At 60.8% G+C, this 57,057-nt stretch carries 52 protein-coding genes (1 of these 52 only partly in view); 19 read left to right on the top strand and 33 right to left on the bottom strand.

Going from position 1 to position 57,057, the window contains the following annotated elements; all coding sequences use genetic code 11:
- On the bottom strand, window positions 1-753 hold the 5' portion of the coding sequence (locus K9857_RS08445; protein ID WP_224534788.1) for a glutamine synthetase family protein. It extends 621 nt beyond the left edge of the window; only the first 753 of its 1,374 coding nucleotides appear in the window; the start codon lies at window positions 751-753; its stop codon lies beyond the left edge, outside the window.
- Between the two features lie 548 nt (window positions 754-1,301).
- Here K9857_RS08445 and K9857_RS08440 point away from each other — a divergent pair.
- On the top strand, window positions 1,302-1,631 hold the full coding sequence (locus tag K9857_RS08440) for a carboxymuconolactone decarboxylase family protein (RefSeq protein WP_224534786.1): 330 nt from the start codon (window positions 1,302-1,304) through the stop codon (window positions 1,629-1,631).
- Between the two features lie 160 nt (window positions 1,632-1,791).
- Here K9857_RS08440 and K9857_RS08435 read toward each other — a convergent pair whose 3' ends face one another.
- From K9857_RS08435 to K9857_RS08425, 3 genes are all read right to left on the bottom strand, one after another.
- A complete protein-coding gene (locus K9857_RS08435) occupies window positions 1,792-4,197 on the bottom strand; it encodes a TonB-dependent siderophore receptor (RefSeq protein WP_224534784.1) in 2,406 nt (801 codons plus the stop codon).
- Between the two features lie 203 nt (window positions 4,198-4,400).
- Window positions 4,401-5,369: a FecR domain-containing protein gene (locus K9857_RS08430; RefSeq protein WP_224534782.1), complete on the bottom strand. Its 969-nt coding sequence runs from the start codon at window positions 5,367-5,369 to the stop codon at window positions 4,401-4,403.
- The gene (locus K9857_RS08425; protein ID WP_224534780.1) at window positions 5,366-5,887 is read right to left on the bottom strand and encodes a sigma-70 family RNA polymerase sigma factor; all 522 of its coding nucleotides are present in this window, start codon (window positions 5,885-5,887) and stop codon (window positions 5,366-5,368) included. Before K9857_RS08425 ends, K9857_RS08430 begins: the two co-directional genes overlap by 4 nt.
- 135 nt (window positions 5,888-6,022) lie before the next feature.
- Between K9857_RS08425 and K9857_RS08420 the strand changes: the two genes are divergently transcribed.
- Window positions 6,023-6,829, top strand: a complete 807-nt coding sequence (locus tag K9857_RS08420) for an alpha/beta fold hydrolase (protein ID WP_224534778.1) — start codon at window positions 6,023-6,025, stop codon at window positions 6,827-6,829.
- Here the strand turns inward: K9857_RS08420 and K9857_RS08415 are convergent.
- Window positions 6,798-7,346 (bottom strand): HIT family protein, encoded by a 549-nt coding sequence (locus K9857_RS08415; protein WP_224534776.1) that lies wholly within the window; start codon window positions 7,344-7,346, stop codon window positions 6,798-6,800. The genes K9857_RS08420 and K9857_RS08415 overlap by 32 nt on opposite strands.
- Before the next feature lie 174 nt (window positions 7,347-7,520).
- Window positions 7,521-8,504, bottom strand: coding sequence for an alpha/beta fold hydrolase (locus tag K9857_RS08410; RefSeq protein WP_224534774.1), 984 nt, complete (start codon window positions 8,502-8,504; stop codon window positions 7,521-7,523).
- 342 nt (window positions 8,505-8,846) lie between these two features.
- On the opposite strand from K9857_RS08410, the gene K9857_RS08405 reads away from it, so the two are divergent.
- On the top strand, window positions 8,847-9,692 hold the full coding sequence (locus K9857_RS08405; protein ID WP_224534772.1) for a hypothetical protein: 846 nt from the start codon (window positions 8,847-8,849) through the stop codon (window positions 9,690-9,692).
- Window positions 9,693-9,898: 206 nt separating this feature from the next.
- Here K9857_RS08405 and K9857_RS08400 read toward each other — a convergent pair whose 3' ends face one another.
- The gene (locus tag K9857_RS08400) at window positions 9,899-10,774 is read right to left on the bottom strand and encodes a helix-turn-helix domain-containing protein (RefSeq protein ID WP_224534770.1); all 876 of its coding nucleotides are present in this window, start codon (window positions 10,772-10,774) and stop codon (window positions 9,899-9,901) included.
- Between the two features lie 447 nt (window positions 10,775-11,221).
- On the opposite strand from K9857_RS08400, the gene K9857_RS08395 reads away from it, so the two are divergent.
- From K9857_RS08395 to K9857_RS08365, 7 genes are all read left to right on the top strand, one after another.
- On the top strand, window positions 11,222-12,094 hold the full coding sequence (locus K9857_RS08395; RefSeq protein WP_224534769.1) for a hypothetical protein: 873 nt from the start codon (window positions 11,222-11,224) through the stop codon (window positions 12,092-12,094).
- 187 nt (window positions 12,095-12,281) lie between these two features.
- Window positions 12,282-13,544 carry an MFS transporter gene (locus tag K9857_RS08390; protein WP_224534767.1) on the top strand — a complete coding sequence of 421 codons (1,263 nt, stop codon included), beginning with the start codon at window positions 12,282-12,284 and terminating at the stop codon, window positions 13,542-13,544.
- 211 nt (window positions 13,545-13,755) lie between these two features.
- On the top strand, window positions 13,756-14,589 hold the full coding sequence (locus K9857_RS08385) for a dihydroorotate dehydrogenase electron transfer subunit (RefSeq protein WP_224534765.1): 834 nt from the start codon (window positions 13,756-13,758) through the stop codon (window positions 14,587-14,589).
- A complete protein-coding gene (locus K9857_RS08380; protein ID WP_224534763.1) occupies window positions 14,586-15,521 on the top strand; it encodes a dihydroorotate dehydrogenase in 936 nt (311 codons plus the stop codon). The genes K9857_RS08385 and K9857_RS08380 overlap by 4 nt, the downstream gene beginning before the upstream one ends.
- On the top strand, window positions 15,518-16,774 hold the full coding sequence (locus K9857_RS08375; RefSeq protein ID WP_224534761.1) for a Zn-dependent hydrolase: 1,257 nt from the start codon (window positions 15,518-15,520) through the stop codon (window positions 16,772-16,774). The genes K9857_RS08380 and K9857_RS08375 overlap by 4 nt, the downstream gene beginning before the upstream one ends.
- Window positions 16,771-18,117: a dihydroorotase gene (locus K9857_RS08370; protein WP_224534759.1), complete on the top strand. Its 1,347-nt coding sequence runs from the start codon at window positions 16,771-16,773 to the stop codon at window positions 18,115-18,117. The genes K9857_RS08375 and K9857_RS08370 overlap by 4 nt, the downstream gene beginning before the upstream one ends.
- Before the next feature lie 20 nt (window positions 18,118-18,137).
- Window positions 18,138-18,467: a hypothetical protein gene (locus K9857_RS08365; RefSeq protein WP_224534757.1), complete on the top strand. Its 330-nt coding sequence runs from the start codon at window positions 18,138-18,140 to the stop codon at window positions 18,465-18,467.
- A gap of 133 nt (window positions 18,468-18,600) precedes the next feature.
- Here K9857_RS08365 and K9857_RS08360 read toward each other — a convergent pair whose 3' ends face one another.
- The 7 genes from K9857_RS08360 to K9857_RS08330 form a co-directional block, all read right to left on the bottom strand.
- A complete protein-coding gene (locus tag K9857_RS08360) occupies window positions 18,601-20,007 on the bottom strand; it encodes an aldehyde dehydrogenase family protein (protein WP_224534755.1) in 1,407 nt (468 codons plus the stop codon).
- 236 nt (window positions 20,008-20,243) lie between these two features.
- Window positions 20,244-21,302 (bottom strand): alpha/beta fold hydrolase, encoded by a 1,059-nt coding sequence (locus K9857_RS08355; protein WP_224534753.1) that lies wholly within the window; start codon window positions 21,300-21,302, stop codon window positions 20,244-20,246.
- 275 nt (window positions 21,303-21,577) lie between these two features.
- A complete protein-coding gene (locus K9857_RS08350) occupies window positions 21,578-22,939 on the bottom strand; it encodes a purine-cytosine permease family protein (RefSeq protein WP_224534751.1) in 1,362 nt (453 codons plus the stop codon).
- A gap of 5 nt (window positions 22,940-22,944) precedes the next feature.
- Window positions 22,945-23,622: a cysteine hydrolase family protein gene (locus tag K9857_RS08345; protein ID WP_224534749.1), complete on the bottom strand. Its 678-nt coding sequence runs from the start codon at window positions 23,620-23,622 to the stop codon at window positions 22,945-22,947.
- 132 nt (window positions 23,623-23,754) lie between these two features.
- Window positions 23,755-23,907: a hypothetical protein gene (locus K9857_RS08340; protein WP_224534747.1), complete on the bottom strand. Its 153-nt coding sequence runs from the start codon at window positions 23,905-23,907 to the stop codon at window positions 23,755-23,757.
- A gap of 76 nt (window positions 23,908-23,983) precedes the next feature.
- Window positions 23,984-25,027, bottom strand: a complete 1,044-nt coding sequence (locus K9857_RS08335; protein WP_224534745.1) for an LLM class flavin-dependent oxidoreductase — start codon at window positions 25,025-25,027, stop codon at window positions 23,984-23,986.
- A gap of 109 nt (window positions 25,028-25,136) precedes the next feature.
- A complete protein-coding gene (locus tag K9857_RS08330; RefSeq protein WP_224534743.1) occupies window positions 25,137-25,622 on the bottom strand; it encodes a flavin reductase family protein in 486 nt (161 codons plus the stop codon).
- 323 nt (window positions 25,623-25,945) lie between these two features.
- Here K9857_RS08330 and K9857_RS08325 point away from each other — a divergent pair, with 323 nt between their 5' ends.
- From K9857_RS08325 to K9857_RS08310, 4 genes are all read left to right on the top strand, one after another.
- On the top strand, window positions 25,946-27,343 hold the full coding sequence (locus K9857_RS08325) for a purine-cytosine permease family protein (protein ID WP_224534742.1): 1,398 nt from the start codon (window positions 25,946-25,948) through the stop codon (window positions 27,341-27,343).
- A gap of 471 nt (window positions 27,344-27,814) precedes the next feature.
- Complete coding sequence (locus K9857_RS08320) at window positions 27,815-28,099, top strand: hypothetical protein (RefSeq protein ID WP_224534740.1); 285 nt, start codon at window positions 27,815-27,817, stop codon at window positions 28,097-28,099.
- Between the two features lie 77 nt (window positions 28,100-28,176).
- On the top strand, window positions 28,177-28,836 hold the full coding sequence (locus K9857_RS08315; protein ID WP_224534738.1) for a zeta toxin family protein: 660 nt from the start codon (window positions 28,177-28,179) through the stop codon (window positions 28,834-28,836).
- 93 nt (window positions 28,837-28,929) lie between these two features.
- Complete coding sequence (locus tag K9857_RS08310) at window positions 28,930-29,490, top strand: nucleotidyltransferase family protein (protein ID WP_224534736.1); 561 nt, start codon at window positions 28,930-28,932, stop codon at window positions 29,488-29,490.
- A gap of 167 nt (window positions 29,491-29,657) precedes the next feature.
- Here K9857_RS08310 and K9857_RS08305 read toward each other — a convergent pair whose 3' ends face one another.
- On the bottom strand, window positions 29,658-29,948 hold the full coding sequence (locus tag K9857_RS08305; protein WP_224534734.1) for a fructose-bisphosphate aldolase: 291 nt from the start codon (window positions 29,946-29,948) through the stop codon (window positions 29,658-29,660).
- A gap of 1,009 nt (window positions 29,949-30,957) precedes the next feature.
- Here K9857_RS08305 and K9857_RS08300 point away from each other — a divergent pair.
- Window positions 30,958-31,761, top strand: coding sequence for a hypothetical protein (locus K9857_RS08300; protein ID WP_224534732.1), 804 nt, complete (start codon window positions 30,958-30,960; stop codon window positions 31,759-31,761).
- A 35-nt stretch (window positions 31,762-31,796) separates the two neighbouring features.
- Here K9857_RS08300 and K9857_RS08295 read toward each other — a convergent pair whose 3' ends face one another.
- Together K9857_RS08295 and K9857_RS08290 are read right to left on the bottom strand one after the other, a co-directional pair.
- Complete coding sequence (locus K9857_RS08295; RefSeq protein ID WP_224534731.1) at window positions 31,797-32,534, bottom strand: hypothetical protein; 738 nt, start codon at window positions 32,532-32,534, stop codon at window positions 31,797-31,799.
- Window positions 32,535-32,734: 200 nt separating this feature from the next.
- Window positions 32,735-32,971, bottom strand: coding sequence for a hypothetical protein (locus tag K9857_RS08290; protein ID WP_224534729.1), 237 nt, complete (start codon window positions 32,969-32,971; stop codon window positions 32,735-32,737).
- A gap of 185 nt (window positions 32,972-33,156) precedes the next feature.
- On the opposite strand from K9857_RS08290, the gene K9857_RS08285 reads away from it, so the two are divergent.
- Together K9857_RS08285 and K9857_RS08280 are read left to right on the top strand one after the other, a co-directional pair.
- A complete protein-coding gene (locus tag K9857_RS08285; RefSeq protein WP_224534727.1) occupies window positions 33,157-33,576 on the top strand; it encodes an HD domain-containing protein in 420 nt (139 codons plus the stop codon).
- 111 nt (window positions 33,577-33,687) lie between these two features.
- On the top strand, window positions 33,688-34,356 hold the full coding sequence (locus tag K9857_RS08280; protein WP_224534725.1) for an ATPase: 669 nt from the start codon (window positions 33,688-33,690) through the stop codon (window positions 34,354-34,356).
- Window positions 34,357-34,461: 105 nt separating this feature from the next.
- Here the strand turns inward: K9857_RS08280 and K9857_RS08275 are convergent, their stop codons facing one another.
- Complete coding sequence (locus K9857_RS08275; protein WP_224534723.1) at window positions 34,462-35,349, bottom strand: serine hydrolase domain-containing protein; 888 nt, start codon at window positions 35,347-35,349, stop codon at window positions 34,462-34,464.
- Window positions 35,350-35,398: 49 nt separating this feature from the next.
- Window positions 35,399-35,575, bottom strand: a complete 177-nt coding sequence (locus K9857_RS08270; RefSeq protein ID WP_175380105.1) for a hypothetical protein — start codon at window positions 35,573-35,575, stop codon at window positions 35,399-35,401.
- Window positions 35,576-35,663: 88 nt separating this feature from the next.
- Between K9857_RS08270 and K9857_RS08265 the strand changes: the two genes are divergently transcribed.
- The gene (locus tag K9857_RS08265) at window positions 35,664-36,452 is read left to right on the top strand and encodes a DeoR/GlpR family DNA-binding transcription regulator (RefSeq protein ID WP_224534721.1); all 789 of its coding nucleotides are present in this window, start codon (window positions 35,664-35,666) and stop codon (window positions 36,450-36,452) included.
- 389 nt (window positions 36,453-36,841) lie between these two features.
- Here K9857_RS08265 and K9857_RS08260 read toward each other — a convergent pair whose 3' ends face one another.
- The 13 genes from K9857_RS08260 to rfaH form a co-directional block, all read right to left on the bottom strand.
- The gene (locus tag K9857_RS08260; protein WP_224534719.1) at window positions 36,842-38,317 is read right to left on the bottom strand and encodes a family 16 glycosylhydrolase; all 1,476 of its coding nucleotides are present in this window, start codon (window positions 38,315-38,317) and stop codon (window positions 36,842-36,844) included.
- Between the two features lie 13 nt (window positions 38,318-38,330).
- On the bottom strand, window positions 38,331-39,386 hold the full coding sequence (gene galE / locus K9857_RS08255) for a UDP-glucose 4-epimerase GalE (protein WP_224534718.1): 1,056 nt from the start codon (window positions 39,384-39,386) through the stop codon (window positions 38,331-38,333).
- A gap of 40 nt (window positions 39,387-39,426) precedes the next feature.
- Window positions 39,427-40,845, bottom strand: a complete 1,419-nt coding sequence (locus K9857_RS08250; RefSeq protein WP_224534716.1) for an oligosaccharide flippase family protein — start codon at window positions 40,843-40,845, stop codon at window positions 39,427-39,429.
- A gap of 51 nt (window positions 40,846-40,896) precedes the next feature.
- The gene (locus K9857_RS08245; RefSeq protein WP_224534714.1) at window positions 40,897-41,832 is read right to left on the bottom strand and encodes a glycosyltransferase family 2 protein; all 936 of its coding nucleotides are present in this window, start codon (window positions 41,830-41,832) and stop codon (window positions 40,897-40,899) included.
- Window positions 41,826-43,163: an O-antigen ligase family protein gene (locus K9857_RS08240; RefSeq protein ID WP_224534712.1), complete on the bottom strand. Its 1,338-nt coding sequence runs from the start codon at window positions 43,161-43,163 to the stop codon at window positions 41,826-41,828. Before K9857_RS08240 ends, K9857_RS08245 begins: the two co-directional genes overlap by 7 nt.
- A complete protein-coding gene (locus K9857_RS08235; protein WP_224534710.1) occupies window positions 43,160-44,272 on the bottom strand; it encodes a glycosyltransferase in 1,113 nt (370 codons plus the stop codon). The genes K9857_RS08240 and K9857_RS08235 overlap by 4 nt, the downstream gene beginning before the upstream one ends.
- On the bottom strand, window positions 44,269-46,077 hold the full coding sequence (locus tag K9857_RS08230) for a WecB/TagA/CpsF family glycosyltransferase (protein ID WP_224534708.1): 1,809 nt from the start codon (window positions 46,075-46,077) through the stop codon (window positions 44,269-44,271). The genes K9857_RS08235 and K9857_RS08230 overlap by 4 nt, the downstream gene beginning before the upstream one ends.
- 15 nt (window positions 46,078-46,092) lie before the next feature.
- Window positions 46,093-47,424 (bottom strand): UDP-glucose dehydrogenase family protein, encoded by a 1,332-nt coding sequence (locus tag K9857_RS08225; RefSeq protein ID WP_224534705.1) that lies wholly within the window; start codon window positions 47,422-47,424, stop codon window positions 46,093-46,095.
- A 35-nt stretch (window positions 47,425-47,459) separates the two neighbouring features.
- Window positions 47,460-48,851 carry an undecaprenyl-phosphate glucose phosphotransferase gene (locus K9857_RS08220; RefSeq protein WP_224534704.1) on the bottom strand — a complete coding sequence of 464 codons (1,392 nt, stop codon included), beginning with the start codon at window positions 48,849-48,851 and terminating at the stop codon, window positions 47,460-47,462.
- 270 nt (window positions 48,852-49,121) lie between these two features.
- Window positions 49,122-51,434, bottom strand: a complete 2,313-nt coding sequence (locus K9857_RS08215; protein WP_224534702.1) for a GumC family protein — start codon at window positions 51,432-51,434, stop codon at window positions 49,122-49,124.
- A 2-nt stretch (window positions 51,435-51,436) separates the two neighbouring features.
- Window positions 51,437-51,970: a polysaccharide biosynthesis/export family protein gene (locus K9857_RS08210; RefSeq protein ID WP_224534701.1), complete on the bottom strand. Its 534-nt coding sequence runs from the start codon at window positions 51,968-51,970 to the stop codon at window positions 51,437-51,439.
- 14 nt (window positions 51,971-51,984) lie between these two features.
- Window positions 51,985-53,109: an outer membrane beta-barrel protein gene (locus K9857_RS08205; protein ID WP_224534699.1), complete on the bottom strand. Its 1,125-nt coding sequence runs from the start codon at window positions 53,107-53,109 to the stop codon at window positions 51,985-51,987.
- Window positions 53,110-53,245: 136 nt separating this feature from the next.
- Window positions 53,246-53,809: a transcription/translation regulatory transformer protein RfaH gene (rfaH, locus tag K9857_RS08200; protein ID WP_224534696.1), complete on the bottom strand. Its 564-nt coding sequence runs from the start codon at window positions 53,807-53,809 to the stop codon at window positions 53,246-53,248.
- Window positions 53,810-54,608: 799 nt separating this feature from the next.
- On the opposite strand from rfaH, the gene K9857_RS08195 reads away from it, so the two are divergent.
- A complete protein-coding gene (locus tag K9857_RS08195; RefSeq protein ID WP_224534694.1) occupies window positions 54,609-55,571 on the top strand; it encodes an NAD-dependent epimerase in 963 nt (320 codons plus the stop codon).
- A gap of 118 nt (window positions 55,572-55,689) precedes the next feature.
- Here the strand turns inward: K9857_RS08195 and K9857_RS08190 are convergent, their stop codons facing one another.
- Window positions 55,690-56,973, bottom strand: a complete 1,284-nt coding sequence (locus tag K9857_RS08190) for an NAD(P)/FAD-dependent oxidoreductase (RefSeq protein WP_224534691.1) — start codon at window positions 56,971-56,973, stop codon at window positions 55,690-55,692.
- Between the last annotated feature and the right edge of the window lie 84 nt (window positions 56,974-57,057).

Raw genomic sequence — 57,057 nt, 5'->3', positions numbered from 1 at the left:
GGCCATGAAGGTGATCGACTTGCCTTGCAGCTGCGCGATCTCCTTGCAGGCGTGCTTGATGAGTACGTGATGGTCGGCCATGGTCATGGCGTCGGCGTAGCGGATGTTGATCTCTTCCTGGCCCGGGCCCCATTCGCCCTTGGAGTTTTCCACGGGAATCCCGCAGGCCTGCAGGTGCTTGCGAATCGCCCGCATCACCGGTTCCTCGCGGGTGGTCTGCAGGATGTTGTAGTCCTCGATGTAGTGGCCGGCGGTTTTCGGCTTGTAGTAGTTGCGCTTGTGGATGGCTTCGTAGCTTTCGTCGAACAGGTAGAACTCCAGTTCCGAGGCGAACATGCCCTTGTAGCCGCGTTCGCGCAGGCGTTCCACCTGTCTTTTGAGGATCGCTCGCGGGCTGTGGGGCAGGTCCTGGCGATGGTGGTGATCGAGCACGTCGCACAGCACCAGGGCCGTGCATTCCAGCCAGGGCACCTTGCGCAGGGTGCTCATGTCGGGTTTGAGGACGAAGTCGCCGTAGCCTTTGCTCCAGCTCGCGGCGGCGTAGCCGGGCACCGGTTCCATGTCGATGTCGTCGGCCAGCAGGTAGTTGCAGCAGTGGGTTTCTTCGTAGCCTGAGTCGATGAAGAATTCGACCTGGAATCGCTTGCCGACCAGCCGGCCCTGCATGTCGACCATGCACACCAGAACGGTGTCGATTTCGCCGGAGACGGCGGCACGCTTGAGTTCGTCGAAACTGAGAAGAGGCTCGGTCATCGAGGCAAGTCCTGCGCAATGGGTTGGGGGCCTGTCTGAAATAGCCGTTGCAGACGCTCTCCAGAAACAACCCAAACCTGCAGATGCGAGCATCGTGAGCAATTGGCTGAACATAGCTTAGCCTACTGTCAATTATTGCAAGTTTTTGCTGATTCTGTGGGAGTGAACCTGCTTGCGATGAGAGCCTAGGCACCGCGGGCATTCAGACCGCCAGCGTCATCGTTGCCCACCATCGCGAGCATGCTCGCTCCTACAGTGATTCGGGATCGCCCATGGATTTTGTGTCAACCACAATACCTGTGGGAGCGGGCTTGCCCGCGAAGGCGGCCTGGTAGCCGACCTGATCTTTCGGGCATACCCAAACCCATTGTGGGAGCGAGCCTGCTCGCGATGAACGCCCAGACACCGAGGGCATTCAGAGAGCCAGCGTCATCGTTGACCACCATCGCGAGCATGCTCGCTCCTACAGTGGTTCGGGGGCGTCCACGGATTTTGTGTCCACCAACTCCTACAATGAAATGCGTTTACATGCTCGCGGAGTAGTTCACATGGCGAAGAAGAGAGATCACACCACGTACGAAAACCTGAAACGGACTTACCCGGATTTTCTGGATGCTGTCGAGGCGTTGGGGGCGAATGTTCGGCATGCGGGGCCACTGGATGAGTTGTCGGTGCAGTTGATTCAGCTGGGTGCCGCGGCGGCGGTTCGCTCGGAGGGGGCGGTGCATAGTCATGCGCGGCGGGCGCTGGAGGCGGGGGGGACGCCGGAGCAGGTTCGGCATGCGTTGATTGCGCTTACCAGCACCATCGGGTTCCCGACGGTCGTGGCGGCGGTCAGTTGGGCGGATGATGTGATTGGGGAGGGGAAGGCGACTTGAGTGTAGGTCGCCGGATCTGTAGCAGTCTGCGTTCGGCTGCGTAGCCGTCGTAAATTTGGGCACCCTGGTCTGTCAGGCAGATCCGGTACACAGGTTTTACGACCGCTTCGCAGCCGGACGCAGCCTCGCAAGCTCGACAGCTGCTACAGGTTCCGTGGGCTCAGTACTGCGCCCGCACCGCCAGCGTCACGGTGCGCGGATCGCCGTAGAAGTTGGTGCCCCACGATGCATCCACCCGGTCGTAGTACTTGCGGTCGAACAGGTTGTTGGCGGTCAGGGTGGTCGAGAGGTTTTCGTTGATCTTGTAGCCCACCTGCGCGGTGGCGATGGCATAGCCGCCTTGCTGGAATTTCACTTCACGCTGGTAGTAGGTGTCACTGACCGCGCGAACACCGCCGGCGACGCTGAAGTCCTTGAGCGGGCCGTCGCTGAATTCGTACTTGGTCCACAGGTTGAAGTTGTGCTTGGGCGTGATGGTGCTGAAGGTCTTGCCTTCGGAGCCGTCCTCGGCGTTCAGGTACTTGGTGGACGTGAAGGCGTAACCGGTGATGATGCTCCAGTTGTCGGTCAGGTTGCCGCTCAGCTCGGTTTCCCAGCCCTGGCTGCGCGCCTTGCCCTCGGACATGTAGGCGGCAATGCTGTTGTTGTATTCGGCGCGGTTTTCGTCGTAGATGCGGAACACCGCGATGCTGGCGTTCAGGCGTCCGTCGAAGAATTCGCGCTTGAGGCCGATCTCGTATTGCTCACCCTCACGCGGACCGATCGGCGTGTTGTCGGCGCCCAGTTCGCTCTGCGGCTTGAACACGCCGGTGTAGCTGGCGTAGGCCGACAGCTCGGGCGTGAGCTTGCCGATGATCGCGCCGTAGGGCACGACCTTGCGGTTGATGCTGGTGCTGGCGCTGCCGAAGTTGTTGAAGAAGGCGTTGGCGTTTTTCGCCTCGCTTTCGTACCAGGTCACGCGGCTGCCGCCGATCACGTCGAGCCAGTCGGTGACGTTGAGCTTGGCGCGGGTGTAGAGGCCGTACTGGTCGGATTTGGACCAGTTGCCGTTGTCCTTCACGTAGTCCTGTTTCGGGATGTCGATACTGCCCGGATCAAAGACATTGATCGGGAAGTAGTCGCCGCCACCGTAGGTGAAGTCCTTGTCCAGGTGCTGATATTCGGCGCCCACGGTGAATTCGTGGGTGCGGCCCAGGGCTTCGAAGGGGGTGGTGACGAAGCTGTCGGCGCCGATGGTCTTGATGTGGGTGTAGTAGTTGTAGGCCACGGCCCAGCTGTCGCCGGTGTCCGGATCGACCGCGCCGTCGGCCCAGGTGAAATTGCGCTTGGGGGTTTCGGCGTCGCGGTAGGTCAGGGTGGTCTTGAACTGGCCGCCGTTGTCCAGAGCGTGGTCGACTTCGGCGAAGGTTTCCCAGACTTTTTCGTTCAGTTCGTTCCACTTCGCATCGACGAAGGTCGAGCGCGGCACGTCCAGCAGCTTGCCGTTGGCATAGGCGGGCAAGCCGAAGGCCGGGGTGGAATGGTTCTGCTGATAGGCGCCGCCGACCGACAGGGTGGTGGCCGGATCCAGGTCGAATTCCAGGCGACCGTAAACCATCGGGCGTTCGTTCTGCGCGTAGTCGACAAAGGATTTGTTGTTCTCGTAGGCGGTGATGAAACGTCCGCGCACGTTGCCCTGTTCATTCAACGGACCGGTGACGTCCACCGAGGAACGGTAATGATCGTACGAGCCGGCCGCCAGTTCGCCGCCGATGGCGAATTGGCCAAGGGCGCGCTTGCGCACCACGTTGATCGTGCCGCCGGGTTCGCCCGCACCTTGGTACAGGCCGGACGGGCCGCGCAGCACTTCGATGCGGTCGTACATCGCCAGGTCGAATGAGGTGGCCATGTCGCCCTGGCCGGTGGGTTGCGAGACGCCGTCGACCTGCACCTGATCGACCAGGAAGCCGCGCATGTACACGTCGTTGAGGCTGGAACCGGAGTTGTAGGTCTTGATCGTCACCCCGGTCACCTGGCGCATGGCGTCCTGCAGGCTGTTCATGTTCTGGTCGTCCATGCGCTGGCGGGTGACCACCGACACCGATTGCGGGATGTCCTTGAGCTTGATGTTGCCCTTGCCGATGCTCACTTCGTTGGTGGTGTAGGAATGCGTGCCTTCGGTGGTCACGCCGAGCAGTTGGGCGTTGATCGCTGTCGCGCCCAGTTGCAACGCGCCGCTGTTGGCCGAGCGCACCAGGGTGTAGCTGGCATCGCTGCGCTGGACCATGTCCAGGCCGGTGCCGTTCAGCAGGCGGCTCAGCGCCTCGAGTGGCGAATAGGTGCCGGACAGGCCGGGGCTTTGCTGGCCGTCGGTAAGGGCCGGGTCGAAGGACAGGGCGATGCGACTGTCGGCGGCGAAGCGCGACAGGGTCTGCCCCAGCGGGCCGGCCGGGATCTGATAGCTGCGCACATCGCTGATGGCAGCCGGTTGCGCCGCCCACGCAGAGGCGCAGGTGCCGCCGATCAGCAGGCCGAAAAGGGTGTGGCGCAGGGGAGGAGCGAAGCGTGGGGCGCGTAAAACGGGCATTTGAGTCGTGATCCTGTCGGCAAGGGAAAGGGGTGTTTCTTCCCTTGCCAGCCGAGTGCGGAAAAAGTATCAGCCCCCGGCAAAAATATTTTTACCTGTAGGAGCGAGCACGCTCGCGATGGAGGACGGGACACCGCGGGGCGTCAGGTTTCCAGCGTCATCGTTGACCACCATCGCGAGCGTGCTCGCTCCTACAGAGGTGTTCAGGCGGGGGAAATGGTGAGCAAATAACCGCCCAGATGCGTGCTCACTTTGACCGGATAGGTCTGCACCAGCATGTTCAGCGCCTGGCGGTTGTCGTCCAGCGGAAACGCCCCGGAAACCCGCACTTTGGCCACCGCCGGATCGCAGCGCACCAGGCCATGGCGGTAACGCGCCAGTTCTTTCGCAAACTCTCCCAGCGGCATGCCGTCGGCCACCAGCATGCCTTCGCTCCAGGCGATCAGGGCGCTGTCGGCGGACTTTATCGGGCCGATGACAGAGGCAGAAAATGAAGTTTGCTGACCTGCACTCAAGATCATCGGCGTCGCCTGCGGGCGTTTGTACAGTTCGATCTGCACCCGACCCTCCAGCACCGCCAATCGGGTGACACCGTCGCCTTCGCGAACACTGAAACGGGTGCCCAGCGCCTGCATCAGGCCCTGTTCGGTGGAGACCCGGAACGGCCGGCCCGGCACCTGAATATCCGCCGCCGTCTGCACCAGGATTTCACCGCGACGCACGCGAATCAGGCGCTGTTGCGCATCGAAGTTCACGTCGACCGAGGTATCGGTATTGAGGGTCAGTTGACTGCCATCGGCGAGGGTCAACTCGCGACGCTCGCCAATCCCGGCGTGATAGTCGGCGGTCCAGCCCAGGCGCTCGTTCAACTGCCAGCCGATCCAGCCCGCCGGGGCCAGGGCCAGCAACGCGGCCAGGCGCCCGAGCATCGCCCGGCGTTGCGGGTTGTCGGGCCGGTCGAGTGCCGGCATCGCCAGTTCCGGCGGCAATCCGCCCAGCTTGCCCATCAGGGTCTCCGCACGCTGCCAGGCGAATTCGCATTCGCTGTTGCTGGCTCGCCACTGTTGCCATTGCAGCAGTTCACGCTCGCTCAGCGAGCCCTCGCTCAAGCGCATCAGCCACTCGGCAGCTTCTTCCAGGGCGACGGGGTTGATCTTCGAAGGGGCGTTCATGCTGGCGTCAACGTCAGGCACTGGACGAAGGCCTGCTTCATACAGCGTTTGACGGTTATCAGCGATACATCCAGCTTCGTCGCGATGTCGTGGTATTTCATCCCGCCGATCTGCGACAGCAGGAATGCGCGCTTGACCAGCACCGGCAGCGAATCGAGCATCGCATCGACTTCATGCAGGGTTTCCAGAATCAGGAAGCGTTGTTCGGGGGAGGGGGCCAGCGATTCGGGCATTTGCTCCAGCGCCGACAGATAGGCACGTTCCAGCGCCTGACGCTGATACCAATTGACGAGAATGCCCTTGGCCACGCAGGTCAGATAAGCCCGCGGCTCTGCAAGATCAGGCAGGGACTTGCCGGCGAGGATGCGCGTGAAGGTATCGTGCATCAGGTCTGCGGCATCCACGCGATTCCCCAGTTTTCGCTGAAGCCAGCCGTACAGCCAGCCTTGATGGTCGACGTACAGGGCTTCGACACAGCGAACGTGGTGCTGATAAACCGCAGACTGAAGGTCACTCATCGCGTCAATGCTTTTTCTAAGTGAGAATTATTAGCAATTGTAATGAGCGCTTTGCCTAACGGCAAGAGCCTCGCAGGGCGCCGGTTGTACAACAAGCTGTTACAGTCCGGTGATCACTGCTCCACGAGGCCCCGAATGCATTTGTCCGTCAGTAATGAAACGCTCTGGATCGATACGCCCCACGGTCGGCTGTTTGTCAGTCGCTGGTTCCCGCAAGAGGGTGTGGGCACTGCGGCGAAACCGCCCATCGTGCTTTTCCATGACTCGCTGGGATGCGTGGCCCTGTGGCGCGACTTCCCCGAGCAACTGTGCCGCGCGACCGGGCACGAAGTGATTGCCTATGACCGCCTCGGTTTCGGCCAATCCGATGCGTATCCCGGCACGCTGCCTCTGCACTTCATCCGCGATGAGGCCGCAGGGTTTTTCGGGCATTTGAAGGCGGCGTTGGGGATCGAAAATTTCATTGCCTTCGGGCACAGCGTTGGCGGGGCTATGGCGGCGGTGTGCGCGTCCCGGTACGGGCAGCAATGCACGGCCCTGATCACGGTGTCGGCGCAGGCGTTCGTCGAGGATCGCACCCTGGAAGGCATTCGAGTCGCCAAGGAGCAATTCGCACAGCCGGGACAGATGGGCAGGCTGGAGAAGTATCACGGCGCGAAAGCGCCCTGGGTGTTGGCCGCCTGGACAGAGACCTGGCTATCCCCGGCGTTCAGCGACTGGACGATCGAAAACACGGTCGACGCCATCAACTGCCCGTCGCTGGCCATTCATGGTCAGTACGATGAATACGGTTCGGACCTGCATCCCAAGCGCATCGCCCGGCTATCGACTGGCACGGGCGAGTATCTGATCGTGGACGATTGTCATCATGTGCCGCACCGCGAGGCCCCGGACAGGGTGCTCCCGGCGGTCAGTGAGTTCCTTGGCGCAGCGGCTCGATAACAGCCTGTCTTTCCGCCGCATGAAATGGCAGGGGACCCCCAAACGCCAACCGCAGGCGCTCGATGGTCTGCTCGATCGAAGGCCCCTGAATGCTCGGGGGCTCAAGGCTCTCGCCGAATTCACGCCAGACGTAAAGGGTCATTTCTGCGCCATCGGTCGATGTATGCGCATCGGCCCCCACGCCGAAACTCTTCAGCACGCGATAGCGATCGTCCTTGCAGAACAAGTCTTCGACCCAGCTGTAGACCGGGATGTAGTGAAAATGGATGGGGAAGCGCGGGTCATGGCCGAAGCGGCTGATGTAGAGCCATTTGGGTTGCAGTTCCGCTTGCAGAATTTTCTGCACGCGGGCCAGCAGCGGGCCCATTTCGATCAGCGCTTCTTCCGGCAAGTCGGACAACGAGCGGACAGGGTAACGAGTCCCCAGCACCAGATAGCCGGGAAGCTTTGACGACATGTGATGGTTGAGTATCCAGTGCTCGGTTTCATGGATGATGAATCGTGGCGCTATGTCCATGGGGTGTGTCCGTTGGTGGCTGGTGCAGATCTTCGGGGATTCGGATTGGTCTGTCGATCAGTCTGCGTGTATCGATTCTAGATCCAGATCTGCGTCATGCGAATAGCTTTTATTCAAGCAGCTCAGGAGACGCTCTGGCCTAAGGTTTATAGCCAAGGCTCAGAGCGCCGCACATCAGCCCTTGATGAACGCCAGCAGGTCCTGGTTGATCACCTCGGTGTGGGTGGTGCACATGCCGTGGGGCAGGCCCGGGTAGGTTTTCAGGGTGCCGCGCTTGAGCAGTTTGATGGTCAGTTGCGCGGAATCGGCGATCGGCACGATCTGGTCGTCTTCACCGTGAAGGACCAGGGTCGGCACTTCGATGGTTTTCAGGTCATCGGTGAAGTCGGTTTCCGAGAAGGCTTTGATGCAATCGTATTGCGCCTTGATCCCGCCGTTCATGCCCTGGCGCCACCAGTTGTCGATCACAGGCTGCGAGACCTTCGCGCCCGGGCGGTTGAAACCGTAGAACGGACCGGTGGGGAAGTCGCGATAGAACTGCGCGCGGTTGTCGGCCACGGCTTTGCGCAAGCCGTCGAAAACGTCCATGGGCAGGCCGCCGGGGTTTTTCGCGGTGCGCAGCATGATCGGTGGCACGGCGCCGATCAGCACCGCCTTGGCCACGCGGCCACGGCCGTGACGGGCGACGTAACGCGCCACTTCACCGCCACCGGTGGAGTGACCGATATGGATGGCGTTGGTGATGTTCAGGTGCGCCATCAGCTCAGCGACGTCGGCGGCGTAGGTGTCCATTTCGTTGCCGGTATCGGTCTGGGTCGAGCGGCCATGACCACGGCGATCGTGGGCGATGACACGGAAGCCCTTGCCGAGGAAGAACAGCATCTGCGCATCCCAGTCGTCGCTGGAAAGCGGCCAGCCGTGGTGGAACACGATTGGCTGTCCGCTGCCCCAGTCCTTGTAGAAAATCTGCGTGCCGTCCTTGACTGTGAAGGTGCCCGAGCCCTTGGTGTTGCCTTTGCCACCGGTGTTGCCGGTTGTGCTGGCGGCGGACGGGGCCTGATGCGCAGCAAGCGCCGGCACCGCCACGGCCAGGGCGGCAGCCATGGCACCGGTTGTAATCAGGCCACGACGGGAGGTTCCGCTGGTCTCATCAGTCATTTTTCAATACCCATTCGGTTCTGGAGGGAGCGCTCGCAAGGCTGGTGGCCTTGCATTCGGCGGCTGGGGAAAATTTATGGGTAAAGGAGGGGGCTGAATATCAGACATGGGTGTCTGGGGTTAACGCTTTGGTATAGACGCCTTGGGACGGGTTTTGCGGGATGATGCTCGCCGCTGGCAATTTGATTTATGCAAATGTAGCGTGCGGCCGATAACCTGTGGGAGCGGGCTTGCTCGCGAATGCGGTGATTCAGTCGACAGAGATGTTGCCTGGCACACCGCATTCGCAAGCAAGCCCGCTCCCACAGGTTTTGTGTTGCCCATCAACCACAAGGAAGAATCATGTACGTCAACTCATCGTCATCCTCATCCAGCGCCTTGATCGCCGCCTATTCCGCCGCCAGCAGCAAGACCTCCAATGCCCAGGGCAACGGTGCCAGCCAGGCGGCAGACGCGACGCAGAATGACGATTCGGTGAGTTTCTCCGGCACCGCCACCGATTACAGCGCGGCCATCGCCAGCAATGCGCCGTATTTTCCGGTGCGCGAGGGGATGAACGCCGATGCGCTGATCCTCGGCGCCGCCAAGCCCGGGGCAACCTCCAGCTCCAAGGACAAGACCTTCGCCGACGTCGCCCTTGATGCCCGCAAGCGCATGGACGAGAAGTACGCGCTGATGAAGGACAGCGGCAAGCCCTACGACAACAGCATGACCGATCGCAATTCGCTGATGGGCGATCTGGATCGGCGCTCGCTGTACGCCGTGGCCAGCAACGAAGGCGGTCAGTTCACCAAGGAAGAAATTGCTTCTGCGCAGGAGCTGATGCGCCAGCAGGCACAACTTGCCACCGGCTATTACGTGGGCCCCGAAGATCAGAAGAAGAACTGGCGCGACCCATTCGCCAACGACCCGGTCGGCCGAGCCAAGGCGGCGCTGAACTTCCTCGACAACATGAGCCCGGAAGAGAAATCCACCCCGCAGTGGCTGACCCAGCGCGCGACCATCCAAAATGCTCTCGACCAGGCCACCGCCGCCGATCCGGTTGAACTGGCGAAGAAGAAACAGCTGTATTTCCCGATCCTCGCCGAGATCCTGGAGAAGGGCACCAGTTGGTTCGACAAGAAAGAGTCGGATGATGAAGACAAATCCGCCGAATTGCTCAACCAGCTGAAAGCGGCCATCAAGTAACTCATGTACCGGCGTTCGTACGGCTCTGTAGGAGCGAAGCTTGCTCGCGAAGGCGGTGTATCAGTCAAAGCAAATGTTGACTGACCTGACGCCTCCGCGGGCAAGCCCTCTCCCACAGGGATTTGTGTCGGTCACAGATTTTTGAGTCGACAGAGGAATCTGTGGGAGCCGGGCCCGCGAAGGGGCCGGTACATTCAACAGCGTACTTAAAGCTTGGCCAGCAGCTTGCTCAACTCCCGTTTCGCCGCCTCGCCCGAATGCGCGCGTTCGAGCAATCCACGGGTCATGGATTTGTACATCTCCACCGCCTCGGGCGATGAGGTCACGCTGGCGATCCCGGTATGAATGTTGGGCAATTCGCCCAGGCGGTAGGGGCTGACCGCCACATAGCTGGTGTGGGGTTGTTCGAAGATCTGGAAGGTGGCGCTGGGCAGGGTTTCGTCGATCAGGTAGATGTTGAACCGCGAACCTTCGCTGCCGATCTGCTCGATCAAGTTTTCGACTTCGCGCCGGGCCAGCAACGCGCGCTCCATCCTGACGCTCGGCGGCAGATCAAGGCGACCCACCAGGCCGATGTGCAGATAGCGCTCGATCTGGCGCAGGCTGATGATCGATTGCACCTCGAACTTCTGCTTGGAGAAGGTCGCCTTACGCTCATTCAGAATCTCGAGGATCTGCGCCTGCATGGCTTCCTGGCTGGCGTCGAAATCCTTCGGCCGCGCCTCGTCGAGCATGGTCTTGAACAGATCGGTGTAGGCGGGGGAGGTCAGCAGGTAGGAGAACGGATCGAAGTACGACTGGATGCTCACCGAGCGCGCTTCGAGTTGGCGCATGCGCTCGAAATAGCCCAGGGCGTTGTCGAAGTATTCGGTATCGGAACCCAGCAGGCTGGTCAGGGACACCTTGAGCAACTGTGCCAGGCGATCCAGGGTTTCGAGTTTGACGATCTTGCCCAGCTCCAGGCGATATACCGCCGCACGGGAAATATCGAGTTTCTCCGCCACCTGGTCGGCGTTCAACTGGCGTCCGATGCGGTAGGCCCGAAGGCGTTCGCCGATGGCCTGGTAGTCGATTTGGCTCACTGCAACTCCGAAAGGCTGATGTCCATGGGGCGAAAGGGTAGCCCCGAAAGTATCCGGGCACCGTTTATGCGACTCAACCGAAGAATCTGTTGACCGCGAAACAACTTCGTTGTATCAATATTTAGACGAAATTATTCGTTCGTCTAAAAAATACAAAAACGGTGCGGCCATGTCCATGAGTATCCCACCCCAAATCCCCATACCGAGCCTGGCTCCGGGCTGACGCTTGCACGTCTGTCTGTTCTGCACTGACTGAAATAACCCGAATCCGGTCGCGCTCGTTGCAGCGCGACGGGGTTTTTTACGCCTGAAAACCTGCCCTGGAGCACATCGCCGACCCGAAACCCCGACCTTGTCAAAGCTGAAAAAAACCAGAGGCCGTGAACAGCCAACGCTGATTACGCGACCTGCTACGCCCCTAAATCAATAAGAATACGGAGCACACCCATGAATCATTCCACCGCCAGGCCCTCGTTGCCGGCGCTGTCACTGGCACTTTCCCTGTCGGTTCTGGCGCCCTGTGCCCTGGCCGCACCGGGCTTTAGCGACACCCTGATCGGTTACCGCTACAGCGACCACTACACCGACCCCGGCAAAACCAAAGACGTGGCCAAGAACATCCTGCAAATCACCCACGTCAGCAGTTACAAATTGGGGCAGAACTTCATCAATCTCGATGTGTTCAAGTCCGACAGGACCGACCCGGCCAAGGGCGGCGGCACGGGCGCTACGGAGATTTACCTGACGTACCGCAACCAGCTGCAATACGGCAAGGTGTTCGACAAACCGCTGGCGTTCGGCCCGGTCAAGGACGTGGCTCTGACCGCCGGTTTCGACCTCAATACCAAGAACAACGAGTTTGCGTCCGAGAAGCGCCTGCTGGTTGTAGGCCCGACGCTGAAGTTTGCCTTGCCCACGGGCTTTCTCGACGCCAGCCTGCTGTACGCCCGTGAGTGGAACCACTGCGGTCTGGATGTGTGCGGCAAGCCGGGCAATCACAACGATCTGCTGTTCGATCGGTTCTATCAGTTCAACCTGACTTGGGGTGTGCCGTTCACCGCGGGCGGTCTGCCGCTCAAGTTCCAGGGCTTCTACACCTACAGCAGCGAGAAGGGCGACGACTACCAGAACCGTCCGACCGCCGCCGAACAGCTGATGCGCACCTCGTTGATGCTGGATGTCGGGCAGATGGTCTGGGGCGAAAAGAATGTGTTCTGGGTCGGGCCGGGGTACGAGTACTGGCGCAACAAGTTCGGCAACGAGAGCGGCCCGGGAACGGACGTCGATGCGTTATCGATAAACCTGGAATGGCATCTGTAAGGCGAGCGGATTATTTTTTCGCATTGCCCGTATCAAAAATTAGACAGCGAGTCTCATTTGTTCGTAAACTCAGCGCATCGCTCAGGCGATAGAAGGACGGCGCTGTTTCCTAACAGGGATGAGTCAGGCGGTAAACTGCGAAGAATTACCCGCCTTAAACCCGTGATAACAATAAGAGGTAATGATTGTGAAAACTCACAACGACTCAAGCGCCGCCATGGCGGATGCGTCACCGCGCAAGGCGTTGATCGCCAGCGTGACCGGCTATGCCATGGACGGGTTCGATCTGTTGATCCTTGGTTTCATGCTGCCCGCCATCACCCTTGGCCTGGGACTTACCACCTCCGAAGCCGGTTCTCTTGTGACCTGGACACTGCTCGGCGCTGTGGCCGGTGGTCTGATCTTCGGCCAGCTCAGCGACCGCTATGGTCGGGTCAAGATGCTCAGCGTGTGCATTCTGGTGTTTTCGGTGTTCACCGGTCTGTGCGCGCTGGCGCAGGGGTATTGGGATTTATTGACCTACCGCACCCTGGCCGGGTTCGGCCTGGGCGGAGAGTTCGGCATCGGCATGGCGCTGATCGCCGAGACCTGGCCGGCCAACAAGCGCAACCGCGCTTCATCCTACGTCGGCATGGGCTGGCAGGCCGGGGTCCTGGCGGCTGCGCTGCTGACGCCCTTGCTGTTGCCGCATATCGGCTGGCGTGGAATGTTCCTGGTCGGGCTGGTGCCGGCGCTGCTGTCATTCGTGATTCGCCATACCATGGGCGAGCCGGAAGAGTTCGTGAAGGCCACGGTCAATCCGATTTCCTTCAGTCAGCGCTTTGGCCAACTGTTCAAGGATGTGCCGACGACCAAGGCCAGCATCGGTGTGATGGTCCTGACGTCGGTGCAGAACTTCGGCTACTACGGAATCATGATCTGGATGCCCAGTTATCTGTCGCGCCAGTTCGGCTTCTCGCTGACCGCCTCCGGCACCTGGACCGCCGCGACGGTAGTGGGGATGGCCTTCGGTATCTGGCTGTTCGGACAGTTGGCCGACCGTTTCGGGCGCTGGCGGATCTTCTTGCTCTATCAGGCCAGCGCGGCGGGAATGGTGCTGATCTACGCCAACCTGACAGACCCGATCAGCATGCTGTTTACCGGCGTGGTGATGGGCATCTTCGTCAATGGCATGATCGGTGGTTATGGTGCGTTGATCTCCGATCTCTATCCAGCTCAGGTCCGGGCCACGGCGCAAAACGTTCTATTCAACGTCGGTCGTGGCGTCGGCGGGTTCGGTCCGCTGGTGGTGGGGGCGATTGCCTTGGCGTATTCGTTCTCGGCGGCAATCATGCTGCTGGCATCGATCTACCTGATGGCCATGGCCGCGACGCTGTTGCTGCTGCCGCGCAGCCAGGGCGACAGTGGCTCGGCACAGGTGGCACAACCTCAGGCAGCAGCACAAAAGTAAGGCTTGAATCGGGACTTTCGCACGGCGAAATTTTTTTCCGAAATGCTGTATCAATAATTAGACAAACAGCTTTTCAAAGCGTAGAGTCAATCCATAACTGAAGTAGGGAAGCGCAACGTTGCCGTGGTTACAGGCAGCGTTGCGATTCTTTTGGCTCGACAGTATCAAAAATTAGACAAAGCACTGAACAAGAACAAAGAGGGCTTTAAACATGAGCGGGATTTCAAGCTGCTGCCAGGCCATTGCCGTCACACCGCCCAACGATACGCTGGCTGTGGTGCTGTCCAACGAATGGGTCAACGACGAGTACAAGCGTCTGATCCTGCAGGCCGATGGCGCGGCCTGTCACTCGCAGCCGGGGCAGTTTTTCAACCTGCTGTGCCCCAGCGAAGGCGAGCACAAACCGTTTTTCCGTCGTCCCATGAGCACCTACAAGGCCGATCCGGCCAGCGGCCAGGTGGAGTTTCTGTACAAGGTCACCGGCAAGGGCACCTTCGGCCTGGAAACCCTTGGCGCACAGCAGACTCTGGAAATCCTCGGTCCACTGGGCAAGGGGTTCGACCTCGACCCGCAGTGGCAGCACATGACCATCGTCGCCCGCGGCGTGGGCTTGGCGACCCTGGCACCGCTGGCCGAAGCGGCCCATGCCCTGGGCATCAAGCTGACCGCCGTGCTCAGCGCCCGCAGCGAAAAGAGCCTGTTGTCCCGCGAACGCTTCGCTTCCCTTGGTGCCGAGGTCATCTGCGTGCTGGACGAAGACGGCAGCAGTTCCCTGGAAAACCTCGAAAGCCTGTTGCGTCAGGTGATTGCCCGTGAGGGCAGCAACGCCTTGTTCACCTGCGGCTCGAAACGCCTGACCCGCCTGCTCAAACGCCTGTCGGCCGAATTGCAGCTGGCCGGGCAGGTTGCCCTGGAGCAGCAAATGGTGTGCGGCCTGGGCATGTGCCAATGCTGCGTCGATGTGTTCGAAGTCGATGGTTTGAAAATCGGCAAACGTGTGTGTCTGGAAGGCCCGGTGTTCGACCTGGCGGAGGTGCTGGAATGATCGATCTAAGCGTAAACATCGGCGGCTTGCGCCTGAAGAACCCGGTGATGCCGGCGTCCGGCACCTTCGCCGAAGAGCTCACTCACCTGTTGGACTTCAATGCCCTGGGTGCGCTGGTGACCAAGACCATCACCAGCGAAAAACGCAGCGGCAACCCGATGCCCAGGGTCTGCGAACTGGCCGACGGCATGATGAATGCCATCGGTATTCCGAGCAAAGGCGCCGACCTGTTTATCGAAAAGGTGGTGCCGTTCTATCGCAATTTCGATTCGCCGCTGATCGTCAGCATCTCCGCACCCAGCGCTCAGGGTTTTGCCGAACTGGCCGCGCGCTTGAGCGACGTACCGGGAGTGGCGGGCATCGAGGCCAATATCTCGTGCCCCAACATCGAAGCCCACGGCGCGTCCTTCGGCATGCATGCCGACAGCACGCGGGAGGTGATCAAGTTGATGCGCGCCAGCACCTCGCTGCCGCTGTGGGTCAAGTTGACCCCCAATGCCGGCGAGATCGTCGACATCGCCCTGGCCGCGCAGGACGAAGGCGCCGATGCAGTGGTGGTGGGCAACACCTTGCTGGGGCTGTCGATCGACATTGAAAAGGGCAGGGCGCGGCTGGGCAATTTCATGGGCGGCATTTCCGGCGCCATGATCAAACCGCTGATGGTGCGACTGACCTATCAGTGCGCCAAAGCCCTGCAGATTCCGGTGATCGGTTGCGGCGGCATCGCCACCGCCGACGATGCGCTGGAGTTCATCTATGCCGGGGCAAGCGCGGTGCAGGTCGGCACGGCGACCTTCATCCACCCCAAGACCATGAACCTGATGGTCAACGAGCTGGAAGTGTTTTGCCGGCGCAAGGGCGTCAGCCGCTTGAGTTCATTGATCGGCAGTCTCGACGATTCCCCGGCCCCTGCCTTTGGAGCCTTGCCATGAACGCGCTCTGGAAACAGCAGGCACAGCGGATGTTCAGCGAGATCGGCGAACTGTCCCTGGACCCGGAAATCGGCATCACCCGCCAGAGCTATGGCGCCGGTGAAAACGCCGCGATCGACTACCTGACTCAGTTCGCCCGGGACAACGGTTTGCAGGTGCACAGCGACCGTGCCGGTAACGTGATTTTCCAGCGGGCCGATGACGATGGTCAGCCGGCGATCTGGATCGGCTCGCACCTGGACTCGGTGCCTCAAGGCGGCAATTACGATGGTCTGGCGGGCGTGGTCGCAGGATTGCTGTGCCTGTGCCGGCTGGATCGGGAGGCGGTGCGCACCCCGCGACCGATTCGTGTGCTGGGCCTGCGCGGTGAGGAGAGCGCCTGGTTCGGCAAGTCCTACATCGGCTCGCGGGCGTTGATGGGTGGCCTCACCTCCGCCGATCTGACCCTGGTCAACCGCTTCAATCAGCAAACCCTGGGCGAAGCGATGCAGGCGGTGGGCGCGGACCTGGAGGCGATCCGCAGCCGGCAGTGGCTGATCGATCGCGAGCAGTTCGCCGGCTATCTGGAAGTGCATATCGAGCAGGCCGAGTCCTTGGAAAAAATGGGTCAGGCCATCGGCATCGTGCCCGGCATTCGCGGCAATCTGCGCCACAACCGGGTGCGTTGCCTGGGCGAGGACGGTCATTCCGGGGCCGTGTCCCGCGAAGACCGCCACGATTCGGTTTTCGCCGTCAGTGAGCTGGTGGCGCACATCGACGAGCTGTGGGGCCAGTGGCTGGAAGACGGCCGCGATCTGGTGGTCACGGTAGGCACCCTGGGCACCAACGCCGCTCATCACGCAGTCTCGCGCATTCCTGGTGAAGTGAATTTCAGCCTGGAAATCCGCAGCCTGCATCAACCTACGCTGGACGCCTTTTATGCCTTGATCGAGGCCGAAATCCGCCGGATCGAGGAGCGTCGCCAGGTTCGTTTCGAGTTCGACAAACGCATCGACACGCAACCGGCGGCCATGCATCAGCCCTGGGTCGACGCCTTCGTGCGCACGACCCGCGAGCATGGCTGGGAAGGCGTCCTGACACCGAGTGGTGCAGGGCATGACGCTGCAGTTTTCGCCAACGCCGGAATCAGCAGCGCCATGCTCTTCATCCGTAACCAGCACGGTTCGCACAACCCGTACGAGGCGATGGCGCTGGATGACTTCATTGCAGCGACTCAAGTGCTGTACCACGCCATGCAGGAGCTGACGCTATGACCGTTTCACCTGATTCGTGGCTGATTCGCCACGCCACGCTGGTCAATGAGGGCCAGCGCTTTTGCAGCGATCTGCGGATCGAAAACGGGCTGATCGCGCAGATTGCGCCGACGCTCGATCCCCGCGCCGGGGAGCAGGTGATCGACGCCACCGGGCTCTGGCTGTTGCCGGGAATGATCGATGACCAGGTGCATTTCCGCGAACCGGGCCTGACCCACAAGGCGGACATCGCCAGCGAATCCCGGGCTTGTGCGGCAGGCGGCATCACCAGTTTCATGGAGATGCCCAACACCCGGCCGCCAGCGCTGGATCGCGACTCGCTGGAAGCCAAGTACGCCATCGCGGCGCAATCTTCGGTGGTCAATTACGCGTTTTACATGGGCGCCAGCAACGACAACCTTGAGGCGATCCGCGCGATCGATCCGAAGAGCACACCCGGGGTCAAAGTGTTCATGGGAGCCTCTACCGGGAACATGCTGGTGGATGATCCTGCAGTGTTGAACGGTATCTTCCGCGACTCGCCGGTGACGATCATTACCCATTGCGAAGACTCGCCGATGATCGAGGAAAACCTGCAAAAGGCGCTGCGCAGCTATGGCGAGAGCCTGCCTGCGCATCTGCACCCGCTGATCCGCTCCCGCGAGGCGTGCATCAAGTCGACCCGGCTGGCCATTGCCCTGGCGCGCAAACACGACGCGCGCCTGCATGTGTTGCACATTTCCACCGCCGAAGAGCTGGCGCTGTTCGAGCCCGGGTCGCTGGAGGGCAAGCGCATCACGGCCGAAACCTGCGTGCATTTCCTGCACTTCAACGACAGTGACTACCAGCGGCTAGGGATGCGGCTCAAGTGCAACCCGGCGGTGAAGAGCGAGCGTGACCGTCAGGCGATTGTCCGGGCTCTGGCCGAAGGTCGCCTCGACGTGCTGGCGACCGACCATGCGCCGCATCTGCTCGAAGAAAAAAACGCCCCTTACCAGAAAGCGCCGTCGGGGGTACCGCTGGTGCAGTTCGCCCTGCAAGTGGCGCTGGAGCGGGTGTTTGCCGGTGAGTTGACGCTGGAGCGGGTGGTGGAAGCGGTCAGTCATGCGCCGGCGCAACTGTTCGACGTCAGCGGTCGCGGTTTTCTGCGCGAGGGTTATGCGGCTGATCTGGTGCTGGTCGATCCGGACCGGCCACATACCGTGCAGCGCAGCGAAGTCCTGTCCAAATGCGGCTGGAGTCCGTTCGAGGGCAGCACCTTTTCATCGAGCATCGTCAGCACGTTCGTCAACGGCCAACGGGTCTGGGATGGCACAGCCATTCTCTGCGGCCTGCACGGCCAGCGCCTTTCATTCGATCGTTAACCAGGTCCGAGGAGTACGCCATGAATTTCACAACCGCAGTCCAGGAGTTTCGTCAGGCATTGCCCGGCACCGACGCCTTCAAACGCGTGCGGGTGCAGTGCGAGCAGATCATCCGCAGCATCCCCGAACACGCGGCAATGTGTTTCGTGATCGGCGAGTTCTGTCGTGCGTATGTGCTGTTTTACGAGGATCAGGAAGTCAGCCCCGAGTTCGCGCAACACGTCAAGGCGCAGTTGCTGGGGTACATGGACAGCCTGGAGGCGGCACTGGAAACCGCGGATGAGCGCCAGTTGAGTGCTGCGTTGAATCAGGTGGTGGTGGCGTATGCGGGTAGCCGGGGGCTGGTCTGAATTTGCGAGAGTGCGCTTGCTCGCGATTGCGGTGTATCAGTCAAAGCAAATATTGACTGACCTGACGCCTTCGCGGGCAAGCCTCGCTCCTACAGGTTTTGTGTTGTCCACCCATTGAAGGGTGGACCGCTGATCAGCCGCGCACGGCCCTGGAGCGCCAGACCATCATTTTCTCGGTCTGCATTTCCTTCATGGTGTGAGGGATGCCGCCCACGCCGTGGCCGGACTGGCGGGCGCCGGCGAAGGGCATCCAGTCGACGCGGAAGGTGGTGCTTTCGTTGATCATCACGGCGGTGGCGTCCAGTTCCTGGTAACACTGCATGGCGGTGTCCAGGTTCTGGGTGAAGACCGCGGCCTGGAAGGAGTCGGGCAGCGAGTTGGCCAGCCCGATCGCTTCAGACAGATCGTCGTAGGCATACACCGCGACCACCGGGCCGAACACTTCCTTCTGCATCACGCTGGAGTCGATGGACGGGTTGAGCAGCACGGTCGGCGCGTAGCAGTTGTTGCCCAGCGCACGACCACCGGAGATCAGGCGCGCGCCGCCAGCGACGGCTTCGTCCACCCACTGGCTGACGCGAGCGACTTCACGCTCGGTGATCAGCGGGCCGACATCGGTTCGGGCATCGGTCGGATCGCCGACTACCATGGCATCGCCCAGTTGGCCCAGGCGCTCGGCCACCTGCTCGGCAATGCTGCTGTGACAGAACACTCGCTGCACGCTGACGCAAACCTGGCCAGCATGGAAGAAAGCGCCACGAGCGATGCGCGGCAGTGAGTCGTCCAGATCGGCATCGGCCGCCAGCATCACCGGCGCCACACCGCCGTGTTCCAGTGCGCAACGGGCACCCGGCGCCAGGGTCGAACGCAGCATCCAGCCGACTTTCGCCGAACCGATGAAGCTGAAGAAACCTACCCGGGGGTCGGACACCAGCTTGCCGGTGATGGTGTTGTCCGCCGGCAGCAGCATCTGCGCCCAGCCTTGCGGCAGGCCGGCTTCGGTCAGGATATCGATCAGGGTGCGGCAGCTCAGCGGGGTGTTGCCCGCCGGCTTGACGATCACCGGCGCGCCGACGGCGATGGCCGGGATCACTTGGTGCACGATCAGGTTGAACGGGTGGTTGAAAGCTGAAACAGCCGCCACCACGCCAATCGGCTCGAATTGGGTGAAGGCCACACGGTTGGCCGACGCGGCGTTCACGCCCATCGGAATCACATGACCACCCTCGGTACGCAGCACTTCGATGCTGTTGAGGATGCCGTCGATACCGCGCTCCACTTCAGCCAAAGAATCCTTCAACGGCTTGCCGCCCTCGCTGGCCGCCTGGGTGGCGATCTCGACCTTGCGTTCGGTGATCAACTGGGCCGCACGGTGCAGGATTTCGATGCGCCGAGGCTTGCTCAGCCATTGGCTGCGATCGCGATACAGGCCGTGGGCGACGCTCAGCGCCTGCTCGACATCGGCCGCGCTGGCCGCGACGACATGACCGAGTAGGGCGCCGTTGTAGGGCGCGTGCACAGCCAGGTTTTGTTCAGACATGGGACTTACCTCGGATCGCAAGAAATCAATGGGCAGGATTGGCGAAAATAGATCGCAGCCTGCGGCAGCTCCAGTGCACCGATAAAGTGTAGGAGCTGCCGCAGGCTGCGATCTTTTAACCGGCCAACGGCGCTTGCCGGACTTGCGATCAAGTTATCCCTGGGCGGGTGTTTCGAAAACTGAATATTTAAGAAACACCCGTTCATTTTTCCAGAAGATCTTCTTGCCTCTCGACCTTACAGGTGATCAGCGTCAATGATCGCCTTGGCAAAGGCCTGCGGGTCTTCCTGCGGCAGGTTGTGGCCGATGCCGCCGGAGATCAGCCGGTACTCGTATTTGCCGGTGAAGCGCTGGCGATAGTCCTCGGCTTTCGGGTGCGGCGCGCCGTTGGCGTCGCCTTCCATGGTGATGGTCGGCACGCTGATGGACGGGGCCTTGGCCAGCTTCTTCTCCAGGGCGTCGTACTTGCTTTCGCCGGTTTCCAGGCCCAGGCGCCAGCGGTAGTTGTAGACCGTGATGGCGACGTGATCCGGGTTGTTCAGGGCGGCGGCGCTGCGGTCGTAGGTGGCGTCATCGAACTTCCACTGTGGCGAAGCCAACTGCCAGATCAACTTGGCGAAGTCGTGGGTGTTTTTCTGGTAGCCGTCGCGGCCGCGGTCGGTGGCGAAGTAGAACTGGTACCACCACTGCAGTTCAGCCTTGGGCGGCAGCGGGTTCTTGCCGGCGGCCTGATTGCCGATCAGGTAACCGCTGACCGACACCAGCGCCTTGACCCGCTCCGGCCACAGCGCCGAGACGATATCCGCCGAGCGAGCGCCCCAGTCGTAGCCACCGAGCACCGCCTGTTTGATTTTCAGCGCATCCATGAAGTCGATCACGTCGCTGGCCAGTGCAGCAGGCTGGCCGTTGCGCAGGGTTTTGTCGGACAGGAATTTGGTATCGCCATAACCCCGGGCGTAAGGCATCAGCACTCGATAACCCTTGGCGGCGAGCAGCGGGGCGACTTCGTCGTAGCTGTGAATGTCGTACGGCCAGCCGTGCAGCAGGATCACCACCGGGCCATTGGCGGGGCCGGTTTCGGCGTAGGCCACGTCCAGCAGGCCGGCCTTGATGTGCTTGAGCGGGCCGAACGGGGTATCGGCGTTGACGGAAGCGGCGGCAGGCGCGGTGGTTGGCGTGGTGCTCGCCTGGGCATTGATGGCGCCCAGGACGCCCAGGGTCAGGGCAAGAACAGTGGAACCCACCAGATGGCGGCGATTTTTATCGGCGTTGGATTTCGAAAAATGCACGTTCATGGTGGAGCTCCTTTTTCAGTGGTGGCCAGGCGGTGAAGGCCGTGGTTCACATTTAAGGGCAGGGAGGTATCCGGGCTATTTCAGAAAAGCGCGCGGGTGAAGCGTTTTGTATCGCGGGGAAGTGTAGATACATTGCGATACAAAGCTTCTCGACGCTGAACCCTGTAGGAGCCGAGCTTGCTCGCGATGCACGACAGGACAACGCGGGGAATCAGACGGCCCGCGTCATCGTTGACGTCCATCGCGAGCAGCTCGGCTCCTACAGGTGGGTAGTGTTATGACGTGCTGGTCAAAACCGGCTTGCCAATCGCCCGCTTCATCAACCCGTAATAACTCACCGCAGGCACCAGCAACCCCACCAGCCACGCCAGGTCCACGCCATCCAGCGCCGTAGCAACGGGACCGACATACAGCGTGGTGTTCATGAACGGCACTTCCAGGGCAATCGCCAGCACGAAGCTGCCACAGGCGATCCAGTTGACCCGCCCGTACACACCGTCGGGATCGAAAATGTCATCGATCCGGTACTGGCCTTTGCGCAGGCAGTAGTAGTCCACCAGGTTGATTGCCGTCCAGGGGATCAGGAAGTAGCTCATGAAGAAAATGAAGTTGAGGAAGAAGCTGATGAAATCATCCTGGCTGATGGTGCACAGCGCCGTCGCCAGCAGACTGATCAGCAGCATAAACACGCAGCGCACCCGAGGCGTGACCTTGAGTCGGGCGAAAGGCTCGATCACGGTCACGGTCGACATGAAGGCGCCGTACAGGTTGAACACGTTGATCGACACCTGGCCATAAACGATGAAGGCGAACAGCAACAGCGCGCCACTGCCGAACAGGCCGGCGACATGGCCGCCGACGTTGCTTGAGAAATCGCTGATGCCGACGCTGAGGATCGCCCCGAGAATCATCATCCAGGCACCGCCGCTGACGGTGCCGGCGTAGCTGAACCAGAACACCCGAGCGGTGGAAGTGTTGCCGGGCAGGTAACGCGAATAGTCGGCGACATAGGGGGCGTAGGACAGTTGCCAGGTCACGGCAATGCTCACCGCCACCAGGAACTTCGACAGCGAAAAACCGGTCGGCAGCCACTGTTCGGCCGGGATCGGTAGCTGCAACGCGAGGATTGTGGCGGCGGCAAACACCAGCAGCGAGAGGATCGACAGCAACTTCTGCAAGCGATGGATCAGCCGGTAGCCATACAGCGCAACCACGAAGCACAAGGCGCCGATCAGGTAGACATTGCCGGTGGCCGGCAGCGGGCTGACCGACTCCAGCGCCTGGGCGGCGAGCAGGGTGTTGCTGACGAAGAATCCCAGGTAAATCAGCATCACGAACAGCAAGGGCAACACCGCGCCGATCACGCCGAACTGAGCGCGACTCTGGATCATCTGCGGGATGCCCAGTTTCGGTCCCTGGGCGGAATGGGATGCCATGAAAATCGCTCCCACCAGGGAACCGATCAGAATGGCCAGAGCGCTCCAGAACAGGTTAAGCCCCATCACCACCGGCAACACGCCGGAGGCGATGGTGGTGATGTTCATGTTGGCGCCGAACCAGATGAAGAACAGCGAACCCGGACGGCCGTGACGTTCGGTTTCCGGGATGAAATCGATGCTTCTTTTCTCGACTTGCATGGCGATCACTCCTGAACCTGGACGAGGTTGGCTTGCAGACGGGCGATGGTGCTTTCCAGCTCGTGGGGCTGGTGGGCGAACATGTCCGGCTGGTCGGGATTCAGGCTCAGGTAATCGCGCTGGGCAAAGGCTCGAAGACATTGGCTAGTGGTGAGCATTTCCAGCGAATAGACCCAATTGGCCATGATCAACAGCGCCGAGTAATGCGCGGCCAGGGTGGTCGTGGTGCAGGCGTCGCTGACCAGACGAATGCGATAGCCCAGCGCAAAGGCATCGAACACCGTACTCAATACGCAGACATCGGTCAGCACGCCGCCGATGGTGAGCGTGTCGATGTTTTGGGTCTTGAGCCGACTGTCCAGATCGGTGCGGTGGAAGGCGCTGTAGCGGCCTTTGTCGATTACCGTGTCATCGGCCTGTGGGGCGAGTGATTCGATGATTTCGATCTGCCGGGTATCGGCGCGATAACTGCTTGGGCCGCCATCGGCGTCAAGGGGTTCGCCGAGCGGCAGGTCTAGACCGTCGGCCCTGTTGAGATGGCGGGTAAAGATGACGGGGATCTGTTGGTGGCGGGCAGATTCCAGAAGGATGGCGGTGTTGGCGACCACCGTGTCGAAGTGTTCGAGGACGAAACCGTCCTCTTGTTGCATGTCGATGATCAACAGTGCGTTTTTATTGTTCATGGGGCAAACCTGATCATGAGCCGGACGCGGTTGCGTCCTGCCAGCCCGGCAGGAGCCGGACGTAGCACGATGCACCCAAGGCACGGGGTTGACGCCCGATGTCTGGGTACGTGGATTCGTATTCGGGATTGCTCAGTGAACTATTTGCCAGAAGCCGTTCTGCTTGGCAGTGACGCTGGCGCGCAGGCGCTTGAAATGCAGGTGCGAAGCGGTCCATTCACCGCGCAGATAAGCCTGCGCGGCGCCGGAGGGAAGGGCGAGCGATTGAAGATGACCATGGTTCATGAAGCAATGCTCATGGAAATCGACCCTGCACGTCAGTCACGCCCCGCGGCTTCGCATCCGCGGGGCAGGGTGGTAATCAGCGAAACGCTGGCACCACATGCTTGATGAACAGCTCCAGCGACTTTTTCTTTTCCGCGTGGGGCAGGCTGTTGTCGCACCAGAAGCTGAATTCGTCGACGCCCAGTTCCTGGTAGTACTTGATGCGCGGAATGATTTCTTCCGGGGTGCCGATCATGGCGGTCTTGTGCAGGCTTTCCAGTTCGAACTCCGGACGGCCGGCGAATTTCTCTTCCGGGCTTGGCGCCAGGAAGCCGTTGACCGGGGTCTGCTTGTTGCCGAACCAGGCGTCGAAGGTGCGGTAGAACTTCGAGATGGCCGTGGCGCCGACCTTCCAGCCTTCCGGGTCGTCTGCGGTGTGCACGTGGGTGTGACGCAGCACCATCAGTTGCGGGCGCGGCACGTCCGGGTTGTTGTCCAGTGCGGCCTGGAATTTGTTCTTCAGGTCGAGAACTTCTTCGTCGCCTTTCATCAGCGGCGTGACCATGACGTTGCAGCCGTTGGCCACGGCGAAGTTGTGCGAGTCCGGGTCGCGGGCGGCGATCCACATCGGTGGGTTCGGCTGCTGGATCGGCTTGGGCACGCTGGTGGAGGTAGGGAATTTCCAGATGTCGCCGTCGTGGGCGTAGTCGCCTTTCCACAGGGCACGCACCACCGGAACCATTTCCCGCAGGGCCTGGCCGCCGCTGGAAGCTGGCATGCCGCCGGCCATGCGATCGAATTCCACCTGGTAAGCGCCACGCGCCAGGCCGACTTCCATGCGACCGTTGCTGATCACGTCGAGCAGGGCGCATTCACCGGCGACCCGCAGCGGGTGCCAGAACGGCGCGATGATGGTGCCGGCGCCCAGGTGAATGGTGGTGGTCTTGGCGGCGAGGTACGCCAGCAGCGGCATCGGGCTTGGCGAGATGGTGTATTCCATGGCGTGGTGTTCGCCGATCCATACGGTGTTGAAACCACCGGCTTCGGCCATCAGGGTCAGTTCGGTCAGGTCTTCGAACAACTGACGGTGGCTGACGCTTTCGTCCCAACGTTCCATGTGTACGAACAGGGAAAATTTCATGACGCTACCTCGAATCTCTTGTGGTCGACCCGTCGACTGCGGGGCTGATGGTTATTGGTATACCATAATACGAAATGACTGCAAATTCTTTTAACTTGTGGGAGGTGGCTCAGGCCAGAACAGGCAACGCCCCCATCTTCCCGTGGCAATACACCAGCGGGCCGGCGTCGTGCGAAGGCACGATCAGGTTCTTCACCGCGCCGACCATGATCGCGTGGTCGCCGCCTTCATATTCGCGCCACAGCTCGCATTCAATGACCGCCGTGGCGTTGGCCAGGATCGGGTTGCCCAGTTCGCTCAGGGTCCACTCGATGCCTTGGGCCTTGTCCTTGCCTTTGCGGGCGAACGCATAGGCTTCGCTTTGCTGGCCGCCGGACAGGAAATGAATGGCGAAGCGCTTGTTCTTGATCAACACAGGATAGGAGTCGGAGCTGTAGTTGGGGCAGAACAGCACCAGGGCAGGGTCCATGGACAGCGAGCTGAAGGCGCTGGCGGTCAGGCCGACGATCTGCCCGTCGTCATCGAGGGTGGTGATAACGGTCACGCCGGACGGGAACGAGCCCATGACTTGTTTGTAGACGGCGGCATCGATCATTGGACGTTCCTCGGGTGGTGTGACGCGGTTTTTATGTGTTTGTAGGTCTGATGGTATACCGTAATACCAAGTTTGCAAGGACTTTCATTGCGTGCCGACAAACGCGCATGACGCCTCTTCGGCTCAATGAATACGGGGCTTTGCGCGTAGGGGAGTGCGTCGATATACCGCAGGAAAGCGGATCAGATGCGATTTTCAGGACCGGATCAGTCTTGTGAAAATGTTGGAATACCATAATATGGTCCTCATCTGAGGGGCGCTAAAGAGCGTCCCCGGTTTGGCTTTTACAAAGATAAGAACAGACAAACTCGAGTTCATACCCTATGTCCCAGATGTCCCGGCAAGATCCGTTGATCGAGAACCACACGGTCGACTACGTTCCTCTCGCAGAGCGCCATGGGAAGGCCCGCGATCTCTTCACTCTATGGTTCAGCACCAACATTGCGCCGCTGCCGATCGTGACCGGCGCGATGGTGGTTCAGGTGTTCCACCTCAATCTGTTCTGGGGTCTGCTGGCGATTGCCCTGGGGCATATGGTCGGTGGCCTGGTGATTGCGCTCGCCTCGGCCCAGGGGCCACGCATGGGCATCCCGCAAATGGTCCAGAGCCGGGGTCAGTTCGGGCGTTACGGCGCGCTGCTGATCGTGTTCTTTGCCGCGTTGATCTACATCGGCTTCTTCATTTCCAACATCGTGCTCGCGGGCAAGTCGATCGTCGGCATCGTGCCTTCGGTACCGGTGCCGGCCAGCATTCTGATCGGTGCGCTAAGCGCCACGGCGATCGGGGTGATCGGCTACCGCTTCATCCATACCCTGAACCGTATCGGCACCTGGGTCATGGGCAGCGCGCTGCTCGCCGGCTTCCTCTACATCTTTGCCCATGACCTGCCGGCGGACTTCTTCACCCGCGGCGGCTTCAACCTGTCCGGCTGGCTGGCGACGGTATCGCTGGGGATCATCTGGCAGATCAGCTTCTCGCCGTACGTGTCGGACTATTCGCGCTACCTGCCGGCGGATATCGGCATCAGCCGTCCGTTTTTCGCCACGTATCTGGGCGCGACCCTGGGCACGATTCTGTCGTTCACCTTCGGTGCGGTAGCCGTGCTGGCGACTCCTGAAGGCACTGAAGCGATGGCGGCGGTCAAGCAGTCCACCGGTTGGCTGGGGCCGATTCTGATGGTGCTGTTCCTGCTCAACATCATCAGCCACAACGCCCTGAATCTGTATGGCGCGGTGCTGTCGATCATCACTTCGATCCAGACGTTTGCCGGTCAGTGGACGCCGAGCATCAAGGTGCGTGTGGTGTTGTCGACGGTGGTGCTGGTGGGTTGCTGCGTGGTGGCGCTGGGTGCGTCGGCGGACTTCATTTCGCAGTTCATCGGGCTGATTCTGGCGCTGTTGCTGGTGCTGGTGCCGTGGGCTTCGATCAACCTGATCGACTTCTATGTGATCAAGCGTGGCTGCTATGACATCGCCTCGATCTTCCGCGCCGATGGCGGGATTTATGGGCGGTTTAATGTGCATGCGATTGTGGCGTATTTCATAGGCATCATTGTGCAGCTGCCGTTTGCCAGCACGTCGTTGTATGTCGGGCCGTATGCCAATCTGGTGGAGGGTGCGGATCTGTCGTGGCTGGTGGGATTGGTGGTGACGTGTCCGTTGTATTACTGCCTGGCGACGCGGGGGCAGAGCCGGGCGGTGAGGTTTGGTTATGCGGAATGAGAGTGTTTGCTGATTTTGCATACATCCGCTGAACTTGTGGGAGCGAGCCTGCTCGCGATGAACGCCCAGACACCGCGGGCATTCAGGTAACCCGCGTCATCGTTGACCACCATCGCGGCAAGCTAGCTCCTACAGTGATTTGAGGTGGTCCGCGAAATTTGTGCCAGGCCACAGAACCTGTGGGAGCGGGCTTGCTCGCGAAAGCGTCCTGACAGACGACCTGGATTTGCGGGTGGATGCAGTCCGCTGTGGAGCGGCCGAAGTCTGCGATCTTTTGATCTTGCCCCTAAAAATCACAAGATCGCAGTGTTGTTTCACTCGAGAGAACCAACCCTACAGCGAAGCTACCCCGCATCAGATCCAAGAGCGATTCATGTGAGTATGTGTCTAGAGCGGCAGAGCTCGCTCGACGCTTCTTGGGATGTATGTTAATTATTGGCTGCATGCACCAGGAGCAAATTGGAGCCGGAAATGTCTCGTAAAAAAGAGAAACCACAGAAGACTGAAGCACAAATCGTGGCTCAGGAATCCATGATCCCGTCGATCGCAGCCAAAGCGTTTCGCGATGCTTTCAACGTCGCGCTGTCCAAAGGCGAATCCGTACTTGTGGTTCGTGCGGGTCAGTTGGTGAAAGTCTCCAGTACCGAGTCCGTGGTGCTCCGATCGGTTGAGACCTATGGCACCATCAAGTCCGGCACTCGACTGAAAGTGAAGAAAAACCTCAACAGGGAATTTGCTTCGCTGGTTCAGGTTTGAGCACACCAAGGGTCAGGATCTTCGCTGGGCCCAATGGCAGCGGAAAAAGCACGTTCAACTCAAAAGTCCCCGCCCACTTGCTCGTTAACTACGTGAACCCTGATGCCATCGAACTGGGAATTCGTGAGACGGGCAAATTCGATTTTACTCAGTTCAAACTACAGACATACGCCGACGGCGCGATCGCCTTTCTACGTTCCAGTAAATTTCTCTCTAAGTTCCCTGATTCCTTGGCCAAGATCGATGGTTTGATCGTCGAGGGCAGCCTTCTTGTATTTCCATCACGACAGATCGATTCGTACATCGCTTCTGTGCTTTCAGATTATGTTCGCGTCTCTCTGATAAATGAGCTTGCCAGCTTCACCTTTGAAACAGTCATGTCGGACGTCAGCAAGATTGAGTTGCTACGGCAGGCTCGTTTGGCTGGCTATCGGGTGTACGTGTACTACGTCGCGACGGCGGATGCTGAAATAAATGTGGCCCGGGTGGCTTACCGCGCCTCGACAGGTGGCCACGATGTACCACCCGACAAGATTCGCTCGCGCTACAAGCGATCACTGGAGAATCTGTCTGACGCCATTCTTGTGTCCAACCGTGCCTACGTCTTCGACAACTCGGAAGATGGTTCCTCGAGTTTCGCCCAAATTGCGGAAATAACAGAGGGCGAGGACATTGCGATCATGTCGGATACCCAGCCGGCTTGGTTCATGAAATACGTAGTGGATAAGCTCACATGATGGTCAGGGTCGGCTAAACAGCAGCGATCATTAATAGCTCGATTTGCTCACCCCCTGATTGTTGCGAAAATCAATGCCTTTCAAGGAACGAACATGACATTGACCGCCGAAAAACTGGTCAGCATCGCCATGACCAACCCGATCAACGTCCAAATCCTCTCCCGCCTGCCTTCGCTTCACCTCAATCAATGCATGCTCACCGCCGGCTGCCTGTTCCAGGCCGTATGGAATCATCAGGCGAATCAGCCGGCGGACTGGGGTATCAAGGATTACGACGTTTTCTACTTCGACACGGACCTGTCCTGGGAGGCCGAGAACGAGGTGATTCAGTCGGCTCAAGCCCTGTTCCAGGACCTGGGCGTCAATGTCGAATTCAAGAATCAGGCGCGGGTGCACCTTTGGTATGGCGAGCGTTTCGGCAAGGCGTATCCGGCGCTTCAATCATCCCGGGATGGGGTGGATCGCTATCTGGTGGCCGGGACTTGCATCGGGTTGGATGTTGAAACGGGCGAGGTCTATGCGCCTAACGGCCTGGAAGATACCGAACAGGGGATATTACGGATCAACCCGAAAAACCCGCAGCCGGATTTGTTCGAGCAGAAGGCCAGGAGTTATCAGGCTCGCTGGCCCTGGCTTGAGATTCTGGCACCGTGATCGGCACTTTCACGAAACCCCTGTAGCAGCTGGCGAAGCCTGCGTCCGGCTGCGAAGCAGTCGCAAAATCAGCCGGCGCGGTGTTTCAGGTAAAACTCGCACTCAGGTTTTACGACTGCTGCGCAGCCGGACGCAGGCTTCGCCAGCTGCTACAGGGGATCTGATCGTTATTGGCCCTTCGGCACGTCGAATCCGCGCTTCTCGATGACCGCAAACACGTCCCGCACATCCTGCAGCAGTATCCGCGCGATGTTGGTGACGGTGTTGATATCGTTTTCGGAGTAGTCGGGCAGGCTGGTGCAGGCCGTGAGGTTGAGGTAGTGGAGGACGGCGTTCAGGCGTTCGGCGACACAGTTGTGCAGTTCGCGGATGGGGGCCTGGTTGTCGATGAGGAGGACGGGATAGTCCGTGGCGATTTGTTTCATGGGGATGAAGCGTTCTGGCGTCTGATTACTCATGAGATCTTCCTTATAAAAGTCGAATTCCCACCTTTTCTGCTGCGAATCAAATTGGGTGGCAGTTATGCACGGGTTCGCAGACCGGGGGAAGATCACCAATACCCGGCTGACCCGAAGGTCTCCCGTGCACAACCGCCATTGACAACGCTTGGCCGAGAGCCGGCCGTGCCAGACGGAACAGGGGGTGATCTTAATGGCTGCGAACCGTGTCGCCAACGGATGTCGCTGGCGAGACCGAATATAGATGTGAGTTTTTGTGGCCGCAAACGACCATGTAGGACCGATTTTGTGGGATCTAAAGCAAAGAATCGCAGCCTTCGTCAGTTCCTACACGGGGCGTCGCGACAGGGGCCAAGCGCAAGTCGCGAGTTTGTTGGGATGGCGATTTCGGCCCGAATGTCCTGGGAAATAACCCAACCAAACCTACACCCGCTTCGCCGTCCACCGAAGACAAGCACTCACACCTCTATCGGACATTTCCTACGGCATTTGCAGGCGCAAAAAAACACCCTCCACGGACAGAACGCGAATCCCACGGACACATCGCGCAGGCATTTACGTTTTTCCGGAATTTGTCATTTTCGAAAGCATTTCGGTACAGATAGTAGGCAGCCCGATGCGCTGACTTTCATGTAGCAGCTGGCGAAGCCTGCGTTCGGCTGCGCAGCAGTCGTGAAATCAGCTGACGCGGTGTTTCAGGTAAACCTCGCACTCAGGTTTTACGACTGCTGCGCAGCCGAACGCAGGCTTCGCCAGCTGCTACAGGGATTTGGGGCAAACCTGCGGACGGTAATAGTGACTGTTGCAGGCTCATTACTCGCACCCCGCGAGCAAACGCTCATTTCAACGTTCGTCGGATGTCAGGTTGCTATCAGTGCAAACGCCTGCCGATCTTCCCACGGCTGCTACGCTTGGACGTTGCAGCGCCGGTGCCCACGGTGGCCCTCGTTGCAAGGGAAAACACGGAGTACGACATCCTTTCTGTCGATAACCTGCACGGAGGCAGGCGATGGTGATCAAACACATTGCCCAGACGAGTGCGGACGCCATTCCCGACGCGCTCGATCAACAAGAGGTGGAGCGGGTCCTGGCGTCATTGCTGGGTAGCCCGCTGTTTGCCAAGTCCCGACGCATGGGCAGCCTGTTGCGCTTTCTGGTGGAACACGACCTGCATGCCTCCAGCCCGCCACTGACCGAACACGCCATCGGCATCGCGGTGTTCCGTCGCGATCCGGCGGTGTATTGCACCGGGGACGATCCGGTGGTGCGGGTCCAGGTGGGGCGGTTGCGGCGCAAGCTCGCCGCGCACTACGCCAGCAACGGCCAGCAGGACCCGGTACGCCTGAGCATCCCGCCCGGCTGTTATCGCCTGGCCTATCAACGTCTGCGGCCCAAGAGCCCTGGCGGACGCCGACCGATTCTGCAGATTCAGCCCTTCACCTGCCTCACCCGTGAGGGGGATGATTTTACCCGCGGCCTGTGCGAGGAGTTGAGTTGCCGGCTGTTCGAGTCCTTCGAGCAGGCCTCAACCGGCGCTGGCCATGTGCTGATGCGCGTGCCCCGCGGCAGCGCCAAAGTGGCCGAAACGGACCGGGGCGGGCGCTACAGCTTTTGCCTGGAAGGCAGCGTGCGGGTCGAGCCTGCGCGGGTGCGCGCGTCGTTGCGCCTGGTGGATGTGGCGCAGGGGCGGATTCGCTGGTCGGCGCAGTTCGATCGCAATCAGCCGTACGGGATTGCGACCCAGGAGGATCTGGCGGGATCGATCTGCCAGTCGTTGGCGGGGTATTTTGCCCGTGGTGCGTTGGATGAATAGGAAGGGGCAACCGCAAGGTTGCCCCGATGCACTGGTTATATGGTTTTCCACTTACCGTCTTCATACAGGCGACCGGCGGTGTTTTCGTACGTCAGGTCGATTTCGATCGCCTTCGAGCGTGAGGTACTGAACATGGTGCTCGTCTGTACGTTCTGCTCGAACCACACAAGGATGGTTTCCACGGGGGTTAGCACGGTCTTGCCGGTGACCACCTGATCCACCGCCACATAGATCGGCGTGCTGACCTGATTGCCATCGATGCCGGTGGACAGCTGGTTGATCCCCGGATGGATCGGCGCGTAATCGTTGACGAAGGTCACGGAGACATCCGGTCCACCGGTCACCGCCGGGCTCAGCAGGCCGTGTTCATCGAGGGTCGAGGTTTGCCCCAGGCCAATGTTGACGATATTGGTCGAGACTTTGACCTGCACGTTTTCCTTGAACACGTTGGACGCGAACATCTGATACATCGGGGTCCAGCTGAATTCATTGTTGCTCAGGTACGCGGTGTAGGACTGCCAGACCACGTTGTAGTCCGCGGTGCCGACTTTCTTGGCGAAGCACAGCTTGTAGCCGGACTTCTTGAGCAGGGTCAGATCGCCCGGGGCGATCTCGATGGTGACGGTTTTCTGCGAAGCCGCCAGGGCGGACCTCAGGACTTTGTTGTAGTCCGACGACTTCAGTTGCGTTGCACCCATGATCGATTTGACGGCTTCTTGCACATCATTGTGAAGCTGCTGGCTGGTCTGGCTGACAGCGATGGATTTGCTCATGGTGGTCCTCTTCCTTGGTGGTGTTGCCATGTGAATGAATCGATCGAAGAGCGGCGGGCAGTGCCGCCGGCGTCTCATCGAGGGCTTCACTCTAGGCGCGAGGGGCAGGGGGTCTAAGTATCTCGGCGTTACAGGCGGGTAACGGGGTTGTATCAGTGGTTCAAGGCTGCGGGGCGACCATTGGCCGCCCCGCAGTCACATCAGGCGGCCTGCGCGTCGGCCCAGACGAAATTCCAGCTGGTGCGTTTGCCCTTGGCGACTTCGATCAGTTTGTTTTCGTACACCGTGTGACTGATCACGCCAGTGAAGGTCAGGGTCCGGGCGGCATTGGTGCCGGTGCACTCGCCCGGAACACCGCCGGCTTCTGTCATGGCTTTTTTCATGTCCGCTTCCGACGGGGCGCTGGCCTGGTTTTTTTCCACTTTGACGAAACTCATGATTTCACCTCTTCCGTGATTAAGGGATCGACGTGGATCAGGGCCGACAACCGGTTTCCCCGCATTCACACCGACGGCCATACTCTAGGGGGCGGCCGGGCGGCGCAGAAGTGACAAGCGCGGCGCTGAGGTAACAGGCGCAACACCTCGATGTAACCGGAACGTATCAATCAGGGAGAACCGAAATGACCCAGACACTGGAACACGCCATCGCCATTGCAGCCGGCGCCCATACGGGCCAGGTCGACAAGGGCGGCTCGCCGTACATCCTTCATGCGCTGCGGGTGATGCTCAAGGTCGCCAGCCTGGAAGAGCGGATCGTCGCGGTGTTGCACGATGTGGTCGAGGACTGCGACATCGGTCTGGACGAACTGCGCGAGGAGGGTTTCAGCGAAACCGTGCTGGCGGCCATCGATTCGCTGACCAAGCGTCCGGGGGAAGCCTACGAGGATTTCATCGCCCGGGCGGCGCAGAACCCGATTAGCCGGGTGGTGAAACTGGCGGATCTTGAGGAGAACAGTGATCTGTCGCGGATCGCGCAGCCGGGTTGGGAGGATCTGGAGCGTATCGAGAAGTATCGGCGGGCCATCGGAATGTTGCGCTGATTCCAACCATTCATTTGCTCGATAGCTATCATTAAGCAATGCAAGTTCTGTTTTTCTGTCATCAGAGGAAGATAGCTTCATATCGATCTCGCCTTTGAAGGAATCAGCGCGATGAAAATTTCGACCCTGTTGGCTTTTGTCGCCGTGTTCAGCACAAGCGTTGCCATTGCCGCTCCGGCTGTTGCCGCCGATCCCGCGTGCCATTTCCTGCCCATCGCCGACAGTGGCACCAGCTTGCAGAAGGCGAAAACCGTCGCGGTGCTCTACAGCGAAAATACCCTGGGCACCCAGGAGTACCTGCAGAACTACCACGCGGTGGCGGTCAACGGCGCGAAAAATCCTGAGATGAATCAGCAGATCGCCAAGGCGTTCGTCGACAGTTCCGATCCGAAGCGGGCGATCAACTGGCTGATGGGTTCGTTGCAGAAGCAATTCGCGTCGGTGACCGTCTATGACAGCCTCGACGCGGCGGTGCAGGCCCATCCTGATGTGGTGGTGATGCTCGACACCTACAGCCGTCTGGTGTCCAAGCGAAACAACCAAGTCGACGCGCGGTTCATGGCCAAGTTCTATGACGCCAACCTGCAATACATCGGCCAGGCCGAAGGCTCGCAGTCGCAGCAGATGCCGTCGGTGTGGGTAAAGGGCAAGGCCGCACCGCAGATTGCGGCGCAGATCAACCAGCAGACTGAGTTGCAGGTCAATGCGCTGAAGCAGTTCGATGCCTCGTTGAAAGTGCTGATGACTTCGGGCACTGCCGACCACGTAGCCAGCAACTGACACTGGCCCCTGTAGGAGCGAGCATGCTCGCGATGGTCGTCAACGATGACGTGGGCTGTCTGTTTTCCCGCGGTGTCTGGTCATCCATCGCGAGCATGCTCGCTCCTACAGAGGGCGGTGCAGAGATGTAGAAAGGCGTTCAACCACGTCGAACTCGACGGCCCCTTCATTCCCGCCCGCGTGAAATACCGCGCAACTCGCCGATTTGTCCCCGCCCACACAGCGATAAACCGCTACCACGCTGCCGGGTCCAACGCCCGTGTGACCGCTTAACGTTCGGCCGTTGGATTCCTCGCCTCGCATCAGACCCATTCCATAGCCCGGTGTCGTCCACGGACGCCCGGGAATCGGGCCACCTAATGGACGGGCGGTTTGCATTTCGCGTCGCAGTTCAGGAGGGAGCAGGGTCCCGCTCAGCACCCGATCCAGACACAGGGCCGCTTCATCGAGCGGGCCGACCAGCAGGCCGTGGTAGACCCAGCCCGGGTCGTAGTCTGGCGCGCTGCCCATCTCCACGCCTTGCAGGTCGGCGCGGGTTTTGGCCAGGCGTACGCGGGATAGGTGCAGGGGATTGAATACTTGTCGGGTCAGGGCTTGTTCCAGCGCAAGGCCGGTCACACGCTCGATCAGGCGGGTGACGTAGAGGTAACCGACATTGGAGTAACGCCAGCCATCTCCCGGCGTGTAGCGCAGCCGGCGGGCATCTAGGCGTTCAAGGAGGTCATCGGCGGGCCAGGGGTAGTCGTGGCGGGCGACGGCGCTGTGGTAGTCGGCGAGTTCGGAGTAATCCGCCAGTCCCGCTTCATGGCGCAGCAGCTGACGCAGAGTGAAAGGCCCTTCGGCCACAGGGTCGTCAAGACCGGTCAAACCATCGCGCACCAAGGTCAGGGCGGTGGCGGCGAGTACGGTTTTGCCGAAGCTCCACCAGGGTACCGAGGTGTCGGGTTCTGCGGGTGTGACAAGGGTGCCGTTGCTGACAATGGCGAAAACCATGGTGCGACTCTGCCGGAAGGGGGCCTGCAGAGTAGCGGGTTTTTGCCGATCAGGTGTGCACCAGGGCGATGGTGAACGAGACCACGATCATGCAGGCGAAAGCGAAATTGAGATTCATGGCGACTCCATCCAGTACATTTTTGATGGCGCCATTTTGAACAGCGGCAGGGCAAATAAAAAATTCCGCTTCTTGATTTGAAAGATCGAAAGAAATGATACCTGGCACGCCTTTGCGCGAAGGACGGTTTGTGTTTGCCCAAGGCTTTGGCTAATCTCGCACGAACACGCAATTTCATGCATAAACGGGCGAAAACATGCACGAGCAGCATTCTCCGGCAGAGCTTCCTCATCTGCGCCGACAGAAAATCCTCCTGATCCTCGAACGCGACGGCAAGGTCATGGCTTCGGAGTTGAGCCAGCATTTCGCCGTGTCCGAAGACACCATTCGCCGCGATCTGGCCGAACTTGACGCCTCCGGCCTGGTGCAGCGGGTGCACGGCGGGGCACTGCCGCGGCCCAAGGACACCGGCAAGGACTACTTCACCCGTGTCAGCGAAACCGACGAGGTGAAGGCCCGGTTGGCGCAATTGGCCGCCAGTTGGGTGGAGAACGGCCAGACCGTGATGTTCGACTCCGGCTCCACGACCTTGCAGATCGCGCGCTCGTTGCCGGCGGATATTTGCTTTACCGCGGTCACGGCATCGCCCATGACGGCGATCACGTTGTCCGAGTACAAGGGGGTGAAAGTGATTCTGGCGGGCGGTCAGGTCAATCCGGCGACGATGTCGGCCGGCGGCCATGAAACCCTGCGTTTGCTTGAAGGGATCAAAGCCGACCTGTTGTTCACCGGGGTTTGCGCGATCCATCCGCAAGTGGGCATCAGCTCCCTGCATTTTGATGAAGTGCCGGTGAAACAGGCGATGCTCGACAGCGCGGCCCGGGTGATTGCGGTGACCACGGCGGACAAGCTGGGGGCGGTTGAGCCGTTTGTGGTTGCGCCTTGCACGCGATTGCATGCGCTGATCACCGAGCGGCAGGTGGCGTCGGGCAATGTCGAGGATTACCGGGCGTTGGGGATTGAGGTGGTGCAGGTCGATACCTGATGTTTGCGCTGAATGTGCGGGCCTCATCGCGAGCAGGCTCGCTCCCACAGTGGATCGGGGTCACCACGGATATTGAGCCCGTCACACATCCCCTGTGGGAGCGGGCTTGCTCGCGAAGGCGTCGGCACAGTCGACATCTGTGGTGCCTGACACTGCGTTTTCGCGAGCAAGCCCGCTCCCACAGTGGTTCCGTGTTGCGACCCCATTTTGAGCACACCCCAATCCCCCATGTGGGAGCGGGCTTGCTCGCGAAGGCGTCGACACAGTCGACATCTGTGGTGCCTGACACACCGCTTTCGCGAGCAAGCCCGCTCCCACAGTGATTTTGTGTTGTGACCCAATTTTCAGTACACCCCCGCCCCCTGTGGGAGCGAGCCTGCTCGCGATTGCTAGTTGCCCCGCCGCCAAACCTTGATGTAATCCACACTAAAGGTCGACGGCAGATCCGCATCATCGACCACCCCAAACCAGTCCCACATCGCCTCGCTGTCAAAAACGATCTGCATCGGAAAGAAGAAGTGGCTGTTCTTCGCCTCCCTCACCAGCACGCCATCGACATACCAGCGCAAGGTATCGCGCTGCCAGTCCAGCCCATACACATGAAAATCCTCGGCAAAGCGCCACGGGCTGATCCAGGTGCTGCCTTCGGCCAGGTGAGCGGTGCTGGTCGGGGTGGCCCAGACGTGGGCGTTCATGTTGTACATGCGGTCGAATTTGGCGTCTTTGGTCTTGCCGCCGATTTCGAAGATGTCGATCTCCGTGGCGTTGTCCGCAAGCCCGGTCCAGGCCAGCCAGAACGCACTTGAGCCTGCCGAGTTCATCGGCTTGGCTCGCGCCTCGTAGTAGCCGTAGTCGCCACGTTCAATGGTCCGCACCATGGCGCTGCTGTAGTCCTTGTAGCCAAGACGCACATACTTCTCGGGCAACGTCTGCTTGCGGAAGACGATGTTCAGATACCCATCACTGACCGTGGCGTTCTCGGGAAGGAACAGCGCCGGTTTGCGCCCCAGCGAATCGGTGCCGGTGGCGTTGTTGACGTGCCAGCGCTCGGGGTCGAGGGTGTTGCCGTTGAAGTCGTCGGTGAAGCGCGGGTCCGGCCGCCACTGGCCAACATTGGCCTGATCGGACAGCGGCAGGTTGGGGTTGGTCCGCTGCGGCAGCGGGCCGAGGGGGCCGATGCGGGTCCAGGCATTGGTTTGCTGCGGGGCGGCAACCTTCCACTTTTGCGTCAGATACTCGAACACAGCCTGACGCTCGGCCTGAGTGGCCAGCGGTCGGTCGTACACCAGCACTTCGGCGATGTCGCCACGCAGAATTTCCGAGGTCCCCACCACATTGCGCCCGACCGCGAGCGGGCCGATAGGCACGTCGCCGGATTCCAGGAAAGCCAGGGCGGGTTCATAGGCGGTGGTCTGTTGCACGCTGAGGCCGAAATTCGGCGCCACGTTATCGTTGTCGGCCAACTGCGGGCGCGAGCTGATCAGGCGTTGCCAGGCCTTGCCGCCGGCCTGCTCGGGCAATCGCCGGGAAACCACAAAGACCGTGACCGGCCCTCTCGTGGTTCGTAGCGCATTGGCACTGAACGCTGCCGTGCCACTCAAGCGCACCACGCCGTGGCCGTTGAGGGCATTGCTGACGTACGCGGGCAACGCGCTGGCCGCGACATTGTCCGCGTTGACGTCATTGCCGCGACCGGACTTGTCCTGCCAGCGCGTCACACGCCCCTGTTCATTACGGCTGACGTTCGAAGCATCGGCGGCGTCGAGCCACATCACCAAGCCCTCGGTGGGTGGCTGCGAGGGTGCGGCGGATGCTTCGAACACGGTGCTGATCAACAACAGACCCAGTAGACATTCCCTGATCATGGGCAGGCTCCATTCATTTCATAGCCATGGCTATCGGCATGGGTGGGCGGGAGTGATAACCGAAGGGATTGGCCGACTGCCAACGCCAGGTGTCGGCGATCATCTGTTCCAGATTGCGCTGCGCGTGCCAGCCCAGATCGCGTTCGGCCTTGCTGGGGTCGGCCCAGCACTGGGCGATGTCCCCGGCACGGCGCGGGGCGAAGTGGTAGGGGATCTTGATCCCGGTCACGTCTTCGAAACTGTGGATGATCTGCAACACGCTGTAGCCGGTGCCGGTGCCCAGGTTCCAGATGTTCACGCCCGGGCTGTAATGCAGCATCTGCAAGGCTTTCAGGTGCCCTTCGGCCAGATCAACCACGTGGATGTAATCGCGCACGCAGGTGCCATCGACCGTGGGGTAGTCGTTGCCGAACACGGTCAGTTCGGGAATCCGCCCGATGGCGACCTGGGTCAGGCAGGGTAAAAGATTGTTCGGCCGACCGTGAGGGTCTTCGCCGATCAGCCCGCTTTCGTGGGCGCCGATAGGGTTGAAATAACGCAGCAGCGCGATGCTCCAGCGCGGTTCTGACAGCGCCAGGTCCTGCAGCAGCTCTTCGATCATCAGCTTGCTGCGCCCGTAGGGATTGACCGGATTGCCGGTGCCCAGGTCCTCGGCAATCGGGATTTGTGCAGGGTCGCCGTAGACGGTGGCCGACGAGCTGAACACCAGCTTGAACACCCGCGCCCGGGCCATGGCCTGGCACAGGTTTAGGGTGCCGGCGACGTTGTTGGCGTAATACTCCAGCGGTTTGCGCACGCTTTCGGCCACGGATTTGAGGCTGGAGAAATGCATCACCGCATCGATGTCGTAGGTGTCGAAAATCTCGTCGAGCAGCAGGCTGTCACGCACGTCGCCCTCGATGAAATCGACATGGCTATGGGTCAGTTGCTCAAGCCGGTGGATCGATTCCCGACAGCTGTTGCACAGGTTGTCGAGCACCACCACCGAGTGGCCGGCGTCCATCAGGGTCAGTACGGTGTGGGAGCCGATGTAACCGGCCCCGCCAGTGATCAGCGTGGTTTTGCGCATGATGGGCGTCCTGTCACAGAGAGATTGCGGGGAAATGGGTTCAGCGGGTGGTGAAGACCGACTTGAATTCCTGGGGCCAGCGCGGGTGCAGCAGGCTGTAAGCGAGCGCGTAGGTCAGCGCGCCGACGCCGATGCTGCAGGCCAGATGAACAAAACCGTGCACCTGCAAGCGCGGCATCAGCCACAGCACCAGCACGGTCATCACCAGCGCGGCCGTGACACTGCGGTAGCTGGAGGCAAAAAACGCGTGCCAGTCATAACCGATGGCGGTTTTCAGCCCGCGAATCTGCAGCGGCGTGACGATCACCATCCGCAGCAGCAAGGCGAGGGCGCCGGCCATGGCGCCGTACAGCGGGCCCAGAAAATAGACCAGCGCCAGCGCCAGCAACGTCGTGCCCACTTCCGCCTTGAGGGTCAGGTGCGTGCGGTTGACCGCCACCAGCGCGGTGGTGGCGTACATTGCGGTGTTGCCGATGGCGGCGGTGCAGGCCAGCACCTGCAGCAGGGGGATCGCATCCGCCCACTTGGTGCCGAAGATCAGCAGGATGATGTCGCTGGCGGTGACGGCGATGCCAATGAAGATGGGTGTAAGCAGAAAGCCGCTGACCGCCGTCGAGTCGCAGATGAAGCCGATCAGTCGCGCAGGTTCCGCGTGGCGCCTGGCGAACGCCGGCAGGGCGTAGCTCATCAGGCCGTTGTAGAACGCTGTGCGCGGCAGGTCGATGATGCGCATCGCCAGGTTAAACATGCCGACGGCGTGGGTGCCGGCGGTGATGCCCAGCACCACGTTGACCCCGCGCTGCAGGGTCTGTGAACTCAGGGTGTTGACCGCCACCGGCAGGCCGGTCTTGAGCAGATCCCGCAGAAACGGACCGTCGATGACCATCGGCATCCGGCGCCGGTCGCCGTTCATCAACACCACGATCGACACGAACTCCATGACCAGCGCCTGGGCAATGACCGCCCAGGCGCCAAATCCCCAGAAGGCGACGGCGATGCCGGCAACACCGCCAAAAATCTTGCCCAGCAGTGTGCGTGAAGCGAGCATTTTGAAGTTGCTGCTGCGGCGCATCTCTGCGACGTATACCCGCGCCATCATGGTGAACAGAATCTTCACCGAGGCGACGGCAGTCATCCATTGCAGATTGGCAGAATCGAGCCAGAGCACTGCCACGCCGCTGATGATCGCGATCGACGCAAGGCTGGCCAGCACCGCCGCCCAGAACGCCGTGGCGATGCGCCGCTCATCGAGGCGTTCGAGGCGCACCAGCGGGTCTTCCAGCACCGAGGAGAAGAGGATGCCGATCACCTCGACGATGGCGATGATCACCGTGCCCACGCCCAGTTCTTCCGGCGACAGCAGCCGGGCATAGATGACGAAGGTGATCATCGACAGGAAGATCAGGCCGAATTTCTCGGTGAAGATCCAGGTCAGGGTGACGAGACGTTGATTGGCCATAGGGTTGAGCCCGGCGGAACGTTCAGGAGCACGGTTTCAGGAGCCGCCGCTTCAGGAATGCTTGAGCAGCGTTCTGAAGCGCGCATAGAGGTAGCGCAGGGTCGGCTTGCCGTTGAATAAAATCAGCGTCTGCCAGGAGTGGCCGAGCATCTGCCCGAACACCTTGATCACCTGGGCGTGATCGCCGCTGCGGGAAAACGCGTTGAGGAATTCGGCGTGGTTGGCCAGCACGAAATAAATGCGCTGTTGCCGGGTCAAGCGTTCGCCATAGCGCGCCAGGTACAGCTCGATGAAACGGACTTTGTACGGGTAGTACTTCTGCGGTTGCGCGGTGATGTTGCCGCTGTCGACGTTACGCCGATGCAGGATCTGCGGCACGGTGTGGATCTCCCAGCTCTCGGCGATCCGCGTCCACAGCAGGCGGTCCTCGGCAAATCGCAGGGACTGATCGAAACCGTCCAGGGCGCAGACCGCTTCGCGCAACACCAGCACGCCGGAGGTGCCGTTGATCACGTTTTCGCGCATGAAGTCGGCGAAGTGATTGCCGCTTTTGCGACGTTCTTCCAGCTGCTCGTGGCCGTCGCTGAACACGCTCTTTTGATAGCAGTCGATCAGCCCCACGGAACGCCCCTCGGCGGTCAGTCGATCGTAGAGCGCCAACTGCTTTTCAAGCTTCTGCGGATGCCACTCGTCATCGGCATCGAGGAAGGCGATGAAGGTTTCCCGGGCGGCAAACACGCCCTTGTTGCGCGCGCAGCCGGGGCCCTGATTGGCCTGCTGCAACAGGGTCAGCGGGAAAGGCGCGGCAAAGTCCCGGACCCGTTGCGCGCAGTCGTCGCTTGAGCCGTCATCGACCACGATCACCCGATCGGGCTGGCGAGTCTGTTGGGTCAGGGACGCCAGGGTCTTTTCGATGGTGCGGGCGGCGTTGTACATCGGAATGACCACGCACACCGAAGCGGGAGCCGCAGGCTTGCTACTCAACATGGGCTTTTCTCCTTGGGCACGACCCGGGCGGTCGCGCCGTTGAACACGTTCTGTTGCGCTGCACGGGCCTCAACCCGCCGACTGGCAACGCCGACACGCGCGTGGTGATGGCGGAAGGACAGGGCCAGGATGCAAAACACCAGGAATTCGGCGGAGCGGTAGTTCGGAATCACGTAGGCCACGTAGTTGGTGACGATGAACAAGCCGATGATCACCAGCGCGCTGGCCCGGTACTGCGCCGACTGGTCTGCGGTCACCGCGCGGTACTGCTTGACCAGCGCTTCGGCCAGCATCAGCCCCAGCGCGATCAACTGCAGCATGCCGCCGTTGAGCAGGGTTTCCATGTAGCCGCTGTGGGCATTGCCGATGTAGCCCCAGCGCGAGATGAACGCATCGGCATCGGGGCTTGACCAGAAGGCACCGAAGCCATAGCCCCTGAGCGCCTGGGCATCGATGAAGGGCGCCAGCAGCTCCCAGATCTGCATGCGGTCGGTAAGCGTCGGGTCACGCCCGAGCATCTCCAGCAGCATCGTGTAGTTGCCGTAGAGAAACGCGCAGATCAGCCCGTACAGCACCGTCGCAGCAAAAAACGCCAGCAGCGAACGGTTGATGCGCAGACGGATCATGGTCAGGAAATACCAGTAGCTCGCAGCACCCGCGCAAATCAGCGCAAGGCCCGTGGCGGACTGCGCGAGCCCGATGGCCACCAGCGAACAAAGGGCGCTGAACATCGCCCACGGATTGCGCCGGCGGATCATTGGCAGCAGCAACACGATGGCGATGGCGTTGATCCGCGCCCCGGCGTTTTTCTCCGGAAAGATCCCCTTGAACGCACCGTCGCGAATGCCGCCGGAAATGAAGGCGATGTCCGGCAGGATCAGCGCGCAAATCAGCCCGATGAACGCCGCCGCGCCGATGGTGCAGCCGAGCACGAAACTGATCTTTTCGATGCTGTAGTTGTAGGCGATGTAGCCGCCGAAAAACACCACGCTCATCAACGCGACAAAGCGCTTGAGGCTGAGCATCGGGTCGTGGGACCAACTGATCGATGCGGCGATGCACAACAAGAACAGCAGGAAAAACGCGTTCTGCCGGTAAAAGCATTTGCTGAGGAACACCTTGTGGCGGATGAAGAAAAACAGCGGCACCAGCAGGGTGATCAGACCGCAGACCTGATTGACCAGGTTACCTTCCAAGTCGCGCTGGGCATCGTCCAGGCTCGACGCACTGCCCAGGCTGGTGAAGAAGGCGATCACCTGCATGTAAAACAGCACGCCGAACAGCGCGAACAGATCGCGCAAGGTGGTGTAGCGCACGGGCAACGAGTTCATGGCGACGGACTCCCGAGCAAGGCGCTGAGGTAGGTCTGCACCGCCCGGCCATTCATGAAGCGGGCGGCGGCGTCGATGCGGATCTGGCGCCGGGTGTCGACTGGCGCACCAAGTTGATCACTGATGGCCAGGGCCAGCGCCGCCGGGTCATCTACCGGCACCAGCGGCGCGACGAGGCCATCCTGAAGAATGTCCTGCGGGCCGTGGGGGCAACGGGTCGCAACCACCGGCGTGCCCGTGGCCAGGGCTTCGACCAGCGCGTTGGGGCTGCCTTCGAAGCGCGACGACAGCACGAAGCAGTCCGCCGCCGCGACCTGGGCCATGGGGTCGGCGGTGTAGCCCGGCAGGTCGATCCGGTTTTCGACGGCCAGTGCCCGGGCCTGTTCGAGCAACTGCGCCCTGAGCGAGCCTTCACCGAAGATGATCAGGCGTGTCGAACGGTTTGGCAGCCGGGCAAAGGCCTCGATCAGGGTGTCAAAGCCTTTCTGCCCAGCTAGACGCCCGACGGCAACCACCACCGGCGTGGTCTTGTCCAGCAACCAGGGATGCTCCGCAGCGGCGGGCGGGCGGTGGTGAAAGTCATCGTCCAGCACCGGGTTGTCGGCAACGGTGACGTCCCGATCGCGGGCGATGGTGGTGTCCACCAGATCCTCGGCCACCCCTCGCGACACGCAGATCACCGGGTTGGGGATCAGCCGGTACAGCAGCGGCGCCACCTCGTAGGCCAGGCGCACCCGCAGCGACGGGTTGACGTGCTTGTCGTGGGAGAAGGCGTTGCGCTCGCTGACGTGCAGCCGCGACAAAGTGCCGGACAGCGCGGCGGCGGCAATCGCGATCACGTTGACGTGGGTGAGGGCTGCCAGTTGCGCATCGAAGCGGTTTTGTCGAAGAAAGCGCGCCAGGGCAGGTACGGCATTGGCACTGCGGCCGCTGTTCAACTCGACCTGCTTGACGCGCGGGTCCAGGCCCCGGGCATTCACGCCGCCACCGGTGAGCATCAACAGCGTCACGTCGTTGCCGGCATCGACCAGGGCACCGGCCAGACGCGCCATCATCTTCTCGGCACCGCCGGCGCTGAGGTCGTGCAGGATGATCAGCAGCTTCTTCATTGGTTCCATACCTGGTAGTAGGCTGCGGCGGCCTGACGACTGCCGTACTGTTTGACCGCTTCCTCGGCGACGCGGCCGGTGGGCAGGGCGGCAGGGTCGGCGCTCAGGCTTTGCAGCAGGCCTTCGGCGAGTGCGGGCACGTCATTGACCTTCACCAGGCGCCCGAGCCGGCCATGGTCGAGCAACTCCCGAGGGCCGGGGCCGCAATCGCAGGCCAGGGTCGGCGTTCCCAGGGCCAGGGCTTCGATCAATACCGTGGGCAAGCCTTCGTGGAAGGAGCTGAGGATCAGCAGCCGTGCATGGCGGATCAGCGGGTAGGGATTGCTCAGGAAACCGGTGAAGTACACGCGTTCGGCAATGCCCAGGCGGTGCGCCTGTTCGATCAGCGCCTGACGCTCCGGGCCGTCCCCGGCAATCACCAGATCCGGCAACGGCTGCGTGCCGGTCAACGCCATCGCGTAGGCATCGAGCAGCAGATGAAAGCCCTTGGGCTGCACCAACCGGCCCACGCCCAGCCAGTAGCTGGCGGGTATGCCTTCGGGCAAGGGGGCCTGCGCGGCACTGAGCATGGATTCGGTGACCACGGCGTTGGGGCAGTAGCTGATGCGCTGACGACCCCAGGGCATCAGCTCCGCCAGACCTTGGCGCAGACCATTGGAGACAGCGACCACCTTGCCGCTGCCGCACAGGTACAAGGCATAGAGCAGACGCAGGCTGGTGGGCCCGGTTTTCTGTTCCGCGCAATCGAGGGCGGCGTGACGCGCGTAGATCACCCGGCAGGAAGTGTTCAGCGTCGCAAACCAGGTGCAGATATTGGCCTGCTCCTTGGCGGCGATCAGGTGGGTCACGCCTTCGCTGCGAATGATCCGGCGGAGCATGAGGATGGACTTGAACAGCCCTGTGAGGCCTTCGCCCGCGCCGCGGAAAAACGTCGCGCCTTCCTGCTCCGGTGTATCACCGTTCATGACAAAGAAGCCGACCTGCCGACCTTCACGCAGAAATTGCCCGGCCAGCCGCTGCTGCACGCCTTCGACGCCACCGCCGGGCGTGAAGTCCTTGAGGATGAACAGGATCTTCATGTTCGCTTCCCGGCCTTCGGGGCGCAGCAGGTCGACGGCCACTTTGCGTCGGGCGATCAGCGCCCACAGCCGGACAAAGTTGCTGGGGTAGTTGAACAGGTAGCGCCGGATCGTGTGCGGCTCGCGGTACATGCGGTAGAACGCGCGCAGGTGCAGGCGGTTGATGATCTCGGGGTAGTAGTTGAGCGTGGCGGTGGCTTCCTGGCGGATGAAGCCGCCGCAGGTGAAGGCGACGCCGGTGTAGCCCAGGCTCAGGGCCTGTTCGACGAACTGTTCCTGCAAGCCGGCGCCGAGCCCTGTGATCAGGATGTCCGTGGCGTTGTCGCGAATGTCGGCCTGAATCTCGAGCGCCTGGGCCGCATCGAAGTAACCGTTGTGACTGCCGGCGATTCTCAGGTGCGGATATCGACCGCGAATCTTGTGCAGGAACAGGTCCAGTTCCACCTGCCGCGCGCCGACGAAGAACACCCGCAGGCCTTTCTGTTCGGCGCTGCGCAACACGGGATCGGCGATGGAGGTGAAGTCGAAACTGACCCGCTCCACACTCTGGCCGGTCATGCGCGACATGAAGGTCGAGAGCAGCATGCCATCGCAGAAATAGTTGATACGGCTGTCGTCAGCGCGATCCAGCAGGCTGCCGATGGAGGCAAAGTTGATGAAGGAAAAAGCCTTGTTGCTTTTAAGCAGATCGGGGGTGAAATGCTCGACGAGTTTGAGCCTGATCATTGCCGGATTCCTTCATCAAAGTGTCTGTCTGCCCACGGAGTAGTAGGTGAAGCCACGATGTTTCAGGCGCTGGGGGTCATACAGGTTGCGCCCGTCGAAAATCACCGGCTGCGCCAGGCGTTCGCCCAGCAGGTCGAAATCCGGCGCGCGGAACGACTGCCATTCGGTGGCGATGATCAGCGCGTCGGCGTTTTTCAGCGCCGCTTCCTTGGTGCCGGTCAGCAACAGGTCATCGCGCGAACCGTAGATGCGCTGGGCTTCTTCCATGGCCTTGGGATCAAACGCCTGAACGCTCGCGCCGGCCTTCCACAGGGCTTCCATCAGCACCCGGCTGGGGGCTTCGCGCATGTCGTCGGTATTGGGCTTGAAGCTCAGGCCCCAAAGGGCGAAGGTCTTGCCCCGCAGTGCGCCGTTGAAGTGGTCGAAGATCTTGCTGAACAGCGTGGTTTTCTGTTCGTTGTTGCGTGCCTCGACCGCCTTGAGTACCCGGGCGTCATAGTCGACGCCGTTGGCGATGCGGATCAGCGCCTGCACATCCTTGGGAAAGCACGAGCCGCCATAGCCCAGCCCCGGGTAGATGAACTGGTAGCCGATGCGCGGATCGGAGCCGATGCCGTGGCGTACCATCTCGATGTCGGCACCGAGTTTTTCCGCAAGGTTGGCCATCTCGTTCATGAAACTGATCTTGGTCGCCAGCATGCAGTTGGCGGCGTACTTGGTCAGTTCGGCGCTGCGCGCATCCATGACCACAATTTTTTCCCGGTTACGATTGAACGGCTCGTACAGCTCGCGCATCACGGCCTCGGCCTCGGGGCTGTCGGTGCCGATGATGATGCGGTCCGGGCGCAGGCAGTCGTCGACCGCGCAGCCTTCCTTGAGAAATTCCGGATTGGAGACCACATCGAAGGTCAGATCCGTGCGCCCGGTATCGGCCAGCACCTGGCTGACGTGCGCGCGCACCCGGTCGGCGGTACCGACCGGCACGGTGGATTTGTCGACGATGATCTGGTGGCCCCGCATGTGCCGGGCGATGGTGTCCGCCACGCTCAGCACGTATTGCAGGTCGGCCGAGCCGTCCTCGTCCGGCGGCGTGCCGACCGCGATCAACTGCAACTGGGCATGGTGTACGGCCGCTTCAAGGTCGGTGTCGAATTGCAGGCGTCCGCTCTGGTAGTTCTCCCGTACCAGGCTTCTCAGGCCCGGCTCATATAGCGGCAGCGTGCCGTCCTTGAGGGCCTGCACTTTGGCGGCGTCGACATCCACGCACAGCACGTTATGGCCGGCTTCCGCCAGCGCCGCCCCCTGCACCAGACCGACATAGCCAATACCGAATACGCTTACATTCATTGGAAACCCCCCGGGCAAAGTGCTCTTGATCCACGTCAGTAGATGTCTTTGGAAAACAGGGTGAAGGGCGTCTTGACCATGATCTTGATGTCCAGCCACAGCGACCATTGGTTGATGTAGTTGAGGTCCTGGGCGACGCGCATCTGCATTTTTTCCACGGTCTCGGTTTCGCCCCGATGCCCGGTGATCTGCGCCAGGCCCGTGATGCCGGGCTTGAGCCGGTGGCGGGCCATGTAGGCGCGGACCTTGCCGGTGTAATAGAGGTTGTGGGTGACGGCATGGGGGCGCGGGCCGACCAGGGCCATCTGGCCGAACAGCACGTTGAAGAGTTGCGGCAGTTCGTCGATGGAGGAACGGCGCAGGAAGCGCCCCAGCGGGGTCACGCGGTCATCGTCACGGGTGGCCTGGCGCACCTCTCGATCGTCGTGCACGCGCATCGAACGGAATTTCCACACCTGGATGATTTCGCCGTCATGGCCGTGGCGGTTCTGCTTGAACAGCACCGGGCCTTTCGAGGTGACCTTGACCGCAATCGCCACGCCGATCAGCAGTGGGCTCAAAATCAGCAGGGCCATGGCGGCCAGGCTGCGTTCGAGCAGGTCCTTGCAGAGCAGGCTGCCGGGGTGCGAGCTGATCAGGCTTTCGTTGAGGTAGATCGCCGGCATGCGCTCGATCTCGGAGATCGACTGGTTGAGCAGCACCATGCTGCCCAGGTCCGGGATCCACACCACGTCGACGTTCATGTCCAGCAGGTCGATGTAGAGGGCTTCGATGAGGTCGGCCTGGGCCATCGGCAGGACAATGTAGACCCGGCGCACGTCCATGTTGGAGATGATCTCGCGGATCTCGGCGACCCGGCCGAGCAGCGGCAGGACGCTGGGTGCCGGGCCTTGCAGATCTTCAGTGGCGATGAATCCCAGTACCCGCGCATGTTCCGGCTTGGTCAGTTTCCTGGCCAACTCGTCGGCGGTGGGGCAGGTGCCGATGATGATCGACCGACGCTGGTCGCACAGCTTGCGCGCATGCAATCGCGCCAGGCAGTGCAGCGGCACGAAACTCAAGGCCTGCACCACGAACCCCATGACTGCCCAGACGATGATCACCTGCCGGGAGAACCGCACGCTGGTCTGGGTGATGAAGGCGATGGCCATCAGCACCGCCAGCAGAATCAGCCAGCCGGCGAGCAAGCGCCCCAGGCCGTTCAGCAGGCCGTGACGTTTGTGATAGACCTGCATCGCACTGTAGATCGGCATCGACCCCAGCACGGTCAGGGTCATCAGCACGCGGTACTCGCTGGTCAGGCTGCCGACCCGCCAATACACCAGCAGCATCAGCAGCAGGTCGACCAGCGCCATCGCGCACAGCCACTGCCCCCAGAAGGTGAGCCCTCGGCGGTTCGCCATTTGATGGGTGATTTGTGGAGTCATGGCTCAATCTCTGAACAGTGGGGCGTGCGCCGGCAGCGAGGCTGGCGGCGGGGATCGGGTTGAGTGAGGTCATGCGGGTGTTGCAGTTGGGCACTTACCTGTGGTGAGGGGATTTATCCCCGTTCGGCTGCGCAGCAGTCGTAAATCCTGTCTATGCGGTTTTTCTGAAACACCGCAGTGGCAGGTTTTGGGGCCGCTTCGCAGCCCAACGGGGATAAATCCCCTCACCACAATGTCCCCATTGCCTTAACTGACTTGGGTGACCCCGATTCAGCGCGCAGCAAAGTCGTAATCGTTAAACGTCTGCGAGCTGTAGCCGTACTTGCGCGCCTTGCGCAGGTCGACCTGGTTGAGCACCACGCCGAACACCGGTGCGTGGCTTTGCTGAAGCATCGCCAGGTGCTTCTGTACCTGGCTCACCGGCGTGCTGTCGGCCTTGACCACGTAGATCACCGCGTCCGAATGCTGGGCCAGCAGCAACGCATCGCTGACCATTTCCGCCGGTGGCGAGTCGATGATGATGTGCCGGTAGCGGGTCTTGAGCACCTCGAGCATGCGCGCCAGGCGCGGCGAGCTGAGCAGGTCCTGCGGTGGCGGCTGGCGCAGCGGATCGCTCTGAGCCAGCGGCGATCTCAGGCGCGGTGAGCTGAACAGATCATCCGCAGGCGAGGCGAAATGCCCGGCGGTCAGCATGTCCAGATTGCCCACGGAGCGAATGCAGTCTTCCAGCCGCGCCGTGCCGGCAATCACGTTGGCCAGGCCGGGACTTTCCGGCGGGAAGTCGAAGTTCAGCGAGAGTGTAGGCTGGCGCATGTCGGCATCGATCAGCAGCACCCGTTCGAGCGAGGTGAGCGAGCTGGCGAGGTTGTTGGCGATGGTGCTCTTGCCTTCCTCGGGGACGGTGGAGGTCACCAGCACCACCTGCGAAGGCGTTTCGCTTTCCTGCAGCATCAGCCAGGTGCGCAGATTGCGGATGGTTTCGGAAAAGCGCGGGTTGTCGTTGTCGTCGAACAGCCGCGCCAGTTGCCGCCGACTCTTCTTCGCCACCAGCGGTACCACGCTGAGCAGCGGAATGTTGAGGGTGCTTTCGATGGTGTCGTCGGTCTTGAACGTGTTGTTCAGGGCGTCGAACAGGAAGGCCAGGGCCACGCCGATCACCGCGGCGAGCAGGGCGACAATCGCCACGATCAGGGTTTTGCGCGGCTTGCTGGCTTCGGTCGGCGCGATGGCGGGGTCGACGATCCGTGCCTTGGTCGAGTCCATGTCCGAGGTGGCGGCGGTTTCCTTGAGCCGGGTGATGACGGTTTCATACAGCGCGCGACTGGTGTCGACTTCCCGTTGATATTCGCGCAGCTGGAATTCCTTGCGCGAAATGTCCTGGATCTGCGCCTTGTTGGTGTTGAAGGATTTGCGCAAGGCGTCTTCGCTGGCCGCCGCCAGCTGGTATTGATGCTCGATGCCGGCGATCACTTGCCGGACCTGGATGCGCAGGCTCTCAGTGGCAGTGCGCAGCTCCGAACGGGCGGAGATCAGCGAAGGGTGCTTGGGACCATAACGTCCCGACAGTTCCTCGACCTTGGCTTGCGCCTTGGCCAGTTCCGCCTGGAACTGTTGCACCAGCGGGTTGCTCAGCACGGCGGGCACACTGGAGAGCCGGCTCAGGTCGCCATTGCTCAGGCCCTGGACCTGACGGTACTGGCTTTCGGCTTCGGCGCGGTCGCGGCGGGCGTCGATCATGCGGTTGCCGGTCATTTGCAGTTCGTTGGCACTGATGGTCGAGACCCCGTCGACATCCACCAGACCCTGTTCTTCACGGTAAGCCTGAAGCTTGTCCTCGGCCTTGCGCAGGTTGTCGCGCAACTCCACCAGACGGGTGTTCATCCAGCTGGTGGTGGTCTGGGCAGATTTCTGGCTGGTGTCGAACTGGCTGTCGAGAAAACCCTGGGCCAGGGCGTTGGCGGCGGCCGCTGCCAGTTGCGGGTCAGGCAGTTCCACTTCGATTTCGATCAACTGACTCTTGCCGACGAACTTGACGCTGGTGCGGCGCATGAAGTCCTGGGTGACCAGATTGAACACGTCCGCTTCGCTGGGATTGGCCGGCACCGGCGTCAGGAACCCCAGCCCCGGCAACCACTGGCCTGCGTTGAGATCCGCCAGCCACTGGCGCGGCTTGAACCAGGATTGCGATTGCTGTCGCGGGTCCGTCAGCGGGTTGGTGGTCAGCTTGAGCGTTCGTACCGCGCGCTCCGCCAGGTCCCGCGACTGCAGGAGCGCCAGTTGGGTCTGCAGGTAGTCGGGCGTTGGCCCGCCCTTGTCGACCGTCTGCTGGAAATTCAGTGGCGGCGGGGCGGTGTCCTTGATCAGCAGGGTGGTGCTGCCGACGTACTGCGGGGTGATGCTCGACACCACCGCGACAGCCAGCGCGCTGCACAGCAGCACGAGCCAGCCGATGTTCCATTTGGCACGCCAGATCACTCTCCACAGTTTGAGCAGATCAATGGTGTCCTTTTCTTCAAGGTGGTGCTGCGCGGGGGCAAGCGCCTGAAGCGGACGTTCGACGTAGGTGCTAGGGCTGTTGTCCATGATTAGAAAAAGCCTTGTGCAATGGAAATGGTGTCACCGGGAGAAATCACGGTGCTGCGTGTGATGTCGTCAGTCAGGGTCTGGCCGCCGTCGCCGCGCACGATCGTCACCCGCTTGATCGAGGCGCGTTCGGTCAGGCCGCCACCCAGGGCGATGGCCTTGTCCAGGGTCAGCCCCGGCACGAAGGGATAGCTGCCGGGTTTCTGTACTTCGCCGTTGATATAGAAGGCGCGGTACTCGATCTGGCTGAGGCTGACTTTGGGATCGACCAGGTAACCCTGCTTGAGCCCGTCGGTGATGATCTTTTCGACCTGATTGGGGGTCAGGCCCTTGGCGGAAATTTCCCCCAGGAAGGGGTAGGAGAAGGTGCCGGCGTCGTTGAGGCGGATTCGTTTGAGACTCAGCTCCGGTTCGCCGAACACGGTGATGCGCAACACGTCACCGGCCGCCAGTTTGTACTGGGTGCCAGGATCGCCCGCATGGGCAACAGGGAGCAGGCACAGCATGAGCAAGAGGCCGGGTATGCGCATATTCATGATCGGAAATCTCCTCAGAGACTGATGTTGAAACTGATCTGGAACACGTTGCGTTTGTAGCTTTCGTCGTCGGCATCGGAGTCGTTGTCGCGGTAGCGATAACCCACTTCGATGTCCATCCAGCGGCGCATCTCGTAGATCACGCCCAGGTGGTATTCGCGCAGATCGTCGGTGCGGTCCTGACCCTCGTAGACGTTGCGTCCTGCACCGATTTCGGCGACTGAGGTGATGCGCTCGGTCCAGCCATGGCGCCAGCCGAGCTGAGTGAAGGTGGCCTTGACGGCATCCGAGCCGTCGTCACCTTCGGCCATGGCCTGGCGGGCCAGGAAGGTGAAGGTCGAATAGGTGCGTGGTTTCCATTGCAGATCGACTTGCCAGGTCGGGTTGTCCAGGTCCTTCGATTCGCTGTCATCGAAGTTCTTGCGTTCGTAACCGACCCGGACCTTGCCCTTGGTGCGGGCGGTGAAGTCCCACTCGGCGCCGCCCAGCAGGGCATCGGACTTGCTGCTGCGCGGGTTACCCGATTGCACGTAGTCGAAGATCTTGTGGTCGTACTCCAGCAAACCGCGGGTGTTGCTGCCGATGCGGTGGTACCAGGTGCTGGTCAGTGCGGTGGTGTTGCGTTCCTTGTCGTCATTGATCCCCCCGGAATTGTCGTAGCGCAGCTGTGCGTAGTTGGCGCCGAACTCCAGCTGGTTGTCGGCACTGCGCGCGCCGTAGGTGTAGAGCCCGTTGACCTGACTGTTCTGGATCTTGTCGTTGACGCCATCCACCGCGGTGTCGGTGGTGCGCTCGTACTTGCGCCATTCACCTTCGAGTTTCAAGCGGTGCCGGTCGGTGAACTCCATGATGCTCGCCAGTTGCACGCGCTGGGCGGTGTAGGAGGCGTCCGGTTCGTCATGGTAGATGTTGCGGCTCGGTTGCCAGATCAGGCGGGTGGCGCTGTTGCGATCTTCGGCCTTGAGCTCGAAGGTGGGCATGATGCGCGTGACCATGGACGACTGCACATTGTGCTCAAGTTCGCGGAAGTTATCGTCGTAACTTTCCGAGATGAACAGTATCGGCGTGAAGTTGAAGCCATAGATGTCTATGTTCTGAGGATCGAGGCACCAGGCATATCCCGGGTATAGCGTGGCCATAATAAGCGTGAAGTGATTAAAGGGCTTTATGACCATGTCATTGCTCCCGAAAAAGGGGTGCCAAGGCGCGATAACCGTCGCTGCGAGGGGGACTGGTTATATGGATATAAGAATGGGTTTTGATGCCTTCGGTGACCTACGGATACATGCTTAGTGTGCTGGCATTTTTATTGTTATTTTGTGGTTCCAGATCGCTGAGGGGAACAGTGATGCACTGTTGCCGATTCAGGAACTGAAGTAACAACATGACTCGCTCGTCTCCCATCATCGACAAAAAGACACCTTCCAGAGGCGACAGGGGCCCCCGAGTTATTTGCAGTGTCTGGCCGGGTTGAAGTTCGGTGGTATCGCACGATTCGGTTGCCAGGCAGCGCATTCGCAGATGTTCGATCACATCATTGGCGACTACGGCAGGGCCCCGATTGAACTCGACGAATCGGCTGACTCCGCGGGTGGAACGGATGGGCGCCCAGTTGTCATCCTGGCTCAAACGGATGAACAGGTAGCCTGGAAACAGCGATTCGCAGACCTTTTGCGGTTTGCCGCGAACCAGGCGATCGATGGTGAGTTGCGGTCGGAAACTATCGTAGTTCTGTCGCAACAGGTTGATTTGTGCCCGGTCGTCCTGACGCGGTTTGCACTGGAGCAGGTACCAACTAGAGCCATCGGTGCTGTTAGTCAGCGTGCTATTAATCAGCATGCTTGCAAACTCCGTACTTAGCGAAAGTTGAGCGCCGTTACCCGTTCTGGGCGGACAGACGCATTCAGGCTTGCTAGGCAGTGGTGGAGGCAGAGAACCCGGCGTGATTATTTTTATAGGCGAAAGTGTGTATCAATAATGAAGCACTTTACGCTCGGGTCTTGATCGGGATGCTTATGGTCGCAAGATGGATAAGTATATGCCGATCGTTTTGCAGGAGTGATACGCCCAATATCCAGGCAAATGAACTTGAGTGTTCATCGACGTATTTGTCCAGGTCAAAGCTACCGCACGGTCCGTGTATCCGGGCCCTTAAGTCGATAGCTACATTAGTGTTTCCCTTGGATCGGCGAACGCCGAGTAGTGCTCCGATGTGAGCCTGTTTTTGCCAGGCCGGTCACAGTTATGTGCCAGACAGAGCGACCTGTCAAACATTGCCTGTCAAAATGAATACCTTTTATCCAGAAGTTTTTTTGCTGTCTGGCAAGCGATTGTTTTGAAGGATGAAATTTTTTTCATCGAATAAATTAAACTTTTCAAGCGTTCTGAAGTCGCGCCCTTAGTATCACAAGGCAAGTGGCGTCAATATGTCGTCACTGTATATTCATCCCGATGTAATTAACATGCAATGTCATTAACTTAAAGGATAAATGGATCTGGCCCTGTTGCATACACGGGTCTATAAGTTAACGCCACACCCCTCATCCAGGGTTTTTGGCTGACCGACGGAGCAAACTATGAAGACCATCGCTCGACCTATCCGGATCACCGTTGTCGCGAGTGCGCCGGGGGTGGGCTCGTGACCGTTCTGGTCACCGGCGCTGCCGGTTTCATCGGTTTTCATACAGCCAAACGTCTATGCGAGGACGGCCATCAAGTGGTCGGCATCGACAACCTCAACGACTACTACGATCCCGCACTCAAGCGCGCCCGACTCGAAGAGCTGGCGTCGGTACCGGGTTTTCGCTTCGAGCAGATGGACATCGTCGAAAAACCGGCGCTGATGGCGCTGTTCGCCGGGCAGCGCTTCAGCGAAGTGGTACATCTGGCAGCCCAGGCCGGTGTGCGCTATTCGCTGGACAGTCCCGACGTGTACGGGCAGTCGAATCTGGTGGGTTTCCTCAATGTGCTCGAAGCCTGTCGCCACCATCGGCCCGAGCATCTGATCTATGCCTCGAGCAGTTCGGTGTACGGCGCCAACAGCAAACTGCCGTTCAGCGTCGAAGACCCCGTCGAACAACCGGTTTCCCTGTACGCCGCCACCAAGCGCGCCAACGAACTCTTGGCCCACAGCTACTGCCATCTGTACGGCATCAAAGCCAGCGGCCTGCGCTTCTTCACCGTGTACGGACCCTGGGGCCGGCCGGACATGGCGCTGTTCAAATTCACCGACGCGATGCTCAAGGGCCAGCCCATCGACATCTACAACCAGGGCGAGCTGGCGCGGGACTTCACTTACATCGACGACATCGTTGAAAGCATTGCGCGCTTGCGCACGCGTCCGCCCAAGGAATGTTGCAACCGATTGTTCAACATAGGCCGAGGGGAGCCTGTGGCGCTTATGGATTTTGTCGAGTGTCTGGAGAAGGCGCTGGGGGTGAAGGCGCAGCGCAATTATCTGCCGATGCAGGCGGGTGATGTGCTCAAGACCTGGGCAGACACCCGGGCGCTGCAGGAGCGGATCGACTTCAGACCGCAGGTGAGTGTCGAGGCGGGAGTGGGGCGGTTCGTTGAGTGGTATCGGGATTTCTACCAGTGTTGAAACCCGATAGCGTCTTTGTAGGAGCGAGGCTTGCCCGCGAAGAGGCCGGTACATATTGCATCGATGTCGACCGGGATGACGCCTTCGCGGGCAAGCCTCGCTCCTACAAAAGCAGGTTTCAGCGCAAGCGCTCGAGCATCTGGTAGTACCACATCCCCGCCGCCAGCATCGGATTACCCAACAAATCCCCCATCGGCACACGAATGTGCTGGCAGGCAGCGAAGGTGTCGAACTGCTGCAACTGCCCGGTGATCGCCCGGCCCATGATTTCGCCCATGATGTGGGTGGTGGCGATGCCGTGGCCGGAGTAGCCCTGGCAGTACCAGACGTTGTCCGACAGCTTGCCCAGTTGCGGGATGCGGTTGATGACGATGCCCATCGCGCAACTCCACTGGTAGTCGATCGCCACGCCCTTGAGCGCCGGGAAAGTGCGCTCGATGCACGGTCGCAGTTCGGCGGCGATGTCGCGTGAATCCTTGCCGCTGTAGTTGGCGCCTCCGCCGAACAGCAGGCGGCCGTCGGCGGTCAGACGGTAGTAGTCGAGCACGAAACGACAGTCGTACACCGCCAGATCTTCCGGGTTGATCTCCCTGGCCAGATCCCCCAACGTCGCGGTGGTGACGATACCGCCCATGGCCGGGAAGATCTTGCCCTTGAGCTGTCCGGGTTCGAGCTTGTGATAGACATCGCCCGCCAGCAGCACCTGATTGGCATCGATGCGACCGTGAGCGGTGCGCACCCCCGGCGTCGACCCGTGGATGATCTCCAGCACTTCGCTGTTCTCGAAAATCAGTGCCCCGAGACTTTCCGCCGCCCGCGCTTCACCGATGCACAGGTTCAGCGGGTGCAGGTGCATGTTGCGCATGTTCTTGATCGCGCCGTGATAGAGGTCGCTTTGCAGCAGGTCGCGCACCTGGCTGCGGTCGAGCAGGCTGACCTCGTCACCCATTCCACGGCGCACCGCCTCGTCGTAATCCTTGCGCAAACCGTCCATGTGGCTCGGCTTGTAGGCAGCGTGCAGATGCCCGTGTTTGAGGTCGCAGGCGATGCCGTATTTTTCCACCCGCTGCTTGATGATCTGGTGCCCGCGCCAGCGCAAATTCCAGATGAAATCATCGACCTCATCGCCGAGGGTGCGACGCATCTGTTTGCGCATCGCTTCATCGCCCGACAGGCTGCCGGTGACCTGGCCACCGTTGCGCCCGGTGGCGCCCCAGCCGATTTTGTGGCTTTCGACGATGGCGACTTTCAGGCCTTTTTCCGCAAGTTCCACAGCGGTGGCGACGCCGGTGAAACCGCCGCCGATGATCACCACGTCGACCCGGTGCTGGCCTTGCAGGGTGGGGTAGTCTGTGTCCTGGTTGAGGGTGGCGGTGTAGTAAGAGTTTGTGCGTTGAGTCATGACGGTATCCAGACAAAAAGAGGTAGTGAAACCGGTGAGGATCCCTGTGGGAGCGGGCTTGCTCGCGAAGGGGTCGTGTCAAGT

This window comes from Pseudomonas sp. REP124 (genome assembly GCF_020164475.1).
Taxonomy (GTDB): Bacteria; Pseudomonadota; Gammaproteobacteria; order Pseudomonadales; family Pseudomonadaceae; genus Aquipseudomonas.
This window is presented reverse-complemented; position numbering and strand designations above follow the sequence as displayed.

Excerpts from the sequence above, each read along its gene's own strand:
- K9857_RS08440 (WP_224534786.1), top strand. The coding sequence starts at position 1,302 with ATGGCGAAGAAGAGAGATCACACCACGTACGAAAACCTGAAACGGACT.
- K9857_RS08435 (WP_224534784.1), bottom strand. The coding sequence starts at position 4,197 with ATGCCCGTTTTACGCGCCCCACGCTTCGCTCCTCCCCTGCGCCACACC.
- K9857_RS08430 (WP_224534782.1), bottom strand. The coding sequence starts at position 5,369 with ATGAACGCCCCTTCGAAGATCAACCCCGTCGCCCTGGAAGAAGCTGCC.
- K9857_RS08425 (WP_224534780.1), bottom strand. The coding sequence starts at position 5,887 with ATGAGTGACCTTCAGTCTGCGGTTTATCAGCACCACGTTCGCTGTGTC.
- K9857_RS08420 (WP_224534778.1), top strand. The coding sequence starts at position 6,023 with ATGCATTTGTCCGTCAGTAATGAAACGCTCTGGATCGATACGCCCCAC.
- K9857_RS08415 (WP_224534776.1), bottom strand. The coding sequence starts at position 7,346 with ATGGACATAGCGCCACGATTCATCATCCATGAAACCGAGCACTGGATA.
- K9857_RS08410 (WP_224534774.1), bottom strand. The coding sequence starts at position 8,504 with ATGACTGATGAGACCAGCGGAACCTCCCGTCGTGGCCTGATTACAACC.
- K9857_RS08405 (WP_224534772.1), top strand. The coding sequence starts at position 8,847 with ATGTACGTCAACTCATCGTCATCCTCATCCAGCGCCTTGATCGCCGCC.
- K9857_RS08395 (WP_224534769.1), top strand. The coding sequence starts at position 11,222 with ATGAATCATTCCACCGCCAGGCCCTCGTTGCCGGCGCTGTCACTGGCA.
- K9857_RS08385 (WP_224534765.1), top strand. The coding sequence starts at position 13,756 with ATGAGCGGGATTTCAAGCTGCTGCCAGGCCATTGCCGTCACACCGCCC.
- K9857_RS08380 (WP_224534763.1), top strand. The coding sequence starts at position 14,586 with ATGATCGATCTAAGCGTAAACATCGGCGGCTTGCGCCTGAAGAACCCG.
- K9857_RS08375 (WP_224534761.1), top strand. The coding sequence starts at position 15,518 with ATGAACGCGCTCTGGAAACAGCAGGCACAGCGGATGTTCAGCGAGATC.
- K9857_RS08370 (WP_224534759.1), top strand. The coding sequence starts at position 16,771 with ATGACCGTTTCACCTGATTCGTGGCTGATTCGCCACGCCACGCTGGTC.
- K9857_RS08365 (WP_224534757.1), top strand. The coding sequence starts at position 18,138 with ATGAATTTCACAACCGCAGTCCAGGAGTTTCGTCAGGCATTGCCCGGC.
- K9857_RS08360 (WP_224534755.1), bottom strand. The coding sequence starts at position 20,007 with ATGTCTGAACAAAACCTGGCTGTGCACGCGCCCTACAACGGCGCCCTA.
- K9857_RS08355 (WP_224534753.1), bottom strand. The coding sequence starts at position 21,302 with ATGAACGTGCATTTTTCGAAATCCAACGCCGATAAAAATCGCCGCCAT.
- K9857_RS08350 (WP_224534751.1), bottom strand. The coding sequence starts at position 22,939 with ATGCAAGTCGAGAAAAGAAGCATCGATTTCATCCCGGAAACCGAACGT.
- K9857_RS08345 (WP_224534749.1), bottom strand. The coding sequence starts at position 23,622 with ATGAACAATAAAAACGCACTGTTGATCATCGACATGCAACAAGAGGAC.
- K9857_RS08340 (WP_224534747.1), bottom strand. The coding sequence starts at position 23,907 with ATGAACCATGGTCATCTTCAATCGCTCGCCCTTCCCTCCGGCGCCGCG.
- K9857_RS08335 (WP_224534745.1), bottom strand. The coding sequence starts at position 25,027 with ATGAAATTTTCCCTGTTCGTACACATGGAACGTTGGGACGAAAGCGTC.
- K9857_RS08330 (WP_224534743.1), bottom strand. The coding sequence starts at position 25,622 with ATGATCGATGCCGCCGTCTACAAACAAGTCATGGGCTCGTTCCCGTCC.
- K9857_RS08325 (WP_224534742.1), top strand. The coding sequence starts at position 25,946 with ATGTCCCAGATGTCCCGGCAAGATCCGTTGATCGAGAACCACACGGTC.
- K9857_RS08320 (WP_224534740.1), top strand. The coding sequence starts at position 27,815 with ATGTCTCGTAAAAAAGAGAAACCACAGAAGACTGAAGCACAAATCGTG.
- K9857_RS08310 (WP_224534736.1), top strand. The coding sequence starts at position 28,930 with ATGACATTGACCGCCGAAAAACTGGTCAGCATCGCCATGACCAACCCG.
- K9857_RS08305 (WP_224534734.1), bottom strand. The coding sequence starts at position 29,948 with ATGAGTAATCAGACGCCAGAACGCTTCATCCCCATGAAACAAATCGCC.
- K9857_RS08300 (WP_224534732.1), top strand. The coding sequence starts at position 30,958 with ATGGTGATCAAACACATTGCCCAGACGAGTGCGGACGCCATTCCCGAC.
- K9857_RS08295 (WP_224534731.1), bottom strand. The coding sequence starts at position 32,534 with ATGAGCAAATCCATCGCTGTCAGCCAGACCAGCCAGCAGCTTCACAAT.
- K9857_RS08290 (WP_224534729.1), bottom strand. The coding sequence starts at position 32,971 with ATGAGTTTCGTCAAAGTGGAAAAAAACCAGGCCAGCGCCCCGTCGGAA.
- K9857_RS08285 (WP_224534727.1), top strand. The coding sequence starts at position 33,157 with ATGACCCAGACACTGGAACACGCCATCGCCATTGCAGCCGGCGCCCAT.
- K9857_RS08280 (WP_224534725.1), top strand. The coding sequence starts at position 33,688 with ATGAAAATTTCGACCCTGTTGGCTTTTGTCGCCGTGTTCAGCACAAGC.
- K9857_RS08275 (WP_224534723.1), bottom strand. The coding sequence starts at position 35,349 with ATGGTTTTCGCCATTGTCAGCAACGGCACCCTTGTCACACCCGCAGAA.
- K9857_RS08265 (WP_224534721.1), top strand. The coding sequence starts at position 35,664 with ATGCACGAGCAGCATTCTCCGGCAGAGCTTCCTCATCTGCGCCGACAG.
- K9857_RS08260 (WP_224534719.1), bottom strand. The coding sequence starts at position 38,317 with ATGATCAGGGAATGTCTACTGGGTCTGTTGTTGATCAGCACCGTGTTC.
- galE (WP_224534718.1), bottom strand. The coding sequence starts at position 39,386 with ATGCGCAAAACCACGCTGATCACTGGCGGGGCCGGTTACATCGGCTCC.
- K9857_RS08250 (WP_224534716.1), bottom strand. The coding sequence starts at position 40,845 with ATGGCCAATCAACGTCTCGTCACCCTGACCTGGATCTTCACCGAGAAA.
- K9857_RS08245 (WP_224534714.1), bottom strand. The coding sequence starts at position 41,832 with ATGTTGAGTAGCAAGCCTGCGGCTCCCGCTTCGGTGTGCGTGGTCATT.
- K9857_RS08240 (WP_224534712.1), bottom strand. The coding sequence starts at position 43,163 with ATGAACTCGTTGCCCGTGCGCTACACCACCTTGCGCGATCTGTTCGCG.
- K9857_RS08235 (WP_224534710.1), bottom strand. The coding sequence starts at position 44,272 with ATGAAGAAGCTGCTGATCATCCTGCACGACCTCAGCGCCGGCGGTGCC.
- K9857_RS08230 (WP_224534708.1), bottom strand. The coding sequence starts at position 46,077 with ATGATCAGGCTCAAACTCGTCGAGCATTTCACCCCCGATCTGCTTAAA.
- K9857_RS08225 (WP_224534705.1), bottom strand. The coding sequence starts at position 47,424 with ATGAATGTAAGCGTATTCGGTATTGGCTATGTCGGTCTGGTGCAGGGG.
- K9857_RS08220 (WP_224534704.1), bottom strand. The coding sequence starts at position 48,851 with ATGACTCCACAAATCACCCATCAAATGGCGAACCGCCGAGGGCTCACC.
- K9857_RS08215 (WP_224534702.1), bottom strand. The coding sequence starts at position 51,434 with ATGGACAACAGCCCTAGCACCTACGTCGAACGTCCGCTTCAGGCGCTT.
- K9857_RS08210 (WP_224534701.1), bottom strand. The coding sequence starts at position 51,970 with ATGAATATGCGCATACCCGGCCTCTTGCTCATGCTGTGCCTGCTCCCT.
- K9857_RS08205 (WP_224534699.1), bottom strand. The coding sequence starts at position 53,109 with ATGGCCACGCTATACCCGGGATATGCCTGGTGCCTCGATCCTCAGAAC.
- rfaH (WP_224534696.1), bottom strand. The coding sequence starts at position 53,809 with ATGCTGATTAATAGCACGCTGACTAACAGCACCGATGGCTCTAGTTGG.
- K9857_RS08190 (WP_224534691.1), bottom strand. The coding sequence starts at position 56,973 with ATGACTCAACGCACAAACTCTTACTACACCGCCACCCTCAACCAGGAC.